Source organism: Pirellulales bacterium (assembly GCA_019694455.1).
Lineage (GTDB): Bacteria > Planctomycetota > Planctomycetia > Pirellulales > JAEUIK01 > JAIBBY01.
Genome location: JAIBBY010000016.1, coordinates 1 through 52500 on the forward strand (window position 1 = coordinate 1; position 52500 = coordinate 52500).

Here is a 52500-nt window from a genome sequence, read left to right on the forward strand (position 1 = left end):
TGGCAGTAGCGAGTTTGAGCGAACGAGCCACAGGCCACTCACGATAGCAAAGGGGGGGCGGCAGGAACAGGGCCGCGCGATGGACCTTGTTCGCCGATCGGTGCTACGATTGGCGCATGGCAGAACCCGATCGAGAACCGATAGCGCCCGCCGCGCCGTCAGCGGGGAGCGCGCGGCGAAACATTGAGCTTGCGCAGGCACGGTTACGGCCGATGACGCGGCAGGCATGGCAGAATCTGAAGATTTGGATCCCGTTTCTGCTCAACCGGACCGATCGGGCGCGGCAAGTGATCTATCACGCGCGGGAACAGCGCGAGGGTTTTGTGTGGCGGGTGCAATTGCCGGCGCAGTGCTGGCAATGCGGCGCCGAAGCAGAACTGCTGACGCGGGAGATCGAGGTCGACCTGCGGAGCTTTGAGCAGGCGCTGGCGATCGTGGCAGGGGCGGCGGGATCGGCGCTGTTCTTTATGTTCTTGGCGTCGCTATTTGGCGGCAAGCTGTTATGGGTTTTGGCGCTGGTCAGCGTGGGGGCCGGCGTCGCCCTGCTGCTGCTCAAGAGTTGGACAGAAACCGTGTGCGTGCAGATGAGCACCTGCCGCGAACATGCCGAGCAGATGCGACTACCGGGGATGGTGCTCGACCAGAATGAGCTGCATCTGTTTCTGCCGAGCGATTCGCTGGCGGGGGCGGCGCGTGGCGAATTGCGCGCGACGCGGCTGGGTCGCGGCCGAGCCTTGCCCGGCGGGGGACGGGGAGTGGAATCAGACGTCGAGCCGCCGCCCGAGCATGTGAAGTACCGGCAGGCATTTGGGGCGCCGCCGGCGCCGCTGCCCGAGTTGCCGCCGATTCGATTGGCGGATGACGAGGAGTGAGAGAGGGGAACGAAGTGATAGCGGAGCGCCTCTCGATTTTGATCTTATTCGCGGCGGGGATGCTGCTGCTTTGCGGTTCGGGCTTGCCAGGCGGTATGGCTATCCCGTAAGTCCCGCGTTTGCAATCTCAACCGGCATAGGGGGCGTTGGGCTGATGTGCCTGGCGACGGTGATCGTGCGGAAGGTGGGATCGATCATGGCTATACGTTGAATGCCGGATCAAGATAGCGGCCGCCGATTCATCCCATTGACCGGCGGGGGCGGCAAATCTATTCTACAAGGCTTGAATTCAGCTCACTTTAGCGTCCGCAGCGGTATTGGCCGCCTGTCGGGACGCCCGATTGCAGGATTTTGCCATGGCCGTTCCCAAGCGACGACAATCGAACGCCCGCACCCGTAGCCGCCGGGCGCACGATTTCATCACGCCCAAGCAGCTTCAGATTTGCCCCAAATGCAGCACGAACAAGCCGAGCCACGTGGTTTGCCCGAACTGTGGGCATTACATGGGGCGGACGGTGGTTGAAGTCGAGGCCTAGCTGCCTGCGGAAGCTACTGGTCGTGGGCTTCTTCCAGCCTTCTTTCCCTCGGGCCGTGAGCGCGGCTCGCAAAATCTTGGCGATCGTCGCGATTTTTACCATAGCTTGCTGCCATGTGCGCCGCCCGGTGAATACTCGCCTGGGCGGCTGAGCGACAGGCCAGCGGCGGTTGGCGACGGAGTTGACCAGCTTGCCAAGCTTCTCTCGCCGGGCGCGGGTGAGTTTGCTATGTTGCCGCCCCTGGTGGGGAATTGCGCGCGTCGCAACCCCTGGCGTGGATGGATCGCGGGCCTGTTGCTAGAGGGGAGTAAGGACAAGGATGTCTGTCTCATTGGATCGCAATCACGCCTGGCCCGAAAAACCATTGTTGCGTTTGGCCCAGCGGCCCGGCATGGCGCCAAGTTCGCGCGGCTCGCTGGCCAACGATCCGCAGGTGCAGGTGCGGGCGGCGATCGCGGGGACTGGCAGCTACCTGCCGAGCCGGGTGCTGACGAACGACGACCTGGCCAGCCAGGTGGAGACCACCGACGAGTGGATCTTGGACCGGACCGGCATCCGCGAGCGGCGGATCGCGGCGCCCGACGAATCGACTTCGACGATGGCGATTGAGGCGGGGCGCAAGGCTTGCGCCGATGCGGGCATCGACCCCAAAGACCTGGACCTGGTGATCGTGGCCACGCTTTCGCCCGACTATTTGATACCGGCGACGGCGTGCATTGTACAAAACGCGCTGGGGGCGACGCGGGCGGGGGCGTTCGATCTGGAAGCGGCGTGCAGCGGATTTGTGTTTGCGTCGAACCTGGCGCAGAGCATGATCTTGAGCGGCATGTGTGAGAACATCCTGGTGATCGGCGCCGAGACGTTGTCGCGATTTGTGGACTACAGCGACCGCAGTTCTTGCATCCTGTTTGGCGACGGCGCCGGCGCGGCGGTATTCACGGCGCGCAACGACGGGAGCGGCATCCACTACACCAGCATGTACGCCGACGGATCCCAGGCGGAATTGCTCTACATCCCGTGCGGCGGCAGCAAGCTGCCGCCCAACCACGACGCCATCGACCAGAAGCTGCACTTTGTGCGCGTGGCGGGGCGCCAGATCGCCAAATTCGCCACGACGATTTTGGTGGAACTGGTGAACGAGACCTTGGCGGGCTGCGGCTTGGAAAAAGACGATATCGCGCTGTACATTCCGCACCAGGTGAACGAGCGAATCATCGACTCGGCGCTCAAACGGCTGGCGCTGCCGCGCGAAAAGTGCTTTGTGAACATCGACCGTTACGGCAACACCTCGGCGGCCAGCGTGCCGATCGCCTTGGACGAGGCGCGACGCATGGGGCGGCTGAAGGAGGGAGACCTGACGATGATGTTGGGTTTTGGGGCGGGGCTGACCTGGGGTGCAACGGTCGTAAAAATGTGATAGAAAATCGGGCCTGTTGATACCAAGGCAGACAATGGGCCGTCGTCCGCCGCGCAAGGTCCGCGTAGCCGGGGCTTCCGTCGGTCGCCCCTCCCCCATTGGCTAGCCAGGACTCCAAATTGAGCGTGCCGCGGGTCCCAAGCGACTGGCGGCGCGCTTTCCTCACAGAGCAACTTCGTATTTGGCTTTCGAGGTCGGATTGGGCAAGATCGCCTTTTTGTTTCCTGGTCAAGGCGCGCAAGCGGTCGGCATGGGCCGGCAACTTGCCGACAAGCTGCCAAGCGTGCGGCGACTGTACGAGCGCGCCAGCGAAACGCTGGGCTACGATCTGGCGCGGCTCTGCTTTGAAGGGCCCGCCGAGGAATTGGATTCGACCGTCTACAGCCAACCGGCGCTATTCGTCACCAGCTTGGCGGCTGTCGAGTCGCTCAAGCAGCAGTCGCCCGACGTGCTGCTGTCTTGCGAGGGGGCGGCGGGGTTGAGCCTGGGCGAATACACGGCGCTGGTGTTCGCGGGCGCGATGGATTTTGAAGTCGGCTTGCGCCTGGTGCAGGAGCGAGGCGCGGCCATGCAAGAGGCCGCCGACGGCACACCCAGCGGCATGGTGAGCGTGCTGGGATTGGAGCGGGTGCAAGTGGAGGCGCTGTGCGACCAGGCGCGCGGCGGCGGCATCTTGGAGGTCGCCAATTTGCTCTGCCCGGGCAACATTGTGGTATCTGGCTCGAACGACGCGTGCGAGCGGGTAGCGGAGTCGGCCGAGGCGGCGGGCGCAATGAAGGCGGTGCCGCTGGCGGTGGCGGGGGCGTTTCACACCTCGATCATGCAGCCGGCCGTGGCGCGGCTGGAGGCGGCGCTGGCGAGCGCCGTAGTGCGGCGGCCGCAGATACCGGTGGTGTCGAACGTCGACGCGCGGCCGCACAACGAGCCAGACGATATTCGCGCGACGCTGGTGCGACAGGTGGTGAGCGCGGTGCGCTGGGAAGAATCGGTGCGCTACCTGCTCGACCAGGGATTTGACCAGTTTTATGAAGTGGGACCGGGGCGGGTGCTGCGGGGCCTACTGCGACGGATCGACCGCAAGGCGACCTGCCAGAATGTGATGGAATAAAGTCGACGCCGATCTTTTAGAGAAAGCAATTCATGGCGGAAGGACCGCAGACCCATATCACGACCGATCTACAGGACCAGGTGGCGATTGTCACCGGGGCCTCGCGCGGGCTGGGACGCTCGATCGCCGAGGCTTTGGCACGCTGCGGCGCCAAGGTGGCCTGCGTTGCGCGGAGTGAAGAAAAGCTGCGTGAGACGGTCGGCGCCATACAGGCCGCCGGAGGCGTGGCCGAGGCGCTGGTGGGCGACATCACCGACGGGGCGCGGGTCGACGAGTTGGTGGAAGGGGTGGCCACCAGGTGGGGCGGCTTGCACATCGTGGTCAACAACGCCGGCATCACGCACGACACGTTGATTCCGCGGATGGAAGACAACGAGTGGGACGAGGTGATCAACACCAATCTGCGCGGCACGTTTTTATATTGCCGGGCCGCCTCGCGATTGATGATGCGCTCGCGCTACGGACGGATCATCAACATGTCGAGCGTGTCGGGGATTGTCGGAAATCCGGGGCAATCGAACTACTCGGCCTCGAAGGCGGGGATCATCGGATTGACCAAGTCGATGGCGCGCGAGTTGGCGGGACGCAAAGTGACGGTGAACGCCGTGGCGCCGGGGTTCATTGAAACCGAAATGACCGCCGCGCTGGGAGACCTGGTGCAGGACGAAGTGAAGAAGCGTATCCCGGCGAAGCGATTGGGGCAGGCCGACGAAGTGGCCGACCTGGTAGTCTTTCTGGCCAGCAAGGGCGCCAGCTACATCACCGGGCAGGTACTAGTGATCGACGGGGGAATGACGGGGTAGCTTTTTTTGTCTCGCCTGTTGGACGGGACGTGTGACCGGGGCCTACCCGGTCGGCGACCAAGAAGCTGCTGGCACGACAGTGGGAGAAAGGAAAAGGCGCTTGGCCAAAGCCGTGGATTGCTGTAAGCCTAAGTGCTATAGACACCTTAAGTACAAGCCGTTATATCTTAACCAGCCTAACCAGAACCACTAGCTGCCAGCGCAAGCGGCCGCGAGAATGAGTATTCGGTGAATGTCGGGCTGGGCGCAAGATTGCCATCGAATTCCCGAAATTAAAGCTTGGCAGGAGGAACCTAAGACGTGGCTTCCGTTAAAGAGCGTGTGACTGATATTGTCGCCGAACAATTGGGTGTGAGTAAGGACCAGATCACGCCCGAGACTTCGTTCGTGAATGATCTGGGCGCGGACAGCCTGGACACGGTCGAGCTGGTGATGGAACTGGAAGAAGAGTTCGACATCAACATACCGGACGACGCAGCGGAAAAGATTCAAACGGTGGGCCAGGCGATCGAATACATCGAGAAGCTCCAGCAGTAGTAACCAGGAATGAAACGGCGCGTCGTCGTAACCGGTCTCGGCGCCGTCACGTCGCTCAGCTCAAAAGTTCCCGATCTTTGGCAGCGGATTCTTGCCGGCGAAAGCGGCGTGCGCGAAGTACGCCATTTCGACACCACCGAGTTCAAAGTGAAGTTCGGTGGAGAGATCACGGATTGGTCGACGGACGGATATCTGCCCCCCAAGGAAGCGAAGCGGGTTGACCGCTTTACGCAGTTTGCGGTCGTTGCCGCGGGGGACGCCATCGCAGATGCGGGAATTGATTTCTCAAAGCTCGACACATTCCGCACCGGGGTCATCCTTGGTTCGGGCATTGGCGGGCTGCACGAGATCGAAACCCAGCACACTCGGCTATTGGAGAAGGGCCCCGACAAGGTGTCGCCCTTCACCATTCCGAAGCTGATGGTGAACGCAGCCTGCGGGCAGGTGTCGATTCAGTGGGGATTGCGCGGCCCCAACGCCGCAGTGGCCACCGCGTGCGCCAGCGCGACCAACGCGATTGGCGAGGCGTTCAAGGCCATTCAATACGACGACGCCGACTGCATGATCACCGGCGGGACCGAAGCAGCGCTCACCCCTATGGGGATCAGCGGCTTTTCGCAGATGCGGGCGCTATCGACGCGCAACGACGAGCCGACGCGCGCCAGCCGACCGTTTGACGCCGACCGCGATGGATTCGTGCTCAGCGAAGGGGCCGGCGTGTTGGTGCTGGAAGAATTGGAGCACGCCAAAGCGCGCGGCGCAGCAATCTATGCCGAAGTGCTGGGCTATGGCGCCAGCGCGGACGGCAGCCATATCACTCAGCCCGACGCGGATGGCATTGGCGCGGCCAAGGCGATGGAGGCGGCGCTGCGGGACGCCCGGCTGAACCCGGACCAAATGGTGTACATCAACGCGCATGGCACCAGCACCCAATTGGGCGACGCGGCCGAGACGCGGGCGATCAAGACGGTGTTCAACGGGCATGCGGAGTCGATCAGCATATCGAGCACCAAGAGCCAGCTTGGCCATTTGCTCGGCGCGAGCGGCGGGGTGGAGCTATTGCTGGCAGTGCTGGCGATGCGTCACAGCGTGATTCCGCCGACCATCAACTACGAAACGCCCGACCCCGAGTGCGATTTGGACTATACGCCCAACCAACCGCGCGAGCGCGCGGTGGAGATCGCCATGTCGAACAGCTTTGGTTTTGGCGGGCACAACGCGGCGGTGATCGTGGGCAAGCTTCGCTAGCAGCAGCGATCTTGCCCCGTTTTCGCGGCGTTTCTATACTCCCTGCCCGCATCGATCCGCGGCGCCGCAGCGACGTTGATTGCGTCGTGGCGAATGGGCCGTTTTTCAGGGCGCGCTTCAGCAGGGAGGCTGAAGATGAATTGGCGACAGATTTTGATCGCGCTAGCCGTGTTGCTCATTGGTGAAGGCAACGCCTGGGCGCAGCCGCCCGCAGCCGCGCCGCGCGTGGCGAGCGACACCGACGCTCGATGGCACTCGCCCGAACGATCGCCGCGCGTGGCGACGGGATCGGGAGTGAACCCGGCGGCGCAAGCGGCGCCGAACACGAATCTGGCGCCAATCGAAGCGCTGGCGCCGGTCAACACGCCGGCCGCCGCGCCGATCGCCAAGGTGAAGCATGGCGCCGAGAGTTTGCCGAACGAACGTGGCCAGGTGTGGCGCGAGTACGACATTAGCCCGTACACAGTGCGCGTGACGACAACCAAGCGCCCCGAACAGGCGATCGTCGATTGGATCTTTCGGGAAACGGGATTTGAGGTGTGGCACTCCGATGTCGTCTCAGTGCTGGCGGCCGACAACCGCACGCTGCGGGTGTATCACACGCCGGAGATGCAAGCGATCGTGGGAGACCTGGTCGATCGATTCGTGAACACGCAAGCGGAGACGTACGCGTTCAGCATTCGCGTTGTCACGTTGGACAATCCGGGTTGGCGGTCGATGGCGCAGCGCTATTTGAAGGCTGTGCCGGTGCAGACGCCGGGGGTGCAGGCGTGGGTGTTGGCGAAAGAAGACGCGATGTTGCTGATGGCGGAACTGCGCAAGCGGAGCGACTTTCGCGAGCACAGTTCGCCGCACCTATTGGTGAACAACGGTCAGGCGACGGTAATCAACGCCACGCGACCGCGCAGCTACGTGCGGAACATCTTTTTGCAACCGGAGGCGTTTCCGGGCTTTCGCGCCGAAATGGCCACCATCGACGAAGGGTTTGTGCTGGAGTTCAGCCCCCTGCTCTCTCGCGACGAGCGGACAATCGACGCGGCGATCAAATGCAATGTCGATCAGATTGAAAAGCTGATCTCGGTGCCGCTCGACGTGGCGACGCCGGTTTCGCAGCGGCAGCGTACGCAGATCGACGTGCCGCAAATATCTCAGTACCGATTGCACGAACGATTTCGCTGGCCGGCCGAACAGGTGATGTTGGTGGGCGTCGGCATGACGCCGACGCCGGTCCACACCGAGCCTGGGGTGATGCGGATGGCGCTGCCGTTCACTTCCGCGCCGCGGTCGGACCTGCTGATCATGCTGGAAGGCAAAGGGCGGCTGGGAGAGAACTCGGTGCTGCCAGGGGCCGCGTCGCGGCCGATGGACTCGTTTCGGGGCCGTTATTAGGCGCTGTTCGGGCCCGTGGTTCACCTCGACCGACCTGCGGCGCCCCGATAAAATACGGACTTCACATCGACCCGCAAACCTTAGCTCGTATGAAAAGCGTCAATCAGGCCCAACGCCGTGTCGTCATTACCGGTCTGGGCGTGGTCAGCCCGCTGGGGGTCACGCGGGAGGCGTTTTGGCAGGCGCTGTGCGCCGGTCAAAGCGGCGTAGCGCCATTGACGGCGCTGCCGACCGATTTTTTGCCAACCTCGTTCGCGGCGGAAGTGCGCGAATTCACGGGCTCGGCGGATGATTTTGGCGAGCTCGAGGGGGAACAAAAGAAAGCGGTTCGCAAAGGCATCAAGCTGATGTCGCGCGAGTGCCAGATGGGAGTGGCCGCCGCGCTGCGATCTTGCGCTGACGCGGGGCTAAAGGTGGGCGCGTTCGATCCCGAGCGCGCGGGCGTGGTGTACGGCTCGGACTACATGCTGTCTCCGCCCGAGGAATTCTGCGCCGGCATCGACCTGTGCGCGGGGGACCAGCGGCGATTCGACTTCACGCGCTGGGGAGTCGAGGGGATGTCGAAAATGAATCCCCTGTGGCTGTTGAAATATTTGCCGAACATGCCGGCCTGTCATATCGCGATCTACATGGATCTGCGCGGGCCGAACAACTCGATCACGCAGCGCGAGGCGGCGGCGAACTTCGCCATTGGCGAGTCGCTGCGGACCATCGCGCGCGGCAGCGCCGACATCATGATCGCGGGCGCGACCGGGACGCGCGTGCATTTGATGAAGACCTTGCACGCGCTGCAGCAGGAAGAAATCGCCGGCAACGGCGCCGCGCCGGCACAGGCCAGCCGACCCTTTGACCTGAAGCGGAGCGGAATGGTGCTGGGCGAAGGCGCCGGCGCGATCGTGCTGGAGGCGCTTGAGCATGCGGAGGCGCGCGGAGCGACGATCTATGGCGAAGTGCTGGCGGGGGCCTCGAGTGTGGTGGTGGATCGACGGTTGACGGCGCAGCGCGATGTGGCGCTGGCAAACGCGATGCGCCGCACCTTGAACGACGCGCGGCTGACACCAAAGGACGTGGGGCATATCCACGCGCATGGACTGAGCACGCGAACTTGCGACGTGGACGAAGCGCGGGCCATCCGCCAGGTGTTTGACGGAGCGGCAGGGCGAGTGCCGGTGACGGCGGCCAAGAGTTACTTTGGAAACCTGGGCGCCGGCGGCGGCATGGTGGAACTTGTGGCGAGCGTATTGGCACTGTACCACGACCAATTGCCGCCGATTCTGAACTACGAAACGCCCGACCCGGAGTGCGCGATTCGGGCGGCGGACGGCAGCGACTCGCCGGGCCGCGCATTCCTGAAGAACAGCGTGACGCCGCAGGGGCAGGCCAGTTGCGTGCTGGTGGCCAAGGCGTTGTAATCCTTGGGCACAAGCCGCGCGGCGTTACGATAAGGGGCATGCACCCCGAAGCGCCAACGAGTTTTCGCGGAATTCGCGTCGACCATCTGTCAAAGCGCTTCATTGCGTCGACCTGGGCGGTGAATGATCTGTCGCTGGCGGTGGCGGCGGGCGAAATGTTGGTGCTGCTGGGGGCCAGCGGTTGCGGCAAGACCACTACGCTGCGGATGATTGCCGGATTGGAAGCTCCCACTACGGGCGAGATCGAGATTGATGGTCGGCGGGTGACGCGCCTGCCGCCGCACCGGCGGGGCGTCAGCCTGGTGTTTCAAGAACACCCGCTCTATCCGCATTTGAGCGTTGCGGAACAATTCCGCTTTGGCATCGCGCCGAGCGAGCGCGATGCGGCGGCCGAGCGAAGTGTGGCGCAAGCGCTTGGCATCGACGGTCTCGTGGGACGATTCCCGCGCGATCTGTCTGGCGGCGAGCGACAGCGGGTGGCGCTGGCTCGCGGGCTACTGCGCCGCAGGGCCGTCACACTATTGGACGAGCCGCTATCGAATGTCGATCCGCCCCTGCGCGCGGAGATTCGCCGGCAGGTGCGCGAGCAGGGGCGCCAGAACGGGGCCGCGACGATCTATGTCACGCACGACGTGCCCGAGGCGCTGGCGATCGCGGACCGGATAGCGATCTTGCAACAGGGACGCATCGAGCAAATTGGGACCGCCGCCAGCGTGTTGGCTGAACCGGCGAATCGCTATGTGGCTGGCTTTGTAGGGGGTGAGCATTGCAGTTTTGTGCGTGGGAAAGTCGTCGTGGCAGCAGGAGGCGCCGAATTTTTGGGGGGCGGTTGGACACTTCCGCTGGTCTGCCCGCCGCTGGCCTGCATCGGGCGTCAGATGATTTTGGGAGTTCGGCCGGGGGCGGTCCAACTGGCGGACGGGCAGATGTCTGGTGGTATCGAAGCCGAAGTGCGCGCCGTCTACACGTTTGCCGAGGGGATGATCGCCGAACTGGCGCCCCCTGCCCTGGCGATGCCGGCCGATGTCGAATTCTCGACGCGTCTCAAGGCATTTGTGCCCTTGCGGCGCACTGTGACCCCTGGCGAACGGGTTGTCGTGACGCTGGATGCCAGCCAGTTGTGGTGGTTGGACGCTGAATCGGGCGACCGCTGGAAGCCAACTTCGTAGGCGCGAAACCGGCGGAAAGTCGACATTGGTCCTGACAAGTGGCCGATGACATCGTATCTTGCTATCAATTCGGCGCTTGACCGCGCGATATAATTTACGATGCGGCCGACGTAAAACGGCGGCCTGGGTGGGTGTACGGAAGGAGGAGCGCGACAGAGCACGAGGGTCGGCTGCGCGGCCCGCCAACTGAAAACAACTTGGACAATTCGGACAACTCGGACAATTTGGTCCTCGGCCACCCGGCGCGAGGGGAAAGCGAACTAAATCAAATGAACGCCAACGAACTGCTCCGCATCGTCGACTCGATTCATCGCGACAAAAACATCGACAAGGAAATCGTCTTTGAGGCGATCGAGGCGGCGTTGGTGTCGGCGGCCAAGCGCCATTATGGCGAAGAAGAGCAGATCGAAGTGCGCATCGACCGCGCGGATGGCGGGCTGTCGGCCACGCTCAACGGCCAACCGCTGGACGCCGAGGAAACCGTGGGGCGCATCGGCGCGCAGACCGCCAAGCAGGTGATCATTCAGAAGATTCGCGAGGCGGAGCGCGACGCGCTGTATGACGAGTACGAATCGCTGCGCGGCCAACTGATGACCGGCGTGGTGCAGAGCATGCAAGGGGGCGCCGCCACGGTGCAACTGACGAACACCGAATCGATCTTGCCGCGGAGCGAGATGATCCCGGGCGAAACGCATCATCCCAACGAGCGGGTGCGGGCCACGGTGTTTGAAGTGCGCAAGGTGGGGACGCGGGTCAAGGTGGTGCTGAGCCGCATCCGGCCGGACCTGGTGCGCCGATTGTTCGAGCAGGAGATTCCGGAAATCGCGGATGGCGTGATCGAGATACGCGCGATGGCGCGCGAGGCGGGCTATCGGACCAAAGTGGCGGTTTCAAGCAGCGATCAACGGGTGGATTGCGTCGGAGCCTGCGTGGGCGTGCGCGGCAATCGCATCAAGAACATCGTGGACGAGTTGGCTGGCGAGCGCATCGACATCGTGCGCTGGAGCGACGACATGCAGGTGTTGATCCCCAACTCGCTGCAGCCGGCGGAAGTGGAAGAAGTGATTTTGTGCCAGATGTTGGGGCGCGCGATCGTGCTGGTCCGCGAGGATCAACTGTCGTTGGCAATTGGCCGGCGCGGCCAAAACGTGCGGCTGGGCAGCAAGCTGTGCGGCTGGGACATCGAAATCATGACCCGCGAGGAGTTGGACGAGCAGATCGAGAAGGCGGTGGCGGGCTACTCTTCGCTGGAGGGGGTGGATGACACCCTGGCCGAAAAGTTGGTGGGCGAAGGGTTTTTATCATACGATGATCTATCGGTCATCGAGCCCGACGCGCTGATGGCGCTGGGCGATCTGACGGCGGAGCAAGTCGACGCGGTCGTGGCGCAGGCCGAGAAGCTGGCATTGGCCGCGGAGGCCGCGGCGGACGAAGCTCGGCGCCGGCAGCGGGAGCAGGATCGGATGCGCGAGTTGGGGCTGCTGGACGATAAGCCGGAGGTTGAGGCGGCCGTTGAGGAAGTCGCGGCCGAGGAGACTGAAGCAGGAGAAGCCACTGAAGGCGCCGCTGACGAAGCGGATGCGGAAGTGGTGGCCGAGAAGCAAGCAGAACCAGAAGCTGGGGGCTAACGTAGTGGCGCCCGCCACTGGACGAGAGAGAGCGAGTCGGTCTTGCTCTTTTTTACCGTGATGGGAGAACTGACAATGAATTAAGTCGCGAATCGCCGCGGAGCCTGGGGGCCAGGCGCCTAGGCTCGTTTGGGAGAGACACACTTGGCATTACGGATCTACGCACTCGCAAAAGAACTCAAACTCGACAGCAAAGAGCTTGTCGACATTTGCGTCAAGGCAGGGGTGACGGGCAAGGGCTCGGCACTGGCGAGCCTGACGGATGAAGAAGCACAGAAGATCAAGGCGTTTGTGGCCGGCGGCGGCAAGCCGGTGCCGCGCGCCACTGTAGCCGCGCCCAGCGCGCCGGTGCGCCCCGCGAGCGGTCCTGCGAAGCCAGCACCAGAGCCGCCGGCGTTTCGACGCGAGGATTATGTGCCACCGGGCGGCGTTGCCGGGAGGCCGCCAGTCATGGGCTCGCGGCCTGCCGCGGAAAGTAAACCGACTGAAAAGCGTCGACCTGCGGCGGAAGGTCCCAAGCAACCGGCGATTCGCCTCGCGGCCATGCCGACGGCCAACACGCCGCCACCACCAAGCGCCACGGAGCCACCGGCTCAGAAGCCAGATATTCGACTGCCAGCCGACGCGATTCGCGCTGGCAAAGTGGGCAGCAAACCACTCTCCGAGCATTTGCGCAAACACGAGGCGCGGCGCAAGGCCGACGCCACGCGCGGCGATGGGAACGAGAAGTTGCCGCCGCAATCGACGGGACGTCGGCCGACTTCGGCGATTCCGGCGATGGACTCCGCATCGCGTGAGCGGGCCCGCAAAAGTCGTGGTGGCGGCCCGGTCCCAGCCGCCGGGGAAGGGTCATCCGACGGGCCCGGCGGTCGCGTGCAGCGCCAACTCAAGCGCCGGCGAGGCCCAGCAGGGCGCCGCGAAGACGAGGATGGCGGCTATTCCGGGCGGACCACTCGGACCCACCGCACGGGCATCAACACGGCGGCGCCACGCAAGAGCAACGTGGTGGTGGAACTGCCTTGCACGGTGCGCACGTTTTCGGAGACGCTGGGAGTGCCGGCGCGCACTGTCCTGTCGAAGCTGTTGGCGCTAGGCACGATGGGTAACATCAACGCGCAGATATCGCCGGAACTGGGGGAACTGCTGGCGATCGAGTTGGGTGTGGAAGTCACCTTCAAGCAGCAAGCCAGCGACGAGCAACAAATGGTCTCGTCGTTCACCGACGAGGATGATCCGGCAACGCTGGAATCGCGTCCGCCGGTGGTCACCTTTCTCGGTCACGTCGACCACGGCAAGACCTCGCTGCTTGACCGCATCATCGGCATCAACGTGGCCGCAGGCGAAAGCGGCGGCATCACGCAGCACATCCGCGCCTATCGCATCGAGCAGGAGGGGCGGCCGATCACGTTTGTCGACACGCCGGGGCACGAGGCGTTCACCGCCATGCGTGCCCGCGGAGCGAACGTCACCGACATCGCGGTGATCGTAGTGGCGGCGGACGACGGCGTGATGCCGCAGACTGAGGAGGCGATCAGCCATGCCCGCGCGGCCGGCGTGCCGATGGTGGTGGCCTTGAACAAGATCGATCTGCCGGGGGTGAACATCGACCGCATCTACCAACAACTGGCGGCGGCGGAGTTGTTGCCAACGGCCTGGGGCGGCGAAACGGAAGTGGTGCAGACCAGCGCCACGGCGGGGACCGGCATCGATGAGCTGTTGGAGACCTTGCTCACGATCGCGGAATTGCACGACCTCAAGGCGAGCGGAACACGCGCCGCCTACGGCACCTGCCTGGAGGCGGAACTGCACGAAGGCCGCGGTGTGGTGGCGAAAATGCTGGTGCAGAAAGGGACGCTGCGCGTGGGCGACGTGCTGGTATGCGGATCGTCGTTTGGTCGCGTGAAAGCGATGTACGACACGCTGCGGCCCAACACCCGGTTGGAGTCGGCAGGTCCTTCGACGCCGGTCAACCTGACGGGACTCGATGTGGCGCCGGCCGCTGGCGAGCATCTTTATGTGCTGGACGACATCGCCAAGGCACGCTCGATCGCTGAGCAGCGCGAGGCGCAGCAGCGCCGCGCCGAACTGGGGGTGGGCGGACAGGAGCATGTCACGCTCGAAAACCTGTTCGATCGACTGGGCAAGTCGGAAGTGCAGACGCTCAATTTGATCTTGCGGGCCGACACGCGCGGCTCGATCGAAGCGATCAAGAAGGAGTTGGCCAAACTCGCGCATCCCGAGGTGCAGATTCGCATCCTGCAGGCCACGGTCGGGGGCGTGACCGAAGCCGACGTGCACCTGGCCGACGCTTCGGACGCGGTGATTATCGGCTTCAATGTGGTGCCGGAAGAATCTGCCCGCGTGCTGGCGCTGCAAAAGGGCGTGCAGGTGCGTCGCTACGACATCATTTATCAAGTCAGCGAAGACTTGAAGAAGGCCCTCGAAGGCATGCTCAAGCCCGAGGAGCGCGAGGTCGATCTGGGTCGGGCGCTGGTGCTGCGACTGTTCGTCATCAGCCGACTGGGCACGATCTGCGGTTGCCGGGTGATTTCGGGCACGATCGAGCGCAACGGACGGATGCGCGTGATCCGAGAGAACCGCATTATCGGGGATTATCCGCTGGATTCGCTGAAGCGGGAGAAGGACGACGCCCGCGAGGTGCGCGAAGGTTACGAGTGCGGTATCAAACTTGCCGGATTTAACGATGTGAAGGAGGGCGACGTGCTGGAATGCTACAAGGTCGAGGAAGTGGCTCGCACCCTGTAGCGCTCGAGCGTCGTACCCTTTTCCTGATAGACCGGCTCGTGAGACGCCATGACTTCGCGACGATTGTTGAAGGCCGCGGAAGCGATTCGAGAGGTGGTCAGCATGGCGATCCTGGCCGATCTTCAGGATCCGCGCGTACGCGACGTGACCGTCACCCACGTGGAGGTGGCCCCCGACATGCGGCATGCCAAGGTCCATGTGTCGGTGATGGGGAACGAAACGAAGCAGAACTTGAGCCTGCGGGGGCTGGAGAGCGCCGCTGGCTATTTGCAGAGCAAGATCGCCAAACGCATCGACACGCGTTATACGCCGCGGTTGCAGTTTGTGCTGGACCAAGGAGTGAAGAAGTCGATTGAGATCAGCCGCATTTTGCACGAGGTGCTGCCGCGCGACTCGGAGACCAACGCAACCGCCGACGAGGCCGATGAGCCCTTGGATGACGACGAAACGCCGACAGACGACGCATAGCCCCCCTGCCCAATCCCCGCCTGAGCCGCTAAAACGGCCCTTCCCCGTCAATTTCCGTCGAGTTTGAGCAAACTGCCATGGCCGCATTGAACCGCACCGCCTTGATTGGCAAGCTGCACAAGGTGCTGAAAAAGCATTACAAGCCGGCGCCGCCGACCGTGGATCGGCCGCTGATGGAGCAACTGCTATTCGCTTGTTGCCTGGAGAACGCCCCCTATGAGCCAGCAGAGGAGGCGTTCGCGCGGCTGACGACCACGTTTTTCGATTGGAACGAAATCCGCGTGACCACGGTCAAGGAATTGGCCGAGGTGATGCACATGCTGCCGGCGCCGACCGAAGCGGCGACGCGGCTAAAGAAGACGTTGCAAGGGGTCTTTGAAACGAACTACTCGTTTGAACTGGAAGGCCTGAAGAAGCAGAACATTGGCCAGGCGATCACGAAGCTCGAGAAGATGTCGGGCCGCTCGCAGTTCATCGTGGGCTATGTGACGCAGGCCACTTTGGGGGGGCACGCCATTCCCCTCGATCACGGCGCCCTGTGGGTGCTGTCGATTGTGGGGCTGGCCACGCCGGCCGAGCAAAAGTCGGGCACGGTAGCGGGACTAGAGCGAGCGATTCCGAAGAATAAGGGGGTCGAATTCGCCTCGCTCTTGCACCAACTGGGCGCGGATTTGGTAGCGAGTCCTTTCAGCCAGAATTTGCACAAGACGCTGCTGGAGATCGCGCCCGACGCCAAGGAACGGCTGCCGAAACGCCAAGCGAAAAAGGCCCCGGAACCGCCGCCCAAGCCAGCCAAGAAGGGGAAGGATGCGCAGCCGGTAGCCAAGGCCAAGGAGCCGGCCGGCAAGGGCGCCGTGGCAAAAAAGGGGAGCGACGCGAAGCCGGCGACGAAGAAGGCGGTATTGCCGACCGCCAAAAAGAAGCCGTCGAAGGCGGTCGCCAAGCCCAAGCCCAGATAGCGAGCCGGCGTCAGCGCGCTGCGCGGCGGCAATCAGGGGCCATCAGGCCACCCGTGGCGGTAGTTTCTAGCCGTCAAGCGGCGGCAGCCGCTAGAATTTGACGTGATATGTTGCGCTGCCGTCGAAATTTTCGTTTCGCCATTGGGAAATCAGGGATGATTGGCGCGCTGATCCTCGTCGCGGTTTTCATGGTGGGGCCGGCGGTCGCGACGCCGGCGGTGAGCGACGCAGCGGGAATGGAGCCGCCGCTGCCCGAGGCGCTGGCGCCCAAGGTTCCGCGCAGCGAGATCGAGGAGGATCAGTTGGAGGCGGCCGCGCTGTTCGCCACGGCGCGGCTGATGGAGCAGAAGGAGGAGTTCGCGGCGGCGCTGCGCTATTATCAGCGGGCGCTGCGCTGCGATCCTACGGCGCTGTCGATCGTGCAGGAGATTGTGCCGTTGGCCTTCACGCTGGGGCGTCCGGCGGAGGCGGTGCGCTACGCGCTGGTGGCGGCGGAACTTGACGGCTCGGACCCGGCGCTACTGCAACGGCTGGCGGCGCATTTGACGACGGAGGGGGATTTCGACCGCGCCCTGCGGATGTACGAGCGACTGCGGCAACTGCAGAAGGACCAACCGCGGGACGACGGCAAAGTGCTGCTGGCCGCGCAGGTGGCCAAGCTGTATCTGGTGTCGGACAAGCCGCAGGAGGCCGCCGCCGCCTATCGAGAGGTGATGCACGCGCTGGCGGACCAGGAGGCAAAGCTCGACGAACAAACGCGCAGCGTCATTTTAGAGGACGCGGCGCAGACCCTGGAAGCGCTGGGCGCGAAGTCGGAACGGCAGAACAACGAGGCGGCGGCCTACGATCTGTTTGGGATGGCGCTCTTGGAGTCGGGCGACGCCGATGGCGCGCTGGACGCGTTTCGCAAGGCAAACGAGTTGGAAGCGCATGCGGGGTTGTTCGCCAGCCAGCAGGCGGAGGTGGCGGCGAAGAAGTCGCAGTGGCAGGCGTGTCTCGACGCGCTGGGCGGTTACTTCGCGGCTCCGGTCGCCGCGCGTGGGACGGCCCCTTATGAATTGCTGGCCACCGCGCTCAAAGAACTGGGGCAAGAGGGGCAACTGATCGCGCGCCTAGAAAAGCTGCTGGCTGACAACCCGGACAATGCGGCGCTATCGCAATTTCTGGGGCAAAAGCTCTTGGCGGCCGGGGAACTCGCGAAAGCGCAACCCTTATTGGCCAAAGCGATCGAAAGACGACCGACGCTCGATGGCTACCGGGCCCTGGTAGACGACCTGCGGCGGCAAGGCAACTCGGTGGAACTGCTCGACACGCTGTTGAGCGCGGCCAACGCGCTGCGGTCGCTGGACTCGCTGGGAGACGAATTTCGAGCCTTGTTGGCCGATCGCGCGATGGTCGATCAGTTGATGGAGCAGGCGCGACAGCGGGCCAAAAGCGCCGAGGCGCCGCTCGACGCCGACCAGTTGGCGACGGTCGCCCAAATGGCGCTCGAAGCGAAGCAACCTGCCGTGGCCGCCGAATTTTTTGAACTGGCGCTGGCGGCGCCCGAAGCCGACCAGACACAGGTGCTGCGGCGCTGGGGATTGGGACTTTTGTTGCACGACGAGTACGCCGCGGCGGCGAAGGTGTTTCGTCGCGCGCTGGATGAGAAGCTCGTGGCGGAGCACGAGGCGGAGTTTCATTATCACCTGGCGGGGGCATTGGAGATGGCCGGCGAGACCGACGCCGCCATGACCGCGGCGAATCGGGCCGTGGAACTGGCCGAACCGAAGGCGACCGAACTGGGCGACACGTACTATCGCATGGTCGCGCGGCCGCCGTGGGCGCTCTATCACGGCAAGCGAAACAAAGAGGCGGAGGCGGAGTATCGCAAGCTGGTGGAGCGTTTCGACACGCGTTACGGCGACGACGCTCTGCGCGACACGATGCGCGAAGCTCGGTTGATGCTCTCGAATCTGGCCGTGATCCGCGCGGACCTGCCGGAGGCGGAACGCTGGCTGGAAGAGATTTTGGATGAATTTCCGGAAGATGTCTCCGCGCAAAACGATTTGGGCTATCTGTGGGTGGACCAGGGAAAGCATCTGCTGCGCGGACTGGGGATGATTGAAAAAGCGGTAGCGGCCGAGCCCACCAATTCGGCGTATCTCGACAGCCAAGGCTGGGCGCTGCACCGGTTGGGACGACACGACGAGGCGCTGCGGGCGATGGAAAAGGCGGTCGCGCTGCAGCCGGAACCCGATGGGGTGATGCTCGACCACCTGGGAGATTGCCACCAGGCAGCGGGGCAATTGGAGCAGGCGCGCGCGGCCTGGGAGCGGGCGGCGGCGGCATTCGAGAAGTCGGGGGACACGGCTAAGTGGAAAGCCGTGCGTGAAAAGCTGGCGACCCCGCCGAGCAGTTGACCGCCGAAGAACACGACGCGGCGGGCGGGCGCGATTTTGGTTGAGCATTTGAGCGAGTTGACCGATGGCAGGACATTCGCACTGGGCCGGGATCAAGCACAAGAAGGCCTTGATCGACAACAGGCGCGGGAAGCTGTGGAGCAAGCTGGCGAAGGCGATCATCGTGGCCGCGAAGCATGGCGGCGGCGATCCCAACGCCAATTTGAAGTTGCGGTACGCTATCGACGCGGCCAAAGCGGTGAGCATGCCGAAGGAGAACATCGAGCGGGCGATCAAGAAGGGAACGGGGGAAGGGGCCGACGCGGCCAGCTTCGACGAGATTTTGTACGAAGGGTACGGCGCCGGCGGCGTGGCGGTGCTCTGCGAAGTGCTCACCGACAACCGCAACCGCACGGCCGGCGAGGTGCGCAAGATCTTTGAGATCAGCGACGGCAAGCTGGGCGCCACCGGCTGCGTGGCCTATTTATTCGAGCGCAAGGGTCTGCTGGTCATCGGCGGCGATCAAACGAATGAGGACGCGCTGATGGAGCTTGCGCTCGAGGCGGGCGCCGACGACGTGCGATCGACCGGGGGGAAGTTCGAAGTGACTTGCGATCCAAGCGCCTTTCAGACGCTTTGCGACGCGCTGGACTCGCGACGGATCGCGGCAGAGGTCAAGGAAATCTCGCGGGTCCCCTGCACTACGGTTGATCTGGACGCCGACACAGCACGCAAAGTGCTGCGGATGATGGAATTGCTCGATGACCATGACGACGTGCAGAGCGTGTCGGCGAATTTCAACCTCCCCGACGAGGCGCTGGTGGAGCTTGCGCGGAACTGATTCACGCGGCGGTTTATTTCAAGCGGCGGGCGCCGGGACGCGTGGTGACATCAACCGGGCCGCGGGGGGAGGGGTGGACCGGTTTGGCGCCAGGGGGAATGTTGCGCATCACGGCATAGACGCTGCCTTGGCAATCGAGTTCGATGTCGCCTTCGTTGGTCGATTGAGTTTGGCAGAGCCGTACGGGCCCCGACAGTTCGACGAGCGCGGGACGACAGGTGTCGCACTCGATGAGCATACGTCCCTGGAGAATCGTCAGGTGCTGCTTGGCGCCGCGCGACTGGCCTTCGATCACGGCGGTGAACACGGCCAAGGGTGAAGCCGCGGTTTCGTCGATTCGTTCCAGCGTGAGCGTGAAGCGGGTGATCTCAATCATTTCGCGCCAAGCAGCGAACAGCTCTTCGGCTACGTTCGCGGGGGGCTCGAGTTGCTCGCCGACGGCGACACGTTGGCCATTGAGAAACTGCGACAAGGGGTTGGCGCGGCCAAACGCTTCCATACTCGCCGCGACCAGCATTTCTTCTTCTTGCGGCACAGCGCTGCCGTCGAGATTGGTCACGGTGAGTTTGTCGTCCTGGCGAGACACCAAATAACTCTTGTCAGCTACCGGCTCCTTGAGGCGGGTGGCAACGCCAGGGCCGTATTGCTGCGTTTGCTCGGCAAGGTCGAATCGCAACTTGGCGCGGGCGCCGCCTGGCGGCGCGGCGAGCAGTTGCAACTCACGGTGCTGACGTCTTTGGAGATTTTTATTGGCGCGGGTGGCCTCCGTTCCGGTAGACGCCATGATTTTCATTTTGAGGCCGAAATCGACCTCTTGCGTCACGCTCTCGCCAACGGCGAGGGGCCGATTCTTGAACTCGGCCGAATCGACAGCCGCCGTCTGCTCGGTCTGGGAGATAGCCAGCAGAAGGACCACGAATTTTCCCAAATGGCGCATGATGGCCGCTCCGCTGCCGGAAGAAGAGGGCATTGTCAAAAAGGGGGCCTATCATCGGCGGAGCCGCGCGGGGGGTCAAGGTCGATTGCGCCGCGTCGCCGAGCGCCGTTTGTTGACGCTACTTGGCTTGCTGCCTATAGTTGCGCAGGTCGCACCAACCATCGAATTGCCATCGCCGCATGAACCACACCACTGGGGAAACCGATCGGTCGCCGATCCGCGCGGCGCTCGAAGGGGCTGGATGCCGGTATACCCGGCAGCGAGCGGCGGTTTATGAGCATCTCAGCCAGGCGGAGGACCACCCCACGGCCGAGGAGGTGTATCAAGCGGTTCGCAGCCACCTGCCGCGAATCAGTCTGGCGACGGTGTACAAGGCATTGGAGTCCTTGGTGCAAGCGCAACTGGCTCACAAGTTAACCAACGGCGATGGCTCGGCGCGCTACGATTGCCGCCGCGACGAGCATTATCATTTGCGCGACACGCGCACCGGCAGGGTGCAAGATTTGCCGGCGTCATACGACCCCCACCTGCTGCAAAAACTCGACCCCACCCTTATTGAGCGGCTGGCCAGGGAGGGGTTTGCGGTACAGGGCTACCGGCTGGAAGTGCTGGGCGAGTACCAGCGGTAACCGTCTTGGGACACGAGCGCGGCAATTCAACCGGCGCGATCGGTCTAGCTGCTACGGCTGGCGCCCACCTGAATTCCACGTGACCGGTGGGCGACATAGCTTTGATTCCCCCGATCAATCACGATAGATTAGTTGTTTCTCATCTTCGAGACTGATCCCACTGCTCCGTTTGGCCTGTGACGCGGCCCCTTTTCTTGTGAAGCAAGTCGTTCAAAATCTGCGGTCCGGCGAGCTGGAGCTAGTCGATGTGCCGGCGCCGAGGGCGTCGGCCGGACACCTGCTCATTCAAACGCGCGCTAGCCTGATTTCTGCGGGCACCGAGCGCAGCGTGGTCGAATTTGGTCAGGCGAATCTGGCAGCGAAAGCGCGCCAGAACCCCGAGCGGGTGCGGCAGGTGCTGGAGCGGATCAAGACCGAGGGGCTATTGCCGACCTTGGAACTTGTTTTTGCCAAGCTCGACGAGCCGATGCCGCTGGGCTATTGCAACGCGGGCGTGGTGCTCGACGTTGGCGCCGGCGTGACCGATTGGCAAATCGGCGACCGCGTGGCCAGCAATGGTCGGCATGCGGAGATCGTCAACAAGCCGATCAATTTATGCGCCAAGATCCCGGTGGGCGTGACCGACGAGCAAGCGACATTCGCGGTGCTGGGCTCCATTGGCCTGCAGGGCGTTCGACTGATTCAGCCGACGCTGGGCGAGCGCGTGGCTGTGTTCGGCCTGGGACTCATCGGCCTGGTGGCGGTGCAAATCCTGGCGGCATCTGGCGCGCAAGTGCTGGGCATCGATGTTGACCCCGCGCGATTGGAGCTTGCCCGGCAGTTTGGGGCGACACCCGTGAATGTGGGGGCTGGCGCCGACCCGGTGGCGGCGGGAATGGCGTTCTCGCAGGGGCACGGCGTGGACGCGGTGCTGATCACGGCCAGCGCCAAGAACGACTCGATCGTTAGCCAGGCGGCGCGCATGTCGCGCAAGCGGGGACGCATCGTGCTGGTGGGGGTGGTGAATCTGGAATTGAATCGGGCTGATTTTTACGAGAAGGAACTGAGTTTTCAGGTTTCTTGCTCGTATGGGCCTGGCCGCTACGACCCGGCCTACGAGGATCAAGGCATTGATTATCCGTTGCCGTTCGTCCGCTGGACCGAGCAGCGGAACATGCAGGCCATTTTGGAGATGGTCGAGGCCGGCCGGCTGGACGTGACGACGCTGATCACCAGCCGGGTGCCGCATGCCGAGAGCAAGCGGGCCTACGATCTGTTGGCGAACGACCGTGCGCAGTTGGGCATCTTGTTGGAATATCCCGATGCCGCGCCACGGCTAGAGCAAACTGTCGACACGGACTTTTCGCGCAACGGCGCGCCGGCGAAATCGCGATCATCGGCCGCCGCGGGCCGCGCGGCGGTGGGGATCATTGGGGCAGGACTGTTCACTAAGTTGCATTTGCTGCCGCAACTGAGCAAGACCGGCGCGCGCCTGGTGAACATCGCGAGTCGACAGGGGCTATCGGCGCGGTTGGCGGCGGGCAAGTTTCATGTCGAAAAGAGCACCACCGACTATCGAACCATTCTGGACGATTCGCAGATCAACGCGGTGTGCATCACCACGCAGCACGACACGCATGTGCGGTTTGCCGTTGAAGCGCTGCAGGCGGGCAAGCATGTGTTTTTGGAAAAGCCGGCCGCGATTGATCGCGAAGGCTTGGCGGAACTGCGCGAGACCTTTGAAGCGATCAGCGGCCTGCAACTGGTGATTGGATTCAATCGCCGGTTTTCTTCGTACGCGGAGACCATGAAGCGGTTACTGGCGCCGCGCACGCAACCACTGTGCGCCAACATGGTGGTGAACGCGGGGTATATTCCGCGTTCGCATTGGGCGCACGACCCGGTGGCCGGCGGGGGACGGATCATTGGCGAGGGGTGCCACTTTGTGGACTTACTGCGGTTTGTGGTCGACCGGCCGATCGTCGCCGTGCAAGCGATGATGCTGGGGCCCTCGGCGGGACTGGAAGTTCGCGACGACAAGATGAGCATCAGCTTGATGTTCGCCGATGGATCAGTGGGCAACGTGCACTACTTTGCCAATGGGCACAAGTCGCTCTCCAAGGAGCGTTTGGAAGTGTTCTGCGAAGGGCGGGTGCTGGCGCTGGACAACTTCCGTTCGCTGCAAGGTTACGGTTGGCCCAACTTCAAGCGTCAGCGTTCTTGGCTCAAACAGGACAAAGGGCGCGAGCAAGAAATGCGTGGCTTCATCGAGCGCGTGTCGCAGGGGGGCCCGCCATTGATGCCACCGGATCATATCTGGAACGTGACCGAGGCGACGTTCGCGGCCATGGAATCGGCGACAACTGGGAGCGGACTGGTCAAGCTAGGCGGCTTGGGCACGCCGCGTGAAACTGAAATAGCCAGCCCCGCGCTGGCGTGAGCGCGCCGCTGGACAAACGAGACATGAGAGCACAAGCTGTTCGATTCGCGGTCGAAGCCGCGCAGGGGATGGTCCTGGATACAACGGCAAGGAACACTTGAGCAAACTGCGAGCACTGCTAATTTTTGGCACGCGACCGGAGGCCATCAAAATGGCGCCGGTCGTGCATGAATGTCTGCGCCGTGGCGACGCATTGGAAACGATCGTCTGCTTGACCGGGCAGCACCGCGAGATGCTGGCGCAAGTGACCGATTATTTCGGCATCGCGGCCGATCTGGATTTGGCGCTGATGCAGCCCAACCAGACGCTCGCCGAATTGACCGGACGCTGCATCACGGGGATCGATGGCGCGATTACGCGCTACCAGCCGCATTGCATCGTGGCGCAAGGAGACACCACCACGGTGATGGCGGCCTCGCTGGCGGCGTTCTATCGCCGCGTGCCGTTTGTGCATGTGGAGGCGGGCCTGCGCACCGGCAATTTGCTGGCGCCGTTTCCCGAGGAGATGAATCGGCGGGTGGCGAGCATCGTTACTTCACTGCACTGCGCTCCCACGCAGCGCTCGGCGGACAATCTGCTGCGCGAAGGGACCGCTGCGAGCGCCGTGCATGTGACGGGCAACACGGTGATCGACGCTTTGCTCTGGGCAGTGGAACGCGAGCGAGCCAAGACGGCGCGCTGGCAAGACCGCTACGCGATGCTGGGCGATCGACGGATGGTGCTCATTACGGGGCATCGACGCGAGAACTTTGGCGACGGTTTTCAGAACATTTGCCGCGCGATTGCGAAGTTGGCCGACCAATTCCCCGAGGTCGAGTTTGTCTACCCGGTGCATTTGAACCCCAATGTGCGCGAGCCGGTGTTTCGCATCCTGGGGGACCGCAAGAATATTCACTTGCTCGAACCGCTGGCGTACCCCGAGTTCGTTTGGCTGATGGACCGCTCGACGGTGATCTTGACTGATTCGGGCGGAGTGCAAGAAGAAGCGCCGTCGCTCAAGAAGCCGATACTGGTCATGCGCGAAACGACTGAGCGTCCGGAGGCGCTCGACGCGGGGGCGGTGGAACTGGTGGGCACGTCGCTCGCGGCGATCACCGAGGGAGTGGCCAAGCTGCTCACCGACTCGACCGAATACGCGCGGCGGCAGATTGATGTGAATCCATACGGCGATGGCAAGGCCGCGGGGCGGATTGTCGATCTCATGTTGAAACAAGGTTGGCAACAATGACTGAAAACGCTTCGCACGCCGGCGCGAAAATCATGCCGTCGGACACCAAAGTTTGCGTGATGGGACTGGGCTACATCGGTCTGCCGACGGCTAGCATCCTGGCCAACAAAGGCTATCAGGTGCATGGCGTCGACGTGCGGCCCGAGGTGGTGGAGATCATCAATCGCGGTCAGATCCATATCGAAGAGCCGGACCTGGACATCCTGGTTCGCTCGGCGGTGAACAGCGGACAGTTGCGGGCCGGCACGGAGCCAGTGCCAGCCGATGTGTTCATCATTTGCGTGCCAACGCCGATTCGCGACGACCACTCGCCCGATCTGTCGTATGTGGAGACCGCATCGCGGGCGATTCGCCCCTTTGTGCGGGAAGGCAACCTGGTGATTCTGGAATCGACCAGCCCGCCGCACACGACCGACAAGACCGTGGTGCCGCTGGCGCTACCCGAGGGGTTAACGCCGGGCAGCAATGTGTTTGTGGCGCACTGCCCGGAGCGGGTGCTGCCGGGACGCATCTTGCTGGAAGCGGTGCAGAACGACCGCGTGGTGGGGGGAGTGACCCCCGCGTGCGCGGCGCGCGCCAAGCAGTTTTACGAAACCTTTGTGAACGGTCATGTGCTGTCGACCAGCGCGGTGGCGGCCGAAATCACCAAGCTGGTCGAAAACAGCTACCGCGACGTGAACATCGCGTTCGCCAATGAGCTGTCGGTGCTGTGCGACCAATTCGAGATCGACGCGTGGGAGATCATTTCGCTGGCGAACCGGCATCCGCGGGTGAACATTTTGACCCCCGGCCCTGGCGTGGGGGGCCATTGCATCAGCGTTGATCCGTGGTTCTTGGTTCATGCGTCTCCCGAGATCACCCGGTTGATCCGCACGGCGCGCGAGGTGAACGACGCCAAGCCACATCATGTGGTGAATCAAATCGTGGAACTGGCGCGGCAGTTTCAGTCGCCACGCATCGGCTGCCTGGGGCTGACGTACAAGGCGGATGTGGACGACTTACGGGAAAGCCCTTCGCTGGAGATTGTGCGCGAACTGATGGCGCGCAACGTGGGAGAAGTGCTGGCCTGCGATCCATATATCTCGTCGAGCCGGTTCAGCGAGTTTCCGCTGCACCCCCTGTCGGACGTGTTGGCGCGCAGCCAAGTGTTGGTGCTGCTCACCGACCATCGGCAGTTCCGCGATGTGCCGCGCCGCGTGCTGCAAGAGAAGGTGGTGGTCGACACGCGCGGCATCTGGCGATAGGCGTCGCCATCGGCGATAACTGCGGCTTTGGATGCTGCTCCCGTGAGCAACTGCGCCGGGGGCCAATTGCAGAGGCCGAGAGGAATCGCCATGCCCGCCCAGGTCGACGACACATATGCCGAGGCGTTCAAGAGCTTATACGCCGAGGTGCTAATCACCGCGCGCGATCGCGAATGGCTCGATCATGCGGTGGCGGCGGCGACCGGCAACGCCTCGAGCACCATTCGCTGCGACTGCGAGGCGGGAATCGACCGCTATGTTGGACCGGGTGGTGATGGCTCGCTGGCCACACCCGACGGCCGACCTGGGGCGGTGGTGCAATTTCATGTGCCTCGCTTTCGCAAGGATCGCGTGGAGGCGTTGGAGCGGGCGCTGTTGACCCGCATCAGCCAAAACGTGCTGACCTGCCCCACCGCGGCGTGCTTCAACCTGCTCGACACCGACCCGTACTACAAATTGGGGCGCAAGATCGCCTTTTTTGGCGACGGCTACCAGACTCGCGACACGCGCCACGGCCGGCGCGTGTGGGTGATTCCGATCTTGGGGGGTGAGTTCATTCTCGATCGCCGATTTGGCTATGCGGACGGGCTGATGGGGGGCAACCTGTGGTTCATGGGGGAATCAATCGACGCGGCCCTTGAGGCCGCCGTGCGGGGGACGCGAGCGGTAACGCAATCGCCGGGAGTGGTGATGCCGTTTCCGGGGGGTATCGCGGCCAGCGGATCGAAGGCGGGCAGCCGCTATTCGTTTTCGATCGCGAGCACCTACGAAAAGTTTTGCCCCACGCTGCGCGATCAACTGGGAGACGCGTCGGGCGTGCCGGACGGGGTGGCGTCGATCATGGAGATCATCATCAACGGCCGCAACCTACAGGCGATTGTCGACGCCACGCAGGCGGCTATTCGAGCCTCGGTGGATACACCGGGACTACTCAGAATCTCGGCCGGCAACTACGGCGGCCGGCTGGGCAAGAGTTTTGTGTATCTCGACCCCGCTAAACAACCCGCGAGCTGACAGCGGCGCCATGTTCGGAAGCTAGGCAAGGGAGGTGGACCCTCACGTTTCGCATGCCTGCGAGACAAGCGACCGACGCGATCGTGCCGATTACAACGAGTGCCGGTTAGTAATCACCACGAGCATTGCAGGCAGCCGATCGGCGAGGGAACGCATGCAACTCCGCTTAGTGACCGAGGACGGTGAGTTTCCCTACGACCAGGCCGATCAGGAATGCGTGCCGTGCAATCTGTGCGGTCGGGCGAACTACGAGATCATTGACCGCGCCGACCGGAATGGCCTACCGGTGATCTCGGTCATGTGCCGCTACTGCGGATTGATGTTCGTATGCCCGCGAATGACGGCCGAGTGGTACGCGGAATACTACCGGGTGGAATATCGACGGCAGATGGCGGCCTTTCGCGGGCGGAAACCGCAGGCGGCCGATATGTCGGCGATGCACCACGCGCAGCGCCGACACGGGTTGGCGATTGCCCGCTATTTGCGTTCGCATGGCATTAGCCAAGTAGGCTCGGCTCTGGAAATTGGTTCAAGCGCGGGGGGCATCTTGTGCGCATTGCGCGACGAGTTGGGCGCGCAAGTGACCGGCGCGGAGCCATCGCCCACCGAGGCGGAGTTTGCGCGTGCGCGGGGAGTGGAGACGCATATCGACCTGTTTGAACGATTGGATCTGGCACCGCGACAATTCGACCTGATTGTATGCACGCAGTCGTTCAATCATTTTTTGAATCCACGACTGGTGGCGGAGAAGGCCCGTCAATTGCTGGCGCCTGGGGGTTGGTTCTTTCTGGAATGCCAGAACTTTCTGCACTTGTGCCAATACTGGGGGGACCGGACGCGGGCGATTCAGATCGACCACGTGTATATGTTCGTGCCGGCAACGCTGGCGGAAATGGTGGCGACCTCGGGCTTTGAACTACACCCCGGCACGCTAGAAAGCGACAGCGACCTTTCGATGCGAGATCGGCAACAGCGCCGACAGATGGGGCTGCCGTGCCTGCATACGCGGCTCTTGGCGCGACCCAGCGTCCAAGCGCCGCGGGCGGTGCGGCCGTTGTACGAGAGCGTCAGCGCCGAATTGGCCGACCTGCACCTCTCGCGAACCGGCAGTTGGCTAAAGCGCAAATGGGATGGCTGGCAGCTTCGCGCGGCCCAATATCAACTTGGTCAGCGCCGCGCCGCGTGACGCGTCGCGCGGGCTATTGTCCAGCGGTCCAACGGCGCAGATCGTACTCGGTACGCGCCAACCCTTCGGCCGTGGAAATCGCCGGCGCAAAGCCAAAATCGCGCCGCGCGGCGGCGATGTTGTAGTAATGCGACCGCGACAATTGCGCAGCCAGAAACCGAGTCATTCTGGGCTCGGATTGTCGTCCTAACGCACGGTAGGTCAACTCCATCGCATGACCAACTTTCCAAGCGGCGGCGGCTGAAATGCTCTTGCTGACCGGTGGCAAGCCGGCGCGGTCGAGAAGTTGGTCGATCCAGGGCCAGCAAGTGACCGGCTCTCCCTGCGAGATGAAGTAGGCTTTGCCAGCGACCGGTCCGCCAGGCATCAGCGCGCTGGCGGCGGCCAAGTGCGCGGCGGCGGCGTTTTCGACATAGATGACGTCGATCTTGTTGTCGCCGGCCCCCACGCGTCGCAATTGTCCGGCCTTAGCGCGCGCGATTAAGCGGGGGATGAGTTGTGTGTCGCGCGGGCCCCAGATCAGGTGTGGACGCAGCGCGCAGGTGGCCAGGCGGTGGCGATGGTTGGCGGCGAGCACTTCTTGCTCGGCCATGGCCTTGGTCTCGGCGTAGTGGCACAGCCAATGCTTGGGATAGGGAACACTTTCGTCCACTCCACACTGGTCTCCGCCATCGAACGTGACGCTGGGACTGCTGGTGTAGATCAGCTTGGGCACGCCATGCGCCAGACAGCCCGCGATGATATTGCGCGTGCCAACGGTGTTGACGCCGTAAAACTGCTCCCACGGTCCCCAGATACCGGCGATGCCGGCGGCGTGAAAGACGACGTCGACGTCGCGGCAGGCGTCCATCGCGGCGGCACGGTCGCGCAGGTCGCCGCGAAGAGTTTGCGCGCCGAGCGCAGCGAGCACGGGATAGTCGCCGCGGGCGAAGGCGCGCACCTGATCGCCGCGCGCGAGCAACTGCTCGACAATGTACTGGCCCAAGAAGCCGCCCGCGCCAGTGACGAGCGCCCTCATCGCGAGACGCCTTTGGCGGTCAGCGCCTTGGCGGCGATCAGCGCGAGTTTTTCTCGACCGATCTTGCTGTTGTGGCGCACATCGACGGGAAACGAGCGCGCGAATAACACCTGTTCGATGCTGCTGGTCGTTTCATGCCGCTGACCGAGCGCAAGCAAATCGCCGCGCAACTGCTGGACGGCGGCGCCGCGCGGCCAAGCGCCGCGTTTGGGCTCGATCATCATCACCGCAAGTTGATTCCCCAGGGGGCCAACGCCGACCAGGGCGCTGCGCGCCACGGCGGGATGGGTATTGAAGATCGCTTCGCATGGTTCGGTGAACATCGTTTGCGTGGCGGTGACGACGCGCTGCGACTTGCGGCCGCAAAACCAAAAGCGGTCTTCGTCGTCGAGATAACCCACGTCGCCCATGCGATGCCAGACCTCGCCACCAGCGGTGATCTTGGCGAACGCGTTGGCCTCGACGCGGGTCACATACGCGCGGGTCACCTGCCGCGCATTGACGATCAACTCTCCGATTTGTCCGGTGGGAAGCTCGTCGATGTGCTCCAGAGACTCGATGGGGTCGTCGCTAATGCGAATCACCTTCCATTGGACGCCGGCAAATCGGCGCCCCACGCAGGCGCCGGCGCCGCGCTCGGAAGCGGAACGAGTCTCGCTGAGCACCCGGCCAGCGGCGATGGAACTGATCGGCAGCGCTTCGGTGGCGCCATAGGGGGTGAACGCCTCGCCGCCCGCCGGCATGCAGCTTTTGATGCGGGCCAGCACGGCAGGCGAGACCGGCGCGCCGGCGGAAAAGACACGGCGCAGCGTGTCGAAGTGGATTTGCTGATCCACGCAATACGCGCTGACACGGTCCCAGACGGCGGGTGAGGCGAACGATTGGGTGACTCCGCAATCGTGAATGGCGGCGATGATTTTTCGGGGGTCGACCTGGGCGGGGCGCGAGGCGTCCATATCGGGAATCACGGTGGTGACTCCCATGGCGCAGTTGAACAGGCCGAACAAGGGGAAGCAGGCCAGATCGATGCCTCCGGGGAGCAAATCGTATTGGTCGCGAATGCCATCGACCTGGGCATCGAAATTGGCGTGGGAATACAAGACCCCCTTGGGAGGCCCCGTGCTGCCGCTGGTGAAAATGATTGCGGCCGGATCGTCTGGCGCGGTGGATGGCAACTTTCCGCTGATCGGTTGATTGCGCAAGTCGTCGAGAGTGGGGCCCTTCCAGAACCAGCGGCGACCGACCGTCACGTTGTAACGGGCCGCCGCATAGCGCCGTCCGCACAGCACGCGCACGGCCTGCGCCAGGGAGATGGCGACGAAGCCTTCTGGTCGAACGTCGTCGAGACAACGCAATAGATGCTTGCGTCCCATGCCCGGGTCGATGAGCACCGAGACGGCGCCCGACTTGAACAGGGCGAAGACCAGCGAAATGAAGTCGAAGCTGGGGCGCACCATGAGCGCGAGGCGGGCGCCCTTCTTGACGCCCATTTGGCGCAGGGCCAACGCCACGCGGCTACTGTCTTCATCTAGTTGCCGAAAGGAGAACTGCCGATACTGGCGGCGCCCCTCGGTCACTTGGGGCGTGGGCTCAAGCACCGCGGCGGCGTCTGGCAACTGCGCGGCAATCTGTGACAGCCGGTCGGCGACATTCAGCGAGCGTCGGATGGCAAGCGTGTTTGGGGACATGATGTACCGCTGAATAGCGAGGCGCGAATCCTTTGAATTTATGCCTGCCGCGCTTCCTGAACAAGTTGGGCAACATGCTCGATGACGATGCGAGCGACATCGACCTGGAGGGCGCGGGCAAGTCCTTTCCAGCCGGGCACGGCATTGACCTCTAGCACATGCAGTCGCCCTTGGTCGTCGGGGAGGAGATCGACGCCTGCAATGCTGGCGCCGACGGCCGCGGCCGATTGCCGGGCCAAGTGGGCCATTTGTGCGGTTAGCTCGCAGGCGGTCGCCACGCCGCCGCGGCTGACGTTGGTGCGCCAGTCGCCGGCGCTGGCGCGGCGCATGGCCAGCAAACGCTGGCCGATAACCAGTACGCGAAAATCGTGGCCGGGATGCCGCAGAAACTGTTGAACGTACAACACGGCGCCTTGCTGCGCGAAAAGCTGAAACACGCGTTCGGCCAATCCACGGTCATACAGGTGGGTCAGGCCGCGTCCTTCGGAGCCAAATAGCGGCTTGACGACGACATCGCCGCCCAATTGCTCGAAGGCTGACAAGGCATCGTCTGCCGATTGACAGACGATGGTGCGGGGAACAGGCAGACCAGCCGCCTGGACGCGCGCCAGAGTCAAATACTTGTCGATGGCGGTCTCGACCGCCTTGGGCGAATTGATTACCGGTACGCCGCCGGCATAGAGGCTCGCGAGCGCATCCATGCGAAAGACGATCTGCTCCAACGAGGCGGCCGGCATGGTGCGGACCAATACGGCGTCGAACTGGTCGAGCGCGACGCGGCCCGCCCAGACACGGGTTTGCCCCGCCTCGACGGCGGCGGCCACCTCACGCCAGAGTGCGGGGACAATTTCGTGTTGCTGCGCGGCAGCGCGGCGCAGGTCTTCGAGATACCAGCTTTCGGCCGAGCCGAGCACCGCGATGCGCATGGCTGGCCTATACGTGAAACGACTGATCGAGCACTTCGGGGGCGACGCCGCCATAGCGAATAGCGCGGCCGGTATCGAGATTGACGAGTGTGACTTCGGCGGGACTGAACAATCGCGGATCGATCTTGTAGAAATCGCGGCCGGCGCGTTCGAAGATCACTTCAAAGGGCTGGCCGAACGACGGCGAACTGCGGCTGGGAATCTGAGGCGCGATTTCCAGAAGCGAACGATCGTCGCCATGCACCCAAAGCGTGACGCGGCCGCCATACAGAATCGCGTCGTTGGTGCGGCCAATGACCGACAGGTCGCTCTTGGCGATGGGTGGCAAGGGGGCGCGGCCGTAACCGCTCACGACGCGCGACAGATCAAAACCGAGTTCAAAGAGTTTGTGCAGCGCGGTTTCGACCGAGCGGGCAACGACCTGAACGGCGCCGGCGATGCTGGCGGTGGGGGCGATCAACAGCGCGACATCGGCGGGTGGCACGCCGCAGCGCTCGGCGATGAACGCGATGACCTCTGGGGGGGGAAGCTGACCCGCTTCCAGCACGCCAACCACCTGCGCCGCGGACTCGCGGCCCGCAATCTTGTTGAACAGTTCTTCGCGACCGTAGGCGGCGCGCATGGGGCCCGATCCCATCGCAAAGTACTTGCCTGCCGAGATTCGCCAGCCAGCATATTGAGAGGCCATGCACGCGGCGACGGGGTGATCGGTATGAACCTGCACCTCGAGATCGGCCGCCAAACCGGGACCGGCCGGAGCTAGGCTGACATCGGCCAATCCCGCGAGACAAACTTGCGCCATTCGCCGGCCGGCTTCGAGCCCGCCGGGGGCGCCGATTCCGCAATCGATGACCCGTCCGCCCGACGTCGGCTCTTGGACGGCGACGCACAACGTGGCGGCTTCGGCAACGATTTGCTCGACAAGTTGACCAGCGCGGAGATTGAGTTGCATGGCGGACATCATGGCTATTCGCGAGGCAATGAGCAACCGTCGGCAGCGGCGCGCCGGTTGCCTGTCGATAGGAGTGGGATGCTGCTAAAATCGCGACGCGTATCGACCAGCCAGACGACGCCGCCATTTGAAGTGGCTGGCGTGGGCGCTTATGGTCGATTGTGAGCCCGGCGCGCCATGCGGCCACGGCAGGAGCACATCGAGTTGGCCAGTCTGACGGTTGAAAATTACATCAAGGCAATCTACCTGATCGCCGTCTCGCACCCGGGAGAAACGGCGGCCACCGGCCAATTGGCGAGCGCGCTGCGCGTGTCGCCCGGCTCGGTGACCAGCATGCTCAAGACGCTGAGCGAGAGCGACCTGGTGACCTACACCCCTTACGAAGGGGTGCGACTCACGGCGGCGGGCAAGGCGCTGGCGCTGCGCGTCTTGCGGCGGCACCGACTAATTGAGTTGTTTCTCGTCAAGACGTTGAACCTTTCTTGGGACGAGGTCCACGAAGAAGCAGAGAACATGGAACACGCGGTCAGCGACTTGCTGATCGATCGGATCGACGCTTTTTTGGGGCATCCAGAGGCCGATCCGCATGGCGACCCCATCCCGCGCGCCGATGGATCGGTCGAGGTTCCTTCGCTGCGCCGCTTGTCTGACTGCCAAGCCGGCGAGGATTTCAAGCTGGCCCGCGTGATCGATCAGTCGCCACAGTTTTTGCGCTATTTAACTGAGGCGTCATTGCCGCTGGGGACAACGGGGCGCGTGGTGTCGAATCGGCCCGAGGCGGGAACGGTGACCCTGACCGTTAAAGGACAGGAAACGACGCTGGGGCACACGGTGGCCGAAAAGCTGCTCGTCACGGCATCGCGGAAGAAGTCGCAGCGCTCGTAACGGCCGTAGCACGAGGCGCGGCAGCCGGCGGATCGGCGCCGATGACAACCATATAACCGACGATCACCATGCCAAATAGGGCGAGGATCATCGCCAGAATAGAGACCAGCGACCAGCGAGCGCCCAGCTCGAAGCGGCCCTGACGGAGTTCTCGCAGATAACGGCGATGTTCGGCGAGGGCGGCCAGATTGGTGACCACGCCGAGCAGAATTAAGGCCACGCCAACCCACAAAGTGAGTCCGCCAGAGCGGACATGAATAGGCCGGTGCGACGCGCCGGCGACCTCGTAGAGAAACAGGCCGAAGCGCGCGACCACGAAGCCAAAGCCCATCATCGCCATGCCTGTGCGAATCCAGGCTAGCAGGGTGCGTTCAGCGGCCATTGCGACGCGCGGATCGATTTCGAAAGCGGGCTCAACTGGCATCGTCTGGGCGCCTTGTTACGGTTCAACCACCGGCCAGCGGCTTGTGGCCAAGCGCGCGATGCGCTACCGACACTTGTCCGGAGTGAATGCCCTCGTGCCAGGCGGCCATTTGAAAAACACTGCCCCAATCGCGCAGAAACTCGGGTGTGCCCTTAGCCTTGGGAAGAGGATGATTGAGATCGTCATCGGTGAGGTCGTCGAGGATTGCGAGCAGCGCCTGGCGGCGATCGCGCATATACCGCAGCACATCGGCGGGGGGCGGGTAATCGTCCATATTGGGCGAGGGCTGAGAACCGGGCCCAAACAACTCGGCAAAAATTGGCTCGGGAAGGCTCTTGTCGGGCGCGACCAGGCGAATAAAGAAATCGTCGACTACCGCCATGTGCCCGGCAAACCACAATGGATGATTCGCCTTGGGATGCACCTGATGCAGCCACTCGGCTGGCGTTTGGAACGCCTTCAAGAGCCCTTCGCTGTACTGGCGGGCCTGAACAAGCTGGGCACGAAGGTGATTCTTGTACGACATTCTGAACTGCGGCAGCGAATGACAAGTGAATGGAGCGTGGCATTCTAACATTCACTTGCAACGCGGCTACGGCGAAGCGGTGAATGAGGTTTGGGAGAAGTCAAGAGGCAGTTTGGTCAGCCACGATGCCTTGGCGACCGCTCTTTGACGAGGCGCGGCAAAAACCGTAGAAATAGAGAGTCGCCGATTCGAACGGCGTCGGATGAGGGGTCCCCGCAAAGGAGCCCTGTGAACCTGGTCAGGGCCTAACCGCAGCAGCCATAAGCAGCCAGCTCTTTGTGCGGCTGGGCCCCTCATTCGGCGCCGTTACCCACTTCTTTTCTTCGAGGCACTGGCGCTCGTCCCCAACTCGCATGTCGAACACCACCGCGAGCGACGACACAGCCAGAACTGACTCTTCGCCAGCGGGCGCCGATTATGTGGTGGTGGCGCGCCGCTACCGCCCGCAGACGTTTGCCGACCTGGTGGGTCAAGAGCCGGTATCGCGAGCGCTGTCGAACGCGATATCGTCTGGCCGGGTGGGCCACGCGTATTTGTTCACCGGCGCGCGGGGAGTCGGCAAGACCTCGACTGCGCGCATTTTGGCCAAGGCGCTTAACTGCGAGCGGGGACCAACCCCTACGCCGTGCAACGCCTGCGACATCTGCCATTCGATCAGCAGCGGCGAGGATGTGGACGTGCTGGAGATCGACGGGGCGAGCAACCGCGGCATCGACGAGATTCGCGAGTTGCGACAGAACGTGAACATTCGACCGAGTCGATCGCGCTACAAGATTTACATCATCGACGAAGTTCACATGCTCACGAACCCGGCATTCAACGCGCTGCTCAAGACGTTGGAAGAGCCACCGGAGCACGTGAAGTTCATCTTTTGCACCACGGAAGCCGAGAAGATCCCGATTACGATCTTGTCGCGCTGCCAAAGGTTCGACTTCGCGGGCATCGAAACCGGCTCGATCTCGCGACGGCTGGCGCTGATCGCCGAGACCGAAGGGGTGGAAGCGGAGCCGGAGGCGCTGGAGCTATTGGCGCGGCGCGCGGCGGGATCGATGCGCGACAGCCAGTCGCTGCTAGAGCAACTGCTCGCGTTCGGTGGCCGCAAGATCTGCGTGGCGGACGTGCATGCCATGCTGGGGACGGCCGCCGCGGGGCGCGTGGGAGAATTGGTCGCGCATCTGGTGGATGGCGACGCCGCCGGCGTGCTAGGCGACTTGGACCGAGCGCTTGACGAAGGGGTGGACATTGGCCAGTTGACGCAGCAGTTGCTGGGCTTTTTTCGCGATGCGCTGGTCGCGGCCGTGGGGGTGGCGCCGAGCGGTTATCTGCACACGGTGGCCACCGAAGAAGCGCTGGTGGGGCGAACCGCGAAAAGCCTAGGAGTCGAAAGTATTCTGGCCGTGATGCAGATATTGGATCACGCGCTGTCGCGGATGCGATTCAGCACGCAACCGCGCGTGGTCGCGGAACTGGCGCTGGTTCGCATCGCTCGCTTGGAGCACCTGGCCGAGTTGGCCACGTTGATCCAAACGGTTCGCGAGCAGCCCAACGCGCTGCTCTCTGCTGACGCCGGCGGCGCGGTGGTTCATGCTGTCAGCGCCAGCACAGCGGCGGACGACGAAAAAAAAAAGCCGCCCGAGACGGTAGCGGCTGAAACCGAGACGCCCACATCGGGGACGCTACAGGAATCGTTGACGGCGGAATCGGTCGAACACATTTGGCGGCGGGCCATCGATTCGTTGCAGGACACGGTGGCCGATTTCGCGCGTGGATTTGACAAGGTGGAGCTACAGGGCCCCAATCGATTGGTGGTCAGCTTCCGCGAACAAAACAGTTATAATCGCAAGATGTGCCAGATGCCGGAGAAGCAGGCACGGCTGGAACGCGCCGTGGCTGAAAGCTCTGGGCAGCGCGTTAGATTGGAATTCGTGTTGACGCCTGATCCGGTCGGCACGACAAATGCGGGGCAGACAGCAACTCGCGTGCCCCCCAGCCGGGAGCGACTGCAAGACAAGGCCGAGCATCCGATGATTCGTCGAGCCGCCGATTTGTTTGGCGCTCGCCCGACGCGAATTGATGAACCACGCAATTAAGCCAAGCACCAACCAGGAGACACCTGTGCTGAAAGGACTAGGCAACCTGGCGGGACTGATGAAGCAGGCCCAAGAGATTGGCGGTCGCATGCAAGGCATGAGCGACGAGTTGCGCGGCCGCCGCGCCACGGGTAGCGCCGGGGGCGGAATGGTTGAAGTCGAAGCCAACGGACTGGGCGAGTTGCTCGCGTGCCGGATCGACCCGTCGCTGATCGAGCGCCGCGATCGAGAAATGATCGAGGATTTGGTCTTGGCGGCGGTCAATCAGGCGCTAACCAAGGCCAAGGAACTGCATGCCGAACAGATGCGGTCGCTCACGGGGGGACTGCAACTGCCCGGCCTGGACGAAGCGCTGGCCAAGTTGACGGGGGGCGTGCCGCCGACCGGAGCGAGCTAACGTTCCGGACATCATTCTGCGGGCAGCAACGGGGGCGCTGCTGGCATGGTGGCCGGCGGCAGAGAACAAGTCGAGGAGCAAGCAGCAAGTGACGCAAATCACCGAGAGCGTGGGAAGGTTAGTCGAGGAGTTTGCCCGGCTGCCGGGCATCGGCAAGAAATCGGCCGAGCGGTTGACGTATCACGTGTTGCGCGTGCCGTCGGCCGAAGCCTTGCGATTGGCCGAGGCGATACGCAGCGTCAAGGAGAACGTGCGTTATTGCGGCGTGTGCTTCAATTTGGCGGAAGGCGAGCGCTGCACGATCTGCCAAGACGCGAGGCGCGATGCTGGGTTGGTTTGCGTGGTCGAGCAACCGCGCGACGTGATCGCGATTGAACAAACGGGTTATCGCGGAACGTATCATGTGCTGCTGGGGCGAATCGCGCCCCTGGAAGGCTCGACGGCGGATCAATTGACAATCGACGCGCTGGTGGAGCGGGTGCGCGGGGGGCAATTTCGCGAAGTGATCATGGGCACCAATCCCACTTTGGAAGGGGATGCCACGGCGCTGGAAATCTCGAATCGTTTGCAAGGTTTGGGGGTGGAGATCACGCGCTTGGCGCGCGGGATTACGACGGGCAGTGTGCTAGAATTTGCTAACAAGGAGATTTTGTCCGACGCGTTGGCCGGGCGACAGAAGTTTTAGTCGCGCTCGGCGTTGCCGCGGGGAGGCGAGCAACACGCGGAGTATCGGACACCAGTTCCACTGAGTTGAACGAACGTCGCCACGTGGCGACAAGTCACAGCGAGCAGACGGATAGAGATCGCGATGCGACTTTCATTCGGCCAAGAAATGCGGATGGCGCAGAAGCAGGTGCTGGCGCCGCGCATGATTCAATCGATGGAGATCTTGCAACTGCCGATCATGGCGTTGCAGGAGCGCATCGAGCAGGAGTTGGAAGAAAATCCGCTATTGGAGGTGCAGGAAGAGGAGCGGGAGACGGAAGAGGAGACGCCCGCGGAGCCGGAGAACCCCGATCTGCCGACGCAGGAAGAGCGCGAGTTGGTCGTCGACGAGAACAAGGACAATGTCGACGACTTTGAACGTTTGCTGCAGATGGACGAGGAGTATCCGGAGCAGTTCGACGAGCGGCCGCGCACCTCGTCGAATCGGATGGAGGAAGAGAGCGACCGCAAGCACGACGCAATGGCCAATATGATGGCCCGCCCGCAGACGCTGCAAGACTATTTGCGCGACCAGTTGGCGTGGTTCGACCTGGACGACGCGATGCGGCAGATGTGCGAGCGGATCATCTACGGCCTGGACCACAACGGCTACCTGGAGACGCGGCTGGAAGACCTGCTGCCGCCGCACGCCAGCCGCGCCGACCTGGACCTGGCGCAGCGGGCACTGCAAACCATACAAAAGCTTGATCCACCGGGCATCGGCGCGCGCGACCTGCGCGAGTGCCTCTTGCTGCAATTGACGCCCGACATGCCGCATTACGAAGAAATGCGCACCTTGGTGTCTGGGCACCTGGAGGATTTAGAGCACAACCGCCTGCCGATCATCCAAAAGCGGACCGGCTACTCGATCGAAGCGATCCAAAAGACGCGGGAGCAACTGCGTACGCTAAATCCCAAGCCGGGCGCGGTGTTCGTCGACAACTATGTGCCGAGCGTGACGCCCGACGTGTTTGTCGAGCCGAACGAACAGGGCGAGTACAAGGTGCGGCTGGAAGACGCCAACACGCCGCATTTGTTCATCAGCCCTTACTATCGGCAACTGCTGATGAACGAAAAGGCGAGCGCCGAGGACAAGGAATACATCAAGCGGAAGATCAACTCGGCGCAGTGGCTGATCGAATCGATCGAACAGCGGCGCAGCACGTTGACCAAGGTGTCGCAGGCGATCGTCGATCATCAGCAGGAGTTTTTGCGCAAGGGTCCGGAGTTCATCGAGCCCTTGAAGATGCAACAGATCGCGGACAAGGTGGGCGTGCACGTGACCACGGTGAGCCGCGCGGTCGACGACAAGTGGATTCAGACGCCGCGCGGGATTTTTCCGCTCAAGCGTTTCTTTGGCGGCGGCACCGTGAGCGCCAGCGGCGAGGAGATCGCCTGGGACACGGTGCGATTGCGATTGCAGGAGATCATCGATGCGGAGGACAAGCGCCGCCCTTACAGCGACGACGACCTGGTGAAAGAGCTAGGCAAAAAGGGTTTGACCGTCGCGCGGCGCACCGTGACCAAGTATCGCAAGGCGATGAAAATCCCCAGTTCGCGCGAGCGTCGGGACTGGGCGCTGGGAGACGCTGATGAAGCGACGCTGCGGGACGAGTCGTTGCGGGATGGCGAGGCGCCGGACGGCGCCGAGCGCGAGGGCATAGCGCCAGGCGGCGACTTGGCGGACGAGACCACCGGCGACGACGGACCGCCGAGCGAATAGGCCGCGGCGACCCACTTAGCGGTTAGCCGTTGGCTGCGCCCATCTCGATAAAGACATTGCGGCGCACCTGCTCGGCGCGGCGCGCCTGATCGATCGTGGAGGCCACGTTGCGCACGTCCTCGACGCCGTAGATCCAGAACTCGGGATCGGAGCGATCGGTCGATTTGACGCGGATCGAACCAATGCCGAGCGCGCGTTCGACTGGTCCCTGTTCGCAGGTGATGTCGTCCATGCGAATCAATTCGATACGGTCAATGGTGCGCCGCAGCACCCCTTTTTCGTGATAGAGCCGTTGGCTGGTCAGGCGGTAGCGGACACTCAGGCGGCGATAGATGAGCACCATGGCGCCAGCCAGCCAGGCAAGCACAATGACCACCAGAAGCGCGCTCCATTGGGCGCTGCCCGACAACTGCAAGAAGCCGATCGCCAAGCCCACGAGCGAGAGCAGCGCCAACACGGCCCAGACGCCGAGCATGGCTTTGGGAGAATAGGCGCCGCTCCATAGATCGCGTTCTGGCTCGTCTAAGGCGCGGCCGCGCTTGGCGGCAGGCTGCGCGCTGGCGACGCCGGCGGCGGCTTTAAGCGAGGCGCCGCACTGGGGGCAAAAGGCGGCATTGTCGGCGACTTCGGCGGCGCACTTGGGGCACTTCATAGGTGTTGCTTCGATGCTGGCGTTGGCGGGTAGTGGGAGAGATCGGCAGAATTATAGTCCATTTGGCTCGCAATTCACCATAAGCGGCGGCGTTTCCCACCAGCGCCGATCGCCGTTATAGTTGACCAAGCGCAGCGCGCGGTCCGCCAGTAGATGGCAGCAATGGTTTAGTTCCCCTTATGAAATGTCCGTTCTGCCATCACGACAACGACAAGGTGATTGACTCGCGATCGAGCCAAGACGCCTACGCCATTCGGCGGCGGCGCGAGTGCTTGCAGTGCGGACGCCGCTACACCACGTATGAGCGGCTGGACGATCCGGTGGTTCAGGTCGTCAAAAAGGATGGCGCGCGCGAGCCCTTTGACCGCCAGAAGATCAAGGCGGGGCTGGTCAAGGCTTGTTGGAAGCGGCCCGTGTCGGCCGAGCAAATTGACGAGCTGGTGAACCAGATTGAGAACGTGGCCTACGTGAATCTCGACTCGGAAGTCGAGAGCCGGACCATCGGCGAGTTGGTGATGCGGCGACTGCGACACGTGGATCAAGTGGCGTTTGTGCGTTTTGCCAGCGTGTACCGAGAATTCAAGGATGTGCGCGACTTCGTGGAAGAGCTGGAGCCGATGCTCGAAGAAACGCGCGGCACGGACAAATAGTTCCACTAGGCCAATTATTGCTGGCGCTGAAAATGCCCGCTGCGGCCACCGGTTTTTTCCTCTAGGCGGACCGCTTCGATCTGCATGCCGCGATCGATAGCCTTGCACATATCGTACACGGTGAGCGCCGCCACGCTGGCCGCGACCAGGGCCTCCATTTCGACGCCAGTGCGGGCCTGCACTCGGGCGACCGCCTCAATCGCCAGGATGCTGGCATCGGGGAAATCGAAGTGAAGCTCCACTCCATCGAGCGGCAGCACGTGGCAGAGCGGAATTAGCTCCCAGGTGTGTTTCGCCGCTTGGATGCCGGCCAGCCGGGCGACCTCCAGCACGTCCCCTTTGGATAGCTTGCGATCGCGAATTTTCTCCAGCGTGGCGGGCTGCATGCTGACGCGGGCGCTGGCGCGAGCAGTGCGCAAGGTGATTTCCTTGCCGCTCACATCCACCATGCGGCTGGCGCCGCGCTCGTCGAAATGGGTCAGTTCGCTCACTGTTCACCTTCGAGTTGAAGAATTCTCGCCACCCAGACGCCATCGCGAACGTTTTCGAACACCACGCGGCCGCCGCGCAAGAGGGGCGCCAGCGACTCGGATTCGGCTCGTCGGTTGTATACCACCGCCCAGCGCGGACGCGAGTCGGCGGGGGCGCTCGCGTTCCACGGTACCAAACGAACGCCGTGTTCGCCCAGCACGGGAAAGGCGATCTGCGTGGCCATGGTTTGAAACGGCGCCAGCTCGGGCGCAAATACGACTGTCTGCTGAGGGGCGACCTGCGCGAGGCGGTCCATCAACTGGGCATTGGCGGCGTCTCCCCAATAGGTGACCTCGAAGCCAAGTCGCTCGGCGCCACCCAATCCGCCGACCAACAGGTTGTAATAACTGGTCTGAAACGGGTGGTACGACACGACGCCAAATATCGACGTGGCCAGGAGCGTGAGCAGGGCGAGCGTCGCCGCCCAGGCAGAGAATTTCTGGGGAGCGAGCCACCCGGCGATGCGGCTTACTCCCAAGCCCACAAGAATGGCCCAGAGTGGGTACGCAATGAGAAAGAGCCGGGCACCGTCATAAACCGGCGTGCCGGGGACGCTGAAAAGCAGGAGCGTAAACAGCAGCACCGCCAACGTGATCGACCACAGACTTCGGCCACTTGAATTGGCGGCGGGACGCCAGACAGCGCCAAGCAAACCGATCGCCAGCAATGCCACCGGGATGGTGGCCAGCGTCATTACCCAGGGGTAATGCCAAGGGGTGTCGATGTCGCGCCACACTTGTCCCAGGTAAAAATTGTGCAGCGACTGACGATCGCTCGCGGTGGCGAAGAACTCGAGTGTCCGCGCCCAGGGATGTGGCCAGAGCCAGGGCCAGCCCAGAAAAAAGGTGGCGCCCCCCGAGCTGATCCAGAGCACGATCGGGCGCCATACCTGCCGCCGCTTGGTCCAGAGCAGCCAAATCAACAGCGGCGGGGCCAAGAGCGCCCCGTTGATCTTGGCCAAGAGCGCCAGGCCCCAGGCCACGCCCGCTAGCGCATATTTCCAGTGAGTGGGCCTTGGTGATTCGACGGCCAGCCAGAGGGCGACCACCGCGATCATGCAAAAGAGCGTTTGCAGCGTATCAAGCGTGGCAAAGTGAGCGTGCGCAAACGCGCGTGGCATGAGCGCCAGCGACAGCGAACTAGCCGCGCCAGCGAGTGGGCCGACGACTTTGGTGGTCGCAGCGCCCACCAGCAAGATCATGACGGCAAAGCCCGTGGCGGGAGCAAGGCGCGCCGCAGGTATCCAGACGGCGGCAGGCTCGCCGGGGCGCGCATCAAAGGGAGCATGGGCGAGGCCCAGGCAGAACCGCGCCAGCGGTGGATGCAGGGTGAGATGCGCAAAATTGCGCTCGATGTTCGCGAATCGAAAGAAGCTCAATCCCTGATTCGACAGTGCCTGGACTAACCCTTTGCCGGCGGCGGCATCGTAGTATTCGTCGACTGTGATGCCCGGCCCGGCTGGCACGGGGCCGAGCGTGGCGACGACGGCAAACCAACTGGCGATGAACACACAGATGGGGCCGGCGTAGCGGCGCATCACATGAATGGGCTGTGACGCAGAGGGTTGCTCGCGGTGGCGCGACGGGGATGCGGCAAAGTTCGGCATGCGCGAAAGTGGGCGCGCGGCGGAGGGGTGGTGAAACTCCGATGGTACGCCGCGCCGGGCTGAGTGGCGAGCCAAAAAATGAAACCGCCGCGGGGGTCAGCCGCGGCGGTTTCGTGTGCTTCGGCGATATTTCAAACGCCTGCGAGTCAGGCGGTTTCCACTAAACGAGTTCCTTGCGGGCGCCGATCAAGGTGCGGAGCCGCTCGGCCAAGAGGGCCGCGTCGAACGGCTTCTTGAACGTTTCGTTGATGCTCGAACGATCGAAACTGTAGGTTTCGCCGTCATCGGGCAGCAGGGCGATCACGATCGTCTCGGTATACTCGGTGTTGCGGCGCAGGTTCTGGCAGATCTGCAGCGCTTCGGTGCGACCGATCGAGAAGTCGACGATGATCGAATCGGGATGGAAACTTTCCGCCTGGATGCCAGCCTCGAAGCCGCTGGAAGCGGTGCTGAGCTTGAACGCCTTTTCCGGCGGTAGCTCGCGCTTCAGGCTTTCGATGAGCATCTGATCCTGGGCGACGACCAGAATTTTGGCCATCGTCTCGTCTTCGAGATCGCCCAGCGGCATACCATGCTCTTTGAGGAACTTGATCAAATACTCACGGGGAATCCGGCGATCTTGCGAGCCGGGGATGCGGTAACCTTTCAGGCGGCCCGAATCGAACCATTTACTGACGGTGCGCGGGGCCACCTTACAGATCTTTGCGACCTGACCAGTTGTAAAGACCTTCATTTCAGGAACTCCAAAGACACTCGCTTAGTTGGAAACCGGCGCCGACTCGCAAGTCTGCGCCGCATTGTGGTCCCGTCGCTTGGATCTGACCGTTGTTCGGGCAACGCCTCTCGCCAGCGAGACGTCGTGGTTGGTCATTCCCCCAAGCTCTGGGTCGGGACCGGTAATCACTCATCCGTACGTTGTTGTGCTCAGCTCCCTCTTGACCTGGGCGCCTACTTTCCAGCATCGGCAGTGAACGCGTACGCCGCACAGCAAAAAACCGCAGCGAGCTAACTGTTTTTGGCAGTTGGGCTCAGCGACTGTTCGCTGTGCGTCGTGCTTGGCGCCACAAGGCGATCCGAAGCCGGCGAGGGGAGAGACTGCGTGAGACGGCCGTCGCGACCGGATTTCTCTGGCCGCGGCAGCACACGTTTGGCAGGCGTCGTTGGCAGGTTCCCCCCTGCAACTTGCAGCGTCTGGCCTTCAGAGGGGCACCCTCGTTTTGCCGCGCGCTACAAGCCTTCCGAAAGTAGTTTCGATTGCATGCGGGGCGCGACTTTAGAAACTTTCGCCAGTCGTAGGGGGGAGTCCATAGACAACGAGGGTAGAGGTGCTGCCAGAACCAGCGAATTGGCAAAAACTGCCATGAAAGCCGCGTATTTCGGCGGCAGATTCGGGATTCACCGGTACAGGCTGCCCAACCGGCAACGTTGGACGTGGCGACCTGAATCCCCCCTAAAAGTACCGGTTTTCCAAAATCCACGAAAATTTAATTGACAAGCTGGTAGCAGACTAACTAGTCTACGCAAATGAGAAGAGAGTGTTGACAGCCTCCAGTAGCGGTGCGGAACGTCGCTGTGGTTTAGGATGTCGCTCAAAATCGCCTTGGTGCCGCTAATGACAGTCATCTGAGATCCGCTTGTCTGGTGACGGAACTCAGTATTTATCTCTGTCTCTAGTTCTGCGGCACTCAGTCTCGGCACGCTCTGTCACAGCCTCGCGATGTACTGGTCGTTGGGCGTGATGCTCGTCTCGGTTCGTCTGGAACCCTTTGAGAGCAAGCTGGCACTGATCTGACGCAGCACACGGCAAGGGCTAATTGCTTGCGCCAAGGCAGAGACGCGACCACGCGGCCAGCGCTGGTCGGCTCCTTCTGAGACTCACCGCACTCTGCAAGCGGACGCCGATCAGGAAGACTCGGCACTCAAGTCTCCAATTTGTTGTTCGCGCCGGCCGCGCCACCACTTTCGCAGCGCCCGGTGGCCCGGGGCGTTTTTTGTTAACCGTACATCCAGTCCCAGAACTTAAGGGTTGCACACTATGAAGAAGACACTCTTCGTTGCACTGTTCGCGATGGTCGCAGCGTCCGCTTCGGCGGCGCCGATCATCACCGCCGATGTCGCCGATCTTGGCGGCGGGTTGCTGAGCTATACCGTCTACGTCGACGACGACGCCAACGCCTCGGCGTCGTACTTCCTCGACAACCTCGCCTTCACCGGCAAGATCTTGCAGGACAAGGCGGGCATCAAGGTTGGCAGCCAAAACGTCATTGTGGACACCGAGGAAGACGCGGATGCCTGGGACGGCGCTAACTACGACAAGCTGATGGATAGCTGGTTCACTGCTCCGTGGACGAGCAACACGGTCGACCCTGGCTTTGTCGACTCGCTCGCGGGCGCAGCGGGCCTGCTTGATCGGACCTACGCCATCACTGCTGGCAGCGGTGGCGGCAGCACGCTGGACAAGGTGCAGGTGGCGTACATCGTGGCCGAAGGCCCGATCAGCTATGCCGGTTTGATCGGCCGGCAGGGCGCCAACTATGGCGTACAGGGAGTGCTTGCCATCCCCGAGCCCTCGACCGCGATCCTGCTGGGTCTGGGCGGGTTGGCGATGATCGGTATCGCACGTCGGCGAAGCCGCACGGGCCGCTAGGCTCGCGCGTGCTTCTTGACTGGCATTGGGCCAGGCCGGCGCGGGGCACGCCGGTGAAGGGAATGAACGGGGCAAGCGACTTTTCTGAATCCTGATCTTTTTAACAACTTCTCATCAACATTTTTACGAAGGCGAGGGAGCTACATGAATATCCGCAAAACGTTGGTCCTGGCCATGAGCATGGTCCTGGTCGCGCAGTACGCGCAGGCAGTCCCGGTGACGTTCACCATCGATCCACAACTCAGCACGCTCGATCTAAGTTCCTATGTGCCAGATTTCAATCTCGGGTCGACACCTCAGGGCGACATGCTAGTTGCCCTTGGCTATCCGTCTTCACACGCTGGCTATTCGACCGGCGGCCTCTCATTCTACACGGGCACGATCAATGCCGACGTGGTGCCCGGCAGTTCGATTCAATTCACCGGTTCGAGCCTGATCGACGCGAACATCACAGATGACGGTCAGGGATGGGCGCCGGACATCAACAACAACCCAGCAAATGTCACCGTTCCGACATTGACCTTCGCTTCGGCCGATTACGGATTCACCTTTGCGACCATAGTTTGGGCGTCGCTCAAGGATTTTCAGCTCGACATCACGAGCGGCTCGCTGGCGTTGACCGGGAACAACTTTCCAGGGACGCAAACGCTAACGGCGATTGGTGGCGATCTGGCCTACACCGATGTGATTAATGGCGGCTTTGTCAGCCCCGGTAACTCGTCGCTCATCGGCTTGGCGCTGGCTAATAACGCCGCGAACGGGACGCTGACGCAGTTGGGGAACAATCTCACTTTGACGATCCCCGTGAGCGTGTCGCAACCAGTGGACATCGACGGCACCGGGGTCGACCTGATCGTGGCTGGGACGTTGGTCGCCACCGCAGTGATCCCCGAGCCGAGCACGCTGCTACTGGCGGGCATGGGCGCGGTGGGCGTAGGCCTATTGGCCGCGCGGCGACGTCGCCGGAGCTAACCCGCTAGAAGTGGGGGGACAATTTGTCAAGCAGAAATTTATTGCAACCAGAACCCTTAGCATGATACCTTATGCACGTTGGAGCCTTGCTTGCGAGGCTCCAACGTGTCTTTTCGCAAACGGCCCGGTTCCGGGCCTAAACTGTTCGAACCAGTACTCAGCGCCCGCCAGGTTGGCGGTTGCTGTTATGCCTCGCAGGGGCGATCGCCCAAAACTACTTCGGGAGCTACATCCGATGAAGCGCACTCGTCCAATTAGAAATTTTGCGGCCGTTGCCGCATTGGCGTTGGTTGCCGCAGCGACCAGCGCGGCCCACGCGCAAAGCGTGATGGCGACCTTTACCTTGAACCCAAACCAAACAATCGTCGGCGCCGGTTCGGTGCGCGGCGACTTTGGCAACGGAGTGGCGACGATCAACTTGATTGGGCAATTCGTGATCGGTCAGCCGCAGAACGGCGCCAATGGCAAGTGGGGTGGGACATTCGACGCGCAGGTGGGCTACAACACATCTGGCGCGCCGATCCGCATGAATCTGCAAAGCGCCGCCATCGACCCGATTGCGACCACGAACAACCTGGGAGGGTGGCTGCCTTCGGGTTGGGATCCCAACACGGGAACCTATGTCGACGGACAACGCGCGCCAGCGGATTATGCTCACACGCTGCCGGGTTTTACGTTCTCCTCGATGCGCGACATGAAGCTTACGACAATTAGCGGTGGCAACAACGCGATTTCTGGCACTAACCTGGCAACGACCGACTTTGGTTTGAAGTTCACCGGTGGCATACTCGACCTGAATGCCAAGGCGCTGGGCACGGTTTCTCAGGATGTGCTCACCACCGAGATCGTCGCATTTGAAGAGAATAACCTGGGCGAAATCGTATGGCGGGAGAAGACGGGTGAGCAGACCATTAACGGCAACACAGTGCCGATCTACGGCGCCGAGACCACGCCGTTTGTTTCTGGCGAACCGGCAAAGCTGTACGATATGGTGACCGGCTTGCCATTGCAGCAGGTGTTTCACAACACTGGGGCGGCGGGTACGTTCACCTCGACCTTGCAAAGCGGCAGCACCTACGACATCTCGACGTCGATTCCGCTCAGCACGACGGCCAAGTTCTTCCTCGGCGATTTCGAGGTGAGCTTTGGCTTCTCTGGCACGCTGATCGGCACGACGACCATCACATTGCCGGCGCTGGGCGACTCGAATGGCGACGGCAAGGTGAACGGCGCCGACTACACGAACTGGGCGGACAACTTCAACAAGTTCAACACCACGGCCGACGGGCTGAATTCGCAAGGCGATTTCAACGGCGACGGCAAGGTGGATGGCGCCGACTACACGATTTGGGCGGACCACTTCAGTCCCGGCAGCGCCGCGCTGCCGATCCCCGAACCGGCCAGCCTGGTGCTGGGACTCTTGGGCGCCGCGGGGGTGGCGGTGATCGCCGCGCGTCGTCGCAAGAACTAGCGTCAGAGTTAAATTTCGCCCTGCCTGGCGTCCGAAGCCAAATCGGTCCAGGCAGGGCGTTCGGAACAACCGAAGACCCGTACAACTGACAACAGGAGGACAAAACAACGCGAGCAACCGCCCCTGGCCTGGAACTCCAGCGGCGGCTACCACAGGGAACGCACCGGAACAGAGAGGACTGCCATGCACTCCCCGAAAGAGGGATTGGCAGTTGGGTTTGAGACTGATCGGCTAGCAAGAGTCGATTCGATCTGGATCGACAAATGACTTTGATTGCGTCTCAGTACTGGATTCGCAGCCTGCGGGCAACGGCTCATGCCAGTTGTTCGGCCACCGGCCGCGAATCTTGAGTCGGACGCCGAAAGAAAGACTTTTCCGTTTTCGACACTCGTCACCCAATTTCCGGGGAAACACACATGGTCTCGCACACGCACAATCGCCCCAGGCGCGGCTTCACGCTGGTTGAACTACTGGTCGTGATCGCCATCATCGGGATTCTTATCGCGCTGTTATTGCCCGCCGTGCAGCAAGCGCGCGAAGCGGCCCGCCGCATGCAGTGCACCAACAACATGAAGCAGTTGGGCATCTCGCTGCACAACTACCACTCGACGACCGGGTCGCTGCCGACCAACTTTATCTACGACATCAGCCCGGCGCGCATCGCCGCGGGCACCACCGACTGGTTCACGAACGCGTGCTGGATGCTGCTGCCGTATCTGGAACAGCAGCAGATTGCGCAACTCTACAACCCGCGGCTGATCTGGTATGACAATCCGCCGCAGGCCGCCGAAAAGGTGATTCCGAGCTTCGAGTGCCCGTCGAATTCGAAGCCGAACCCGATCACCGACTCGTACGGCCCTGCCAAATCGTTCGCCACGCTTGGCCTGAATATTGGCAGCACGTTCGGCCTGATTGACTATGTGTTCTGCAAGGGAGTGACTGACGCCTGGTGCTTGAACGGGCGTTCGGCGCCGCCGCGCGAGATGGGGATGTTCAATGTGAACCTGACGACCAAGTTCCGCGACATCCGGGACGGTCTGAGCAACACGATCATGATGGGCGAAGCGGCACAAGGACCGCTGTGGCGGTTGACGCAGGATCGTTGGGTGTTGGCCGAACAGCAACCGGGGGGGCCGCAGCCCACACCGGTGCCGGTGGTTCCAGCAGAAACTGGCGGTTTTGGCGACATGTTCGCCACCAACGCTTGGCCGGCTGGCCAGCCGAACATCACGACTGTCCGCGATGCTCAAAAGCTGTACGTGACGACGATCTCGGGCTGCACACGCGACCCGATGAACCGCAAACTGACGACCCATACACTGGTCGATGAGAACGTGTTTTACTCCTCGTCGGCCTCGTGCCTGAGTTCGATCAGCGGCGGCACGCACTTCAGCAGCGGCTTCCGCAGCGATCATCCGGGTGGCGCCAACTTCCTGTTTGGCGATGGATCGGTGCATTTCCTGCAGGACACCATTGAATTTCGTCTGCCGACCGGAGCCACCAACACAATGGGCCTGCCGAACAACGTGCAGGCGGGCATTTACCAGGCGCTGTCAACGATCGCTGGCAACGAACCAGCGGCAATTCCGCAGTAGTCATCCACAACAATGAGGACTGGATTCCTAAGACGAACGCTTAAGAGGAGCTATTGGAGACGTTCATGCGGAAGTTATTGATCGCAGGTTTGTTGCTGGGGAGCGGAACGCTGATGGGATGCGGAGACGACATTCCACCAGCCCCCGTGGTTGAGCAGAAGACCGTCATTCCGGATTTGATCAAGGGATTAGATTCGCAGTCGGCATTTGGTCGCCGATTCTCGGCTCGCCGCTTGGGTGAGCTGGGCGACATGGCCAAGGAGGCAATTCCGGCCTTGAAAGCGGCTGCGAAGAAACACCCTGACATCAAGAAGGACTGCGAGGAATCGATCGCCAAGATCGAGGGTCGAGCCCCGGCCGCGCCTGCCAAATAGGCTGGCGAGTCGAGAAAGTTCGAAGTTTGACGCGGGCGCGGTTGAGCCAATCAGCCGCGCCCGTTTTTATTGGGCGCTCAGCCGGGGATGCGGAGCGTTTGGCCGTCGAACTTCAGTTCCATGCCCGCGGGGAGCTTGATGCCGAAGGGGTCGGCCAGTAGCGCCAAGAGTTCGGCGTCGTCGGCGACGACACGGCTGGTGGCGCGGTCTGGCAAGGCGTGGATGTACTCGCGACCGCGGAACAGGTGCCGTCCCTCGGTCGTGGCGCGCTGGGCAGTGAGGGACTTGACGAAGATGGAGTCAGGATGGGTGGAGACGTAGTAACTGCCGACCTCGTAATCGATTTGCTCCTGCGGCTCCAGCGAGAAGGCGTAGAGGTCGAGCCAGGCGCCCGCTTGCCACGACTGAAGCGCGTAGAGTCCGGCCTCCTCGACCAGGCGGTATTGCCAGCCGAACTGTTCGCTGGTTTCGCCGGGCTGAAAGGGGATGGGTCGGATCAGTCCCTCGGCGCCAAAGCCAACATCGGCCAGATAAGGGCCGTCTTCGGTCTGCACTTTGAGCAGCATGTGGGTACGGGCGTTCAGTCGCTGCGAGCGATAGCGCACGCGGGCGGCCAGCCGGGTGACGCGGTAGCCTGCCCGTTCGAGCACGGCCGCCAGCAGCAGATTGTGCTCGAAACAATAGCCGCCGCGGCGCTGGCCGACGAGCTTGGCGAAGAGGCTTTCGAGATCGAGTCGAATGGGTCGGCCGGCGAGGACGTCGAGGTTTTCGAACGGGATGTGCGTGGCATGGGCCTGATGCAACTCGGCGAGCGAGGCGGCGCTGGGAGTGAGCCGCCCGCGAAAACCGATGCGGCCCAAGTAGCCGACCAATTCCAATGAGGACACCGCTTGTCTCAAGATCTTCTCCCTCCTCGCGAACTCGCTTGCGAACGCGGCTGTCTGGCACATGGCACGGCCGCCGCGTTTTCTCTATCGTAGGACGCCAGCATGAACGTGGAAGCGCGAATCGCGAAAACCGAGGATTTGGCGGGGATTTTGGGGGTAGTGCGGCAGGCGTTTGGCCGGGCGGACGAGGCCGACCTGGTGGCCGCCCTTGTGGCGGCGGGCGACGCGCGACTATCGCTAGTGGCCGCGGACGGCGAACAGGTGGTGGGTCATGTGCTGTTTAGCGACATGGCGATCGTCGGCGACAAATGGACAACGCCAGCTTTGGCCTTGGCGCCTTTGGCCGTGCTGCCGGCGCGGCAGTACCAGGGGATTGGTTCGCTGCTCGTGCGGCGGGGATTGGAACTGGTCAGGGAGGCGGGGCATCGGATCGTGCTGGTATTGGGTCACGCGGAGTATTATCCGCGGTTTGGGTTTTCAACCTCGGCCGCGGCGGCGATCGAGACGCCGTTCGATCCGGCGCACTTCATGGGTCTGGAATTGACGCCGGGGGCGCTGCATGGTGTTGCGGGGCGAGTTCGCTACGCCGCCGCGTTTGGGGTGGAGTGAGGAGTGCGCATTCGGGACAAAATGCCGGGCTGGTAGCGGACATCGACCGTAATCCGGCATGCCTCGCCCCTGCCGGTGTTGGTTGGCGATCTGGCGCCGGGTGATGACCGCGCGGCAAATTAGGGAACAATCCAATCGCCGAACGCGCTGGGCACGTGAAAGTCTGGGTCGCGCGTGGATGGCCGGACCCAACTGATCCAGTTGTCGGCCGTGTCGCCGCGAGTCGGTCCAGGGGGGCCGTAGAACTGCGCGCGGAACAGCCCGATATGCAGCACGGCGCCAGGCTCAACCGGGCGGCCCAGCAGGCGGCTCAATGTTTCCAGGCGGATGCTGCCGGTTACCTCGTATCCGGCAGCGGTGCGCGCCCCCGTCGTTATGAGGTCAGGACAGTTCCAACCGTGGTCGAATTGGCGGTAATGCCGGGCGTGGTAATCATGGACGCGGCCTAAGGGATCGATCTCGACGCACCAGTAATCAGCGAGCGTCGGATCCTTGGCGAAAAAGATCTCCACGCGGTCTTCGCCGTCGAGCGTTGACTCTCCGTGCCACTGGCTGGCGACAATCACGTCGGCGTCGTCGACCAAGAATGTGAAACGCAGTCGACCCTCCGCAGTTCGAGCGCGGAACTCGGTGCGCGGAGCGGGCTTGTCGGCCCAGGGATAGGTGAAGTCGCAGATCGCTTGCTCTTTGAGCGGGACAGGCTGAGAACAAGCGGCGACAGCCGCCAAAAGCGGTGTTACAAGCGCCGCCCGCCTCATGACTGCCTCAGAATCTTGCCGTACGCTTCGATGACCGGTTGCGGATCGCCGTTACGACGCGCATAGTCGGCGTCGATATAGGTGGCGAATGTGGTGATATGCCGGACTCCCATTTTTCGATAGGCGGCGACATCGGCGCGGCAATCCTGCTCATTCCACGGCAGTTTGACGGCCGGCCGTCTCCAGCCCGAGTAGAGCGAGACATCGAGCCAATATTCGAGAA

48 protein-coding genes and 1 other RNA gene (1 of these 49 only partly in view) are annotated in these 52500 nt (G+C 62.7%); 35 read left to right on the forward strand and 14 right to left on the reverse strand.

Going from position 1 to position 52500, the window contains the following annotated elements:
- The first annotated feature begins 116 nt into the window (after positions 1-116).
- The 16 genes from K1X71_08425 (at position 117) to K1X71_08500 (ending at position 19534) form a co-directional block, all read left to right on the forward strand.
- The gene (locus K1X71_08425; GenBank protein ID MBX7073161.1) at positions 117-872 is read left to right on the forward strand and encodes a hypothetical protein; all 756 of its coding nucleotides are present in this window, start codon (positions 117-119) and stop codon (positions 870-872) included.
- Positions 873-1228: 356 nt separating this feature from the next.
- Entirely contained in the window at positions 1229-1408 is a 180-nt protein-coding gene (gene rpmF / locus K1X71_08430; GenBank protein MBX7073162.1) for a 50S ribosomal protein L32, read from the forward strand.
- Between the two features lie 319 nt (positions 1409-1727).
- Positions 1728-2825: a ketoacyl-ACP synthase III gene (locus tag K1X71_08435; protein MBX7073163.1), complete on the forward strand. Its 1098-nt coding sequence runs from the start codon at positions 1728-1730 to the stop codon at positions 2823-2825.
- A gap of 181 nt (positions 2826-3006) precedes the next feature.
- On the forward strand, positions 3007-3933 hold the full coding sequence (gene fabD, locus K1X71_08440) for an ACP S-malonyltransferase (GenBank protein ID MBX7073164.1): 927 nt from the start codon (positions 3007-3009) through the stop codon (positions 3931-3933).
- Positions 3934-3965: 32 nt separating this feature from the next.
- The gene (fabG, locus tag K1X71_08445; protein MBX7073165.1) at positions 3966-4736 is read left to right on the forward strand and encodes a 3-oxoacyl-[acyl-carrier-protein] reductase; all 771 of its coding nucleotides are present in this window, start codon (positions 3966-3968) and stop codon (positions 4734-4736) included.
- 300 nt (positions 4737-5036) lie between these two features.
- Entirely contained in the window at positions 5037-5273 is a 237-nt protein-coding gene (gene acpP, locus K1X71_08450) for an acyl carrier protein (GenBank protein ID MBX7073166.1), read from the forward strand.
- 9 nt (positions 5274-5282) lie between these two features.
- A complete protein-coding gene (fabF, locus tag K1X71_08455; protein ID MBX7073167.1) occupies positions 5283-6521 on the forward strand; it encodes a beta-ketoacyl-ACP synthase II in 1239 nt (412 codons plus the stop codon).
- 135 nt (positions 6522-6656) lie between these two features.
- Positions 6657-7910 carry a hypothetical protein gene (locus K1X71_08460; GenBank protein MBX7073168.1) on the forward strand — a complete coding sequence of 418 codons (1254 nt, stop codon included), beginning with the start codon at positions 6657-6659 and terminating at the stop codon, positions 7908-7910.
- Positions 7911-7999: 89 nt separating this feature from the next.
- On the forward strand, positions 8000-9322 hold the full coding sequence (locus tag K1X71_08465; GenBank protein ID MBX7073169.1) for a beta-ketoacyl-[acyl-carrier-protein] synthase family protein: 1323 nt from the start codon (positions 8000-8002) through the stop codon (positions 9320-9322).
- Between the two features lie 38 nt (positions 9323-9360).
- Positions 9361-10491 carry an ABC transporter ATP-binding protein gene (locus K1X71_08470; protein MBX7073170.1) on the forward strand — a complete coding sequence of 377 codons (1131 nt, stop codon included), beginning with the start codon at positions 9361-9363 and terminating at the stop codon, positions 10489-10491.
- Positions 10492-10760: 269 nt separating this feature from the next.
- A complete protein-coding gene (gene nusA / locus K1X71_08475) occupies positions 10761-12119 on the forward strand; it encodes a transcription termination factor NusA (GenBank protein MBX7073171.1) in 1359 nt (452 codons plus the stop codon).
- Between the two features lie 144 nt (positions 12120-12263).
- Positions 12264-14885, forward strand: a complete 2622-nt coding sequence (gene infB / locus K1X71_08480; protein MBX7073172.1) for a translation initiation factor IF-2 — start codon at positions 12264-12266, stop codon at positions 14883-14885.
- Positions 14886-14933: 48 nt separating this feature from the next.
- Positions 14934-15353: a 30S ribosome-binding factor RbfA gene (rbfA, locus tag K1X71_08485; protein ID MBX7073173.1), complete on the forward strand. Its 420-nt coding sequence runs from the start codon at positions 14934-14936 to the stop codon at positions 15351-15353.
- A 77-nt stretch (positions 15354-15430) separates the two neighbouring features.
- Entirely contained in the window at positions 15431-16312 is an 882-nt protein-coding gene (locus K1X71_08490; protein MBX7073174.1) for a hypothetical protein, read from the forward strand.
- A 155-nt stretch (positions 16313-16467) separates the two neighbouring features.
- Positions 16468-18714 (forward strand): tetratricopeptide repeat protein, encoded by a 2247-nt coding sequence (locus K1X71_08495; GenBank protein ID MBX7073175.1) that lies wholly within the window; start codon positions 16468-16470, stop codon positions 18712-18714.
- Positions 18715-18778: 64 nt separating this feature from the next.
- Positions 18779-19534, forward strand: a complete 756-nt coding sequence (locus tag K1X71_08500) for a YebC/PmpR family DNA-binding transcriptional regulator (protein MBX7073176.1) — start codon at positions 18779-18781, stop codon at positions 19532-19534.
- 13 nt (positions 19535-19547) lie between these two features.
- Here the strand turns inward: K1X71_08500 and K1X71_08505 are convergent, their stop codons facing one another.
- Positions 19548-20471 carry a hypothetical protein gene (locus K1X71_08505; protein ID MBX7073177.1) on the reverse strand — a complete coding sequence of 308 codons (924 nt, stop codon included), beginning with the start codon at positions 20469-20471 and terminating at the stop codon, positions 19548-19550.
- 179 nt (positions 20472-20650) lie between these two features.
- On the opposite strand from K1X71_08505, the gene K1X71_08510 reads away from it, so the two are divergent.
- From K1X71_08510 to K1X71_08535, 6 genes are all read left to right on the forward strand, one after another.
- Entirely contained in the window at positions 20651-21100 is a 450-nt protein-coding gene (locus K1X71_08510; GenBank protein ID MBX7073178.1) for a transcriptional repressor, read from the forward strand.
- A gap of 196 nt (positions 21101-21296) precedes the next feature.
- On the forward strand, positions 21297-23519 hold the full coding sequence (locus tag K1X71_08515; protein ID MBX7073179.1) for a bi-domain-containing oxidoreductase: 2223 nt from the start codon (positions 21297-21299) through the stop codon (positions 23517-23519).
- Positions 23520-23616: 97 nt separating this feature from the next.
- Positions 23617-24747: a UDP-N-acetylglucosamine 2-epimerase (non-hydrolyzing) gene (gene wecB, locus K1X71_08520; protein ID MBX7073180.1), complete on the forward strand. Its 1131-nt coding sequence runs from the start codon at positions 23617-23619 to the stop codon at positions 24745-24747.
- A gap of 32 nt (positions 24748-24779) precedes the next feature.
- Positions 24780-25991, forward strand: a complete 1212-nt coding sequence (gene wecC, locus K1X71_08525) for a UDP-N-acetyl-D-mannosamine dehydrogenase (GenBank protein ID MBX7073181.1) — start codon at positions 24780-24782, stop codon at positions 25989-25991.
- A gap of 90 nt (positions 25992-26081) precedes the next feature.
- Positions 26082-27005, forward strand: a complete 924-nt coding sequence (fhcD, locus tag K1X71_08530; GenBank protein MBX7073182.1) for a formylmethanofuran--tetrahydromethanopterin N-formyltransferase — start codon at positions 26082-26084, stop codon at positions 27003-27005.
- Positions 27006-27159: 154 nt separating this feature from the next.
- Positions 27160-28191, forward strand: a complete 1032-nt coding sequence (locus K1X71_08535; protein ID MBX7073183.1) for a class I SAM-dependent methyltransferase — start codon at positions 27160-27162, stop codon at positions 28189-28191.
- A gap of 13 nt (positions 28192-28204) precedes the next feature.
- Here the strand turns inward: K1X71_08535 and K1X71_08540 are convergent, their stop codons facing one another.
- The 4 genes from K1X71_08540 to mch are packed head-to-tail and all read right to left on the reverse strand — an operon-like array spanning position 28205 to position 32784.
- A complete protein-coding gene (locus K1X71_08540; GenBank protein ID MBX7073184.1) occupies positions 28205-29209 on the reverse strand; it encodes an NAD-dependent epimerase/dehydratase family protein in 1005 nt (334 codons plus the stop codon).
- On the reverse strand, positions 29206-30897 hold the full coding sequence (locus tag K1X71_08545) for an AMP-binding protein (protein ID MBX7073185.1): 1692 nt from the start codon (positions 30895-30897) through the stop codon (positions 29206-29208). Before K1X71_08545 ends, K1X71_08540 begins: the two co-directional genes overlap by 4 nt.
- A 38-nt stretch (positions 30898-30935) precedes the next feature.
- The gene (locus tag K1X71_08550; protein MBX7073186.1) at positions 30936-31823 is read right to left on the reverse strand and encodes a RimK family alpha-L-glutamate ligase; all 888 of its coding nucleotides are present in this window, start codon (positions 31821-31823) and stop codon (positions 30936-30938) included.
- Between the two features lie 7 nt (positions 31824-31830).
- Positions 31831-32784 (reverse strand): methenyltetrahydromethanopterin cyclohydrolase, encoded by a 954-nt coding sequence (gene mch, locus K1X71_08555; GenBank protein MBX7073187.1) that lies wholly within the window; start codon positions 32782-32784, stop codon positions 31831-31833.
- Between the two features lie 168 nt (positions 32785-32952).
- Here mch and K1X71_08560 point away from each other — a divergent pair, with 168 nt between their 5' ends.
- Positions 32953-33660 carry a metal-dependent transcriptional regulator gene (locus tag K1X71_08560; protein ID MBX7073188.1) on the forward strand — a complete coding sequence of 236 codons (708 nt, stop codon included), beginning with the start codon at positions 32953-32955 and terminating at the stop codon, positions 33658-33660.
- Here K1X71_08560 and K1X71_08565 read toward each other — a convergent pair.
- Complete coding sequence (locus K1X71_08565) at positions 33626-34042, reverse strand: DUF202 domain-containing protein (protein MBX7073189.1); 417 nt, start codon at positions 34040-34042, stop codon at positions 33626-33628. The two genes, K1X71_08560 and K1X71_08565, sit on opposite strands and share 35 nt — an antisense overlap.
- 64 nt (positions 34043-34106) lie before the next feature.
- Positions 34107-34610, reverse strand: coding sequence for a DinB family protein (locus K1X71_08570; protein MBX7073190.1), 504 nt, complete (start codon positions 34608-34610; stop codon positions 34107-34109).
- 204 nt (positions 34611-34814) lie between these two features.
- Between K1X71_08570 and ffs the strand changes: the two genes are divergently transcribed.
- From ffs to rpoN, 5 genes are all read left to right on the forward strand, one after another.
- An RNA gene (gene ffs, locus K1X71_08575) (signal recognition particle sRNA small type) lies at positions 34815-34908 on the forward strand.
- A 55-nt stretch (positions 34909-34963) separates the two neighbouring features.
- Positions 34964-36700, forward strand: a complete 1737-nt coding sequence (gene dnaX, locus K1X71_08580) for a DNA polymerase III subunit gamma/tau (protein ID MBX7073191.1) — start codon at positions 34964-34966, stop codon at positions 36698-36700.
- Between the two features lie 28 nt (positions 36701-36728).
- Positions 36729-37097, forward strand: coding sequence for a YbaB/EbfC family nucleoid-associated protein (locus tag K1X71_08585; GenBank protein ID MBX7073192.1), 369 nt, complete (start codon positions 36729-36731; stop codon positions 37095-37097).
- Between the two features lie 88 nt (positions 37098-37185).
- The gene (gene recR, locus K1X71_08590; GenBank protein ID MBX7073193.1) at positions 37186-37782 is read left to right on the forward strand and encodes a recombination mediator RecR; all 597 of its coding nucleotides are present in this window, start codon (positions 37186-37188) and stop codon (positions 37780-37782) included.
- A gap of 123 nt (positions 37783-37905) precedes the next feature.
- Positions 37906-39525 (forward strand): RNA polymerase factor sigma-54, encoded by a 1620-nt coding sequence (gene rpoN, locus K1X71_08595; GenBank protein MBX7073194.1) that lies wholly within the window; start codon positions 37906-37908, stop codon positions 39523-39525.
- A gap of 22 nt (positions 39526-39547) precedes the next feature.
- Here the strand turns inward: rpoN and K1X71_08600 are convergent, their stop codons facing one another.
- The gene (locus K1X71_08600) at positions 39548-40177 is read right to left on the reverse strand and encodes a PH domain-containing protein (GenBank protein MBX7073195.1); all 630 of its coding nucleotides are present in this window, start codon (positions 40175-40177) and stop codon (positions 39548-39550) included.
- 179 nt (positions 40178-40356) lie between these two features.
- Here K1X71_08600 and nrdR point away from each other — a divergent pair, with 179 nt between their 5' ends.
- On the forward strand, positions 40357-40827 hold the full coding sequence (nrdR, locus tag K1X71_08605; protein MBX7073196.1) for a transcriptional regulator NrdR: 471 nt from the start codon (positions 40357-40359) through the stop codon (positions 40825-40827).
- 14 nt (positions 40828-40841) lie between these two features.
- Here nrdR and moaC read toward each other — a convergent pair whose 3' ends face one another.
- From moaC to K1X71_08620, 3 genes are all read right to left on the reverse strand, one after another.
- Complete coding sequence (gene moaC, locus K1X71_08610; protein ID MBX7073197.1) at positions 40842-41318, reverse strand: cyclic pyranopterin monophosphate synthase MoaC; 477 nt, start codon at positions 41316-41318, stop codon at positions 40842-40844.
- Positions 41315-42895 (reverse strand): glycosyltransferase family 39 protein, encoded by a 1581-nt coding sequence (locus tag K1X71_08615; GenBank protein ID MBX7073198.1) that lies wholly within the window; start codon positions 42893-42895, stop codon positions 41315-41317. Before K1X71_08615 ends, moaC begins: the two co-directional genes overlap by 4 nt.
- A 229-nt stretch (positions 42896-43124) precedes the next feature.
- Entirely contained in the window at positions 43125-43697 is a 573-nt protein-coding gene (locus K1X71_08620) for a helix-turn-helix domain-containing protein (protein MBX7073199.1), read from the reverse strand.
- Positions 43698-44999: 1302 nt separating this feature from the next.
- On the opposite strand from K1X71_08620, the gene K1X71_08625 reads away from it, so the two are divergent.
- The 5 genes from K1X71_08625 to K1X71_08645 all read left to right on the forward strand — a co-directional run bounded on the left by K1X71_08625 (position 45000) and on the right by K1X71_08645 (position 50023).
- Entirely contained in the window at positions 45000-45611 is a 612-nt protein-coding gene (locus tag K1X71_08625) for a PEP-CTERM sorting domain-containing protein (GenBank protein MBX7073200.1), read from the forward strand.
- A gap of 144 nt (positions 45612-45755) precedes the next feature.
- Positions 45756-46583 carry a PEP-CTERM sorting domain-containing protein gene (locus tag K1X71_08630; protein MBX7073201.1) on the forward strand — a complete coding sequence of 276 codons (828 nt, stop codon included), beginning with the start codon at positions 45756-45758 and terminating at the stop codon, positions 46581-46583.
- Between the two features lie 343 nt (positions 46584-46926).
- Positions 46927-48054 (forward strand): PEP-CTERM sorting domain-containing protein, encoded by a 1128-nt coding sequence (locus K1X71_08635; protein MBX7073202.1) that lies wholly within the window; start codon positions 46927-46929, stop codon positions 48052-48054.
- Between the two features lie 416 nt (positions 48055-48470).
- On the forward strand, positions 48471-49649 hold the full coding sequence (locus K1X71_08640) for a DUF1559 domain-containing protein (protein MBX7073203.1): 1179 nt from the start codon (positions 48471-48473) through the stop codon (positions 49647-49649).
- 53 nt (positions 49650-49702) lie between these two features.
- A complete protein-coding gene (locus K1X71_08645; protein MBX7073204.1) occupies positions 49703-50023 on the forward strand; it encodes a hypothetical protein in 321 nt (106 codons plus the stop codon).
- 77 nt (positions 50024-50100) lie between these two features.
- Here the strand turns inward: K1X71_08645 and K1X71_08650 are convergent, their stop codons facing one another.
- Complete coding sequence (locus K1X71_08650; GenBank protein MBX7073205.1) at positions 50101-50922, reverse strand: arylamine N-acetyltransferase; 822 nt, start codon at positions 50920-50922, stop codon at positions 50101-50103.
- A gap of 90 nt (positions 50923-51012) precedes the next feature.
- On the opposite strand from K1X71_08650, the gene K1X71_08655 reads away from it, so the two are divergent.
- On the forward strand, positions 51013-51519 hold the full coding sequence (locus tag K1X71_08655; GenBank protein MBX7073206.1) for an N-acetyltransferase: 507 nt from the start codon (positions 51013-51015) through the stop codon (positions 51517-51519).
- A gap of 119 nt (positions 51520-51638) precedes the next feature.
- Here the strand turns inward: K1X71_08655 and K1X71_08660 are convergent, their stop codons facing one another.
- Entirely contained in the window at positions 51639-52277 is a 639-nt protein-coding gene (locus K1X71_08660; GenBank protein ID MBX7073207.1) for a hypothetical protein, read from the reverse strand.
- A protein-coding gene (locus K1X71_08665; GenBank protein ID MBX7073208.1) for a hypothetical protein crosses the window boundary here: on the reverse strand, positions 52274-52500 show its end. It continues 787 nt past the right edge of the window; 227 of the gene's 1014 nt are visible here — the last part of the coding sequence; its start codon lies off the right edge, out of view; its stop codon occupies positions 52274-52276. Before K1X71_08665 ends, K1X71_08660 begins: the two co-directional genes overlap by 4 nt.

What these genes read in the sequence shown, in the direction of transcription:
- dnaX (MBX7073191.1), top strand. Translation starts at nt 34,964, where the DNA reads ATGTCGAACACCACCGCGAGCGACGACACAGCCAGAACTGACTCTTCG.
- K1X71_08620 (MBX7073199.1), bottom strand. Translation starts at nt 43,697, where the DNA reads ATGAAGGTCTTTACAACTGGTCAGGTCGCAAAGATCTGTAAGGTGGCC.
- K1X71_08540 (MBX7073184.1), bottom strand. Translation starts at nt 29,209, where the DNA reads ATGAGGGCGCTCGTCACTGGCGCGGGCGGCTTCTTGGGCCAGTACATT.
- K1X71_08660 (MBX7073207.1), bottom strand. Translation starts at nt 52,277, where the DNA reads ATGAGGCGGGCGGCGCTTGTAACACCGCTTTTGGCGGCTGTCGCCGCT.
- K1X71_08510 (MBX7073178.1), top strand. Translation starts at nt 20,651, where the DNA reads ATGAACCACACCACTGGGGAAACCGATCGGTCGCCGATCCGCGCGGCG.
- fabG (MBX7073165.1), top strand. Translation starts at nt 3,966, where the DNA reads ATGGCGGAAGGACCGCAGACCCATATCACGACCGATCTACAGGACCAG.
- K1X71_08490 (MBX7073174.1), top strand. Translation starts at nt 15,431, where the DNA reads ATGGCCGCATTGAACCGCACCGCCTTGATTGGCAAGCTGCACAAGGTG.
- fhcD (MBX7073182.1), top strand. Translation starts at nt 26,082, where the DNA reads ATGCCCGCCCAGGTCGACGACACATATGCCGAGGCGTTCAAGAGCTTA.
- rpmF (MBX7073162.1), top strand. Translation starts at nt 1,229, where the DNA reads ATGGCCGTTCCCAAGCGACGACAATCGAACGCCCGCACCCGTAGCCGC.
- K1X71_08655 (MBX7073206.1), top strand. Translation starts at nt 51,013, where the DNA reads ATGAACGTGGAAGCGCGAATCGCGAAAACCGAGGATTTGGCGGGGATT.
- K1X71_08545 (MBX7073185.1), bottom strand. Translation starts at nt 30,897, where the DNA reads ATGTCCCCAAACACGCTTGCCATCCGACGCTCGCTGAATGTCGCCGAC.
- K1X71_08435 (MBX7073163.1), top strand. Translation starts at nt 1,728, where the DNA reads ATGTCTGTCTCATTGGATCGCAATCACGCCTGGCCCGAAAAACCATTG.
- K1X71_08615 (MBX7073198.1), bottom strand. Translation starts at nt 42,895, where the DNA reads ATGCGCCGCTACGCCGGCCCCATCTGTGTGTTCATCGCCAGTTGGTTT.
- K1X71_08425 (MBX7073161.1), top strand. Translation starts at nt 117, where the DNA reads ATGGCAGAACCCGATCGAGAACCGATAGCGCCCGCCGCGCCGTCAGCG.
- wecC (MBX7073181.1), top strand. Translation starts at nt 24,780, where the DNA reads ATGCCGTCGGACACCAAAGTTTGCGTGATGGGACTGGGCTACATCGGT.
- mch (MBX7073187.1), bottom strand. Translation starts at nt 32,784, where the DNA reads ATGTCCGCCATGCAACTCAATCTCCGCGCTGGTCAACTTGTCGAGCAA.
- fabF (MBX7073167.1), top strand. Translation starts at nt 5,283, where the DNA reads ATGAAACGGCGCGTCGTCGTAACCGGTCTCGGCGCCGTCACGTCGCTC.
- K1X71_08630 (MBX7073201.1), top strand. Translation starts at nt 45,756, where the DNA reads ATGAATATCCGCAAAACGTTGGTCCTGGCCATGAGCATGGTCCTGGTC.
- K1X71_08505 (MBX7073177.1), bottom strand. Translation starts at nt 20,471, where the DNA reads ATGCGCCATTTGGGAAAATTCGTGGTCCTTCTGCTGGCTATCTCCCAG.
- nusA (MBX7073171.1), top strand. Translation starts at nt 10,761, where the DNA reads ATGAACGCCAACGAACTGCTCCGCATCGTCGACTCGATTCATCGCGAC.
- K1X71_08550 (MBX7073186.1), bottom strand. Translation starts at nt 31,823, where the DNA reads ATGCGCATCGCGGTGCTCGGCTCGGCCGAAAGCTGGTATCTCGAAGAC.
- K1X71_08625 (MBX7073200.1), top strand. Translation starts at nt 45,000, where the DNA reads ATGAAGAAGACACTCTTCGTTGCACTGTTCGCGATGGTCGCAGCGTCC.
- K1X71_08600 (MBX7073195.1), bottom strand. Translation starts at nt 40,177, where the DNA reads ATGAAGTGCCCCAAGTGCGCCGCCGAAGTCGCCGACAATGCCGCCTTT.
- K1X71_08560 (MBX7073188.1), top strand. Translation starts at nt 32,953, where the DNA reads ATGCGGCCACGGCAGGAGCACATCGAGTTGGCCAGTCTGACGGTTGAA.
- nrdR (MBX7073196.1), top strand. Translation starts at nt 40,357, where the DNA reads ATGAAATGTCCGTTCTGCCATCACGACAACGACAAGGTGATTGACTCG.
- K1X71_08535 (MBX7073183.1), top strand. Translation starts at nt 27,160, where the DNA reads ATGCAACTCCGCTTAGTGACCGAGGACGGTGAGTTTCCCTACGACCAG.
- K1X71_08500 (MBX7073176.1), top strand. Translation starts at nt 18,779, where the DNA reads ATGGCAGGACATTCGCACTGGGCCGGGATCAAGCACAAGAAGGCCTTG.
- rpoN (MBX7073194.1), top strand. Translation starts at nt 37,906, where the DNA reads ATGCGACTTTCATTCGGCCAAGAAATGCGGATGGCGCAGAAGCAGGTG.
- K1X71_08640 (MBX7073203.1), top strand. Translation starts at nt 48,471, where the DNA reads ATGGTCTCGCACACGCACAATCGCCCCAGGCGCGGCTTCACGCTGGTT.
- K1X71_08470 (MBX7073170.1), top strand. Translation starts at nt 9,361, where the DNA reads ATGCACCCCGAAGCGCCAACGAGTTTTCGCGGAATTCGCGTCGACCAT.
- K1X71_08495 (MBX7073175.1), top strand. Translation starts at nt 16,468, where the DNA reads ATGATTGGCGCGCTGATCCTCGTCGCGGTTTTCATGGTGGGGCCGGCG.
- K1X71_08465 (MBX7073169.1), top strand. Translation starts at nt 8,000, where the DNA reads ATGAAAAGCGTCAATCAGGCCCAACGCCGTGTCGTCATTACCGGTCTG.
- K1X71_08565 (MBX7073189.1), bottom strand. Translation starts at nt 34,042, where the DNA reads ATGGCCGCTGAACGCACCCTGCTAGCCTGGATTCGCACAGGCATGGCG.
- rbfA (MBX7073173.1), top strand. Translation starts at nt 14,934, where the DNA reads ATGACTTCGCGACGATTGTTGAAGGCCGCGGAAGCGATTCGAGAGGTG.
- K1X71_08460 (MBX7073168.1), top strand. Translation starts at nt 6,657, where the DNA reads ATGAATTGGCGACAGATTTTGATCGCGCTAGCCGTGTTGCTCATTGGT.
- K1X71_08570 (MBX7073190.1), bottom strand. Translation starts at nt 34,610, where the DNA reads ATGTCGTACAAGAATCACCTTCGTGCCCAGCTTGTTCAGGCCCGCCAG.